The sequence below is a fragment of the Pedobacter miscanthi genome (assembly GCF_003315595.1).
Lineage (GTDB): Bacteria > Bacteroidota > Bacteroidia > Sphingobacteriales > Sphingobacteriaceae > Pedobacter > Pedobacter miscanthi.
The window spans coordinates 346,029-403,699 of record NZ_QNQU01000001.1 but is presented as its reverse complement, the minus strand read 5'-3'; the positions used below and the strand labels follow the sequence as shown (position 1 = coordinate 403,699).

53 protein-coding genes (2 of these 53 cut by a window edge) are annotated in these 57,671 nt (G+C 38.4%); 27 read left to right on the top strand and 26 right to left on the bottom strand.

The window, feature by feature from the left end:
* Window positions 1-124 carry the start of a hypothetical protein gene (locus tag DRW42_RS01810; RefSeq protein ID WP_147243645.1) on the bottom strand. The gene continues 902 nt to the left of window position 1, outside the view, so the window shows 124 of its 1,026 coding nt (coding positions 1-124); its start codon is at window positions 122-124; the stop codon falls past the left edge of the window.
* 873 nt (window positions 125-997) lie between these two features.
* On the opposite strand from DRW42_RS01810, the gene mgtE reads away from it, so the two are divergent.
* On the top strand, window positions 998-2,374 hold the full coding sequence (gene mgtE / locus DRW42_RS01805) for a magnesium transporter (protein ID WP_113947096.1): 1,377 nt from the start codon (window positions 998-1,000) through the stop codon (window positions 2,372-2,374).
* 9 nt (window positions 2,375-2,383) lie between these two features.
* Window positions 2,384-2,998, top strand: coding sequence for an HAD hydrolase-like protein (locus DRW42_RS01800; RefSeq protein WP_113947095.1), 615 nt, complete (start codon window positions 2,384-2,386; stop codon window positions 2,996-2,998).
* Between the two features lie 732 nt (window positions 2,999-3,730).
* On the opposite strand, the gene ychF is transcribed toward DRW42_RS01800, so the two are convergent.
* A complete protein-coding gene (gene ychF / locus DRW42_RS01795) occupies window positions 3,731-4,831 on the bottom strand; it encodes a redox-regulated ATPase YchF (protein ID WP_113947094.1) in 1,101 nt (366 codons plus the stop codon).
* 277 nt (window positions 4,832-5,108) lie between these two features.
* On the opposite strand from ychF, the gene DRW42_RS01790 reads away from it, so the two are divergent.
* A complete protein-coding gene (locus tag DRW42_RS01790; RefSeq protein ID WP_113947093.1) occupies window positions 5,109-5,567 on the top strand; it encodes a hypothetical protein in 459 nt (152 codons plus the stop codon).
* A gap of 73 nt (window positions 5,568-5,640) precedes the next feature.
* On the opposite strand, the gene DRW42_RS01785 is transcribed toward DRW42_RS01790, so the two are convergent.
* Window positions 5,641-5,964 (bottom strand): DUF3276 family protein, encoded by a 324-nt coding sequence (locus DRW42_RS01785; protein WP_113947092.1) that lies wholly within the window; start codon window positions 5,962-5,964, stop codon window positions 5,641-5,643.
* A 79-nt stretch (window positions 5,965-6,043) separates the two neighbouring features.
* Complete coding sequence (locus tag DRW42_RS01780; RefSeq protein ID WP_113947091.1) at window positions 6,044-7,834, bottom strand: ABC transporter ATP-binding protein; 1,791 nt, start codon at window positions 7,832-7,834, stop codon at window positions 6,044-6,046.
* Between the two features lie 684 nt (window positions 7,835-8,518).
* Here DRW42_RS01780 and DRW42_RS01770 point away from each other — a divergent pair.
* The 8 genes from DRW42_RS01770 to DRW42_RS28645 all read left to right on the top strand — a co-directional run bounded on the left by DRW42_RS01770 (window position 8,519) and on the right by DRW42_RS28645 (window position 14,564).
* A complete protein-coding gene (locus DRW42_RS01770) occupies window positions 8,519-9,607 on the top strand; it encodes a Glu/Leu/Phe/Val family dehydrogenase (protein ID WP_113947089.1) in 1,089 nt (362 codons plus the stop codon).
* Between the two features lie 50 nt (window positions 9,608-9,657).
* Complete coding sequence (gene nusB, locus DRW42_RS01765; protein WP_113947088.1) at window positions 9,658-10,608, top strand: transcription antitermination factor NusB; 951 nt, start codon at window positions 9,658-9,660, stop codon at window positions 10,606-10,608.
* A gap of 2 nt (window positions 10,609-10,610) precedes the next feature.
* Complete coding sequence (locus DRW42_RS01760) at window positions 10,611-11,069, top strand: DUF1573 domain-containing protein (protein ID WP_113947087.1); 459 nt, start codon at window positions 10,611-10,613, stop codon at window positions 11,067-11,069.
* 61 nt (window positions 11,070-11,130) lie between these two features.
* Window positions 11,131-11,454: a preprotein translocase subunit YajC gene (gene yajC, locus DRW42_RS01755; RefSeq protein WP_113947086.1), complete on the top strand. Its 324-nt coding sequence runs from the start codon at window positions 11,131-11,133 to the stop codon at window positions 11,452-11,454.
* A 120-nt stretch (window positions 11,455-11,574) separates the two neighbouring features.
* Entirely contained in the window at window positions 11,575-12,522 is a 948-nt protein-coding gene (locus DRW42_RS01750) for a CdaR family protein (RefSeq protein ID WP_244215164.1), read from the top strand.
* A complete protein-coding gene (coaE, locus tag DRW42_RS01745; protein ID WP_113947085.1) occupies window positions 12,522-13,139 on the top strand; it encodes a dephospho-CoA kinase in 618 nt (205 codons plus the stop codon). The genes DRW42_RS01750 and coaE overlap by 1 nt, the downstream gene beginning before the upstream one ends.
* Window positions 13,140-13,182: 43 nt before the next feature.
* Window positions 13,183-14,124 (top strand): exonuclease, encoded by a 942-nt coding sequence (locus tag DRW42_RS01740; RefSeq protein WP_113947084.1) that lies wholly within the window; start codon window positions 13,183-13,185, stop codon window positions 14,122-14,124.
* A 296-nt stretch (window positions 14,125-14,420) separates the two neighbouring features.
* The gene (locus DRW42_RS28645; protein WP_158544251.1) at window positions 14,421-14,564 is read left to right on the top strand and encodes a C1orf53 family protein; all 144 of its coding nucleotides are present in this window, start codon (window positions 14,421-14,423) and stop codon (window positions 14,562-14,564) included.
* 87 nt (window positions 14,565-14,651) lie between these two features.
* Here DRW42_RS28645 and DRW42_RS01735 read toward each other — a convergent pair whose 3' ends face one another.
* From DRW42_RS01735 to DRW42_RS01715, 5 genes are all read right to left on the bottom strand, one after another.
* Complete coding sequence (locus DRW42_RS01735; protein WP_113947083.1) at window positions 14,652-15,254, bottom strand: Uma2 family endonuclease; 603 nt, start codon at window positions 15,252-15,254, stop codon at window positions 14,652-14,654.
* 147 nt (window positions 15,255-15,401) lie between these two features.
* A complete protein-coding gene (locus DRW42_RS01730; RefSeq protein WP_113947082.1) occupies window positions 15,402-15,995 on the bottom strand; it encodes a Uma2 family endonuclease in 594 nt (197 codons plus the stop codon).
* 176 nt (window positions 15,996-16,171) lie between these two features.
* Window positions 16,172-16,888, bottom strand: coding sequence for a ZIP family metal transporter (locus DRW42_RS01725; RefSeq protein ID WP_113947081.1), 717 nt, complete (start codon window positions 16,886-16,888; stop codon window positions 16,172-16,174).
* A 3-nt stretch (window positions 16,889-16,891) separates the two neighbouring features.
* Window positions 16,892-17,455, bottom strand: a complete 564-nt coding sequence (locus DRW42_RS01720) for a phosphatase PAP2 family protein (RefSeq protein WP_113947080.1) — start codon at window positions 17,453-17,455, stop codon at window positions 16,892-16,894.
* Complete coding sequence (locus DRW42_RS01715) at window positions 17,452-18,183, bottom strand: class I SAM-dependent methyltransferase (RefSeq protein ID WP_113947079.1); 732 nt, start codon at window positions 18,181-18,183, stop codon at window positions 17,452-17,454. The genes DRW42_RS01720 and DRW42_RS01715 overlap by 4 nt, the downstream gene beginning before the upstream one ends.
* Before the next feature lie 315 nt (window positions 18,184-18,498).
* Between DRW42_RS01715 and glmM the strand changes: the two genes are divergently transcribed.
* The 6 genes from glmM to DRW42_RS01680 all read left to right on the top strand — a co-directional run bounded on the left by glmM (window position 18,499) and on the right by DRW42_RS01680 (window position 25,953).
* Window positions 18,499-19,884, top strand: coding sequence for a phosphoglucosamine mutase (glmM, locus tag DRW42_RS01710; RefSeq protein WP_113947078.1), 1,386 nt, complete (start codon window positions 18,499-18,501; stop codon window positions 19,882-19,884).
* Between the two features lie 128 nt (window positions 19,885-20,012).
* The gene (locus DRW42_RS01705) at window positions 20,013-21,161 is read left to right on the top strand and encodes a cysteine desulfurase family protein (protein ID WP_113947077.1); all 1,149 of its coding nucleotides are present in this window, start codon (window positions 20,013-20,015) and stop codon (window positions 21,159-21,161) included.
* Between the two features lie 939 nt (window positions 21,162-22,100).
* Window positions 22,101-22,304 carry a hypothetical protein gene (locus tag DRW42_RS01695; protein ID WP_025143865.1) on the top strand — a complete coding sequence of 68 codons (204 nt, stop codon included), beginning with the start codon at window positions 22,101-22,103 and terminating at the stop codon, window positions 22,302-22,304.
* A gap of 74 nt (window positions 22,305-22,378) precedes the next feature.
* Complete coding sequence (locus DRW42_RS01690) at window positions 22,379-23,278, top strand: MBL fold metallo-hydrolase (RefSeq protein ID WP_113947075.1); 900 nt, start codon at window positions 22,379-22,381, stop codon at window positions 23,276-23,278.
* Window positions 23,279-23,515: 237 nt separating this feature from the next.
* Complete coding sequence (locus DRW42_RS01685) at window positions 23,516-24,835, top strand: cytochrome ubiquinol oxidase subunit I (RefSeq protein ID WP_113947074.1); 1,320 nt, start codon at window positions 23,516-23,518, stop codon at window positions 24,833-24,835.
* A gap of 113 nt (window positions 24,836-24,948) precedes the next feature.
* A complete protein-coding gene (locus DRW42_RS01680) occupies window positions 24,949-25,953 on the top strand; it encodes a cytochrome d ubiquinol oxidase subunit II (RefSeq protein WP_113947073.1) in 1,005 nt (334 codons plus the stop codon).
* A 153-nt stretch (window positions 25,954-26,106) separates the two neighbouring features.
* Here the strand turns inward: DRW42_RS01680 and DRW42_RS01675 are convergent, their stop codons facing one another.
* The 3 genes from DRW42_RS01675 to accD form a co-directional block, all read right to left on the bottom strand.
* Window positions 26,107-27,654, bottom strand: coding sequence for a M20/M25/M40 family metallo-hydrolase (locus DRW42_RS01675; protein ID WP_113947072.1), 1,548 nt, complete (start codon window positions 27,652-27,654; stop codon window positions 26,107-26,109).
* A gap of 276 nt (window positions 27,655-27,930) precedes the next feature.
* Window positions 27,931-28,341, bottom strand: a complete 411-nt coding sequence (locus DRW42_RS01670; RefSeq protein WP_208643470.1) for a YciI family protein — start codon at window positions 28,339-28,341, stop codon at window positions 27,931-27,933.
* A gap of 667 nt (window positions 28,342-29,008) precedes the next feature.
* Window positions 29,009-29,854 (bottom strand): acetyl-CoA carboxylase, carboxyltransferase subunit beta, encoded by an 846-nt coding sequence (gene accD, locus DRW42_RS01665; RefSeq protein ID WP_113947071.1) that lies wholly within the window; start codon window positions 29,852-29,854, stop codon window positions 29,009-29,011.
* Between the two features lie 471 nt (window positions 29,855-30,325).
* Between accD and fbaA the strand changes: the two genes are divergently transcribed.
* The 3 genes from fbaA (at window position 30,326) to DRW42_RS01650 (ending at window position 32,451) form a co-directional block, all read left to right on the top strand.
* Window positions 30,326-31,405, top strand: a complete 1,080-nt coding sequence (gene fbaA, locus DRW42_RS01660) for a class II fructose-bisphosphate aldolase (protein WP_113947070.1) — start codon at window positions 30,326-30,328, stop codon at window positions 31,403-31,405.
* A gap of 142 nt (window positions 31,406-31,547) precedes the next feature.
* The gene (locus tag DRW42_RS01655; protein ID WP_113947197.1) at window positions 31,548-32,054 is read left to right on the top strand and encodes a low affinity iron permease family protein; all 507 of its coding nucleotides are present in this window, start codon (window positions 31,548-31,550) and stop codon (window positions 32,052-32,054) included.
* Window positions 32,029-32,451, top strand: a complete 423-nt coding sequence (locus DRW42_RS01650; RefSeq protein WP_113947069.1) for a GNAT family N-acetyltransferase — start codon at window positions 32,029-32,031, stop codon at window positions 32,449-32,451. Before DRW42_RS01655 ends, DRW42_RS01650 begins: the two co-directional genes overlap by 26 nt.
* Window positions 32,452-32,702: 251 nt before the next feature.
* Here DRW42_RS01650 and DRW42_RS01645 read toward each other — a convergent pair whose 3' ends face one another.
* From DRW42_RS01645 to DRW42_RS01615, 7 genes are all read right to left on the bottom strand, one after another.
* Window positions 32,703-33,563 carry a hydroxymethylglutaryl-CoA lyase gene (locus DRW42_RS01645; RefSeq protein ID WP_113947068.1) on the bottom strand — a complete coding sequence of 287 codons (861 nt, stop codon included), beginning with the start codon at window positions 33,561-33,563 and terminating at the stop codon, window positions 32,703-32,705.
* Between the two features lie 334 nt (window positions 33,564-33,897).
* Complete coding sequence (locus DRW42_RS01640) at window positions 33,898-35,217, bottom strand: NAD(P)/FAD-dependent oxidoreductase (RefSeq protein WP_113947067.1); 1,320 nt, start codon at window positions 35,215-35,217, stop codon at window positions 33,898-33,900.
* 462 nt (window positions 35,218-35,679) lie between these two features.
* Window positions 35,680-38,661, bottom strand: a complete 2,982-nt coding sequence (secDF, locus tag DRW42_RS01635; RefSeq protein WP_113947196.1) for a protein translocase subunit SecDF — start codon at window positions 38,659-38,661, stop codon at window positions 35,680-35,682.
* A 364-nt stretch (window positions 38,662-39,025) separates the two neighbouring features.
* On the bottom strand, window positions 39,026-39,517 hold the full coding sequence (locus DRW42_RS01630) for a dihydrofolate reductase (protein ID WP_113947066.1): 492 nt from the start codon (window positions 39,515-39,517) through the stop codon (window positions 39,026-39,028).
* A 26-nt stretch (window positions 39,518-39,543) separates the two neighbouring features.
* Window positions 39,544-39,816: a type II toxin-antitoxin system YafQ family toxin gene (locus tag DRW42_RS01625; protein WP_113947065.1), complete on the bottom strand. Its 273-nt coding sequence runs from the start codon at window positions 39,814-39,816 to the stop codon at window positions 39,544-39,546.
* A gap of 1 nt (window position 39,817) precedes the next feature.
* Entirely contained in the window at window positions 39,818-40,021 is a 204-nt protein-coding gene (locus DRW42_RS01620; protein ID WP_113947064.1) for a hypothetical protein, read from the bottom strand.
* 20 nt (window positions 40,022-40,041) lie between these two features.
* On the bottom strand, window positions 40,042-40,836 hold the full coding sequence (locus DRW42_RS01615; RefSeq protein ID WP_113947195.1) for a thymidylate synthase: 795 nt from the start codon (window positions 40,834-40,836) through the stop codon (window positions 40,042-40,044).
* 262 nt (window positions 40,837-41,098) lie between these two features.
* On the opposite strand from DRW42_RS01615, the gene ispE reads away from it, so the two are divergent.
* From ispE to DRW42_RS01600, 3 genes are all read left to right on the top strand, one after another.
* Window positions 41,099-41,902 (top strand): 4-(cytidine 5'-diphospho)-2-C-methyl-D-erythritol kinase, encoded by an 804-nt coding sequence (ispE, locus tag DRW42_RS01610; protein ID WP_113947063.1) that lies wholly within the window; start codon window positions 41,099-41,101, stop codon window positions 41,900-41,902.
* A gap of 113 nt (window positions 41,903-42,015) precedes the next feature.
* Entirely contained in the window at window positions 42,016-42,432 is a 417-nt protein-coding gene (locus DRW42_RS01605) for an OsmC family protein (RefSeq protein WP_113947062.1), read from the top strand.
* 178 nt (window positions 42,433-42,610) lie between these two features.
* The gene (locus DRW42_RS01600) at window positions 42,611-43,777 is read left to right on the top strand and encodes a trans-sulfuration enzyme family protein (RefSeq protein WP_113947061.1); all 1,167 of its coding nucleotides are present in this window, start codon (window positions 42,611-42,613) and stop codon (window positions 43,775-43,777) included.
* A 69-nt stretch (window positions 43,778-43,846) separates the two neighbouring features.
* Here DRW42_RS01600 and DRW42_RS01595 read toward each other — a convergent pair whose 3' ends face one another.
* Entirely contained in the window at window positions 43,847-45,103 is a 1,257-nt protein-coding gene (locus tag DRW42_RS01595) for a hypothetical protein (RefSeq protein ID WP_113947060.1), read from the bottom strand.
* Between the two features lie 513 nt (window positions 45,104-45,616).
* Between DRW42_RS01595 and DRW42_RS01590 the strand changes: the two genes are divergently transcribed.
* From DRW42_RS01590 to DRW42_RS01580, 3 genes are all read left to right on the top strand, one after another.
* Complete coding sequence (locus tag DRW42_RS01590; protein ID WP_113947059.1) at window positions 45,617-46,291, top strand: DNA alkylation repair protein; 675 nt, start codon at window positions 45,617-45,619, stop codon at window positions 46,289-46,291.
* Window positions 46,292-46,526: 235 nt separating this feature from the next.
* Window positions 46,527-47,249, top strand: coding sequence for a pirin family protein (locus tag DRW42_RS01585; RefSeq protein WP_113947058.1), 723 nt, complete (start codon window positions 46,527-46,529; stop codon window positions 47,247-47,249).
* 131 nt (window positions 47,250-47,380) lie between these two features.
* Window positions 47,381-47,686: a response regulator gene (locus DRW42_RS01580; protein ID WP_113947057.1), complete on the top strand. Its 306-nt coding sequence runs from the start codon at window positions 47,381-47,383 to the stop codon at window positions 47,684-47,686.
* Window positions 47,687-47,842: 156 nt separating this feature from the next.
* On the opposite strand, the gene DRW42_RS01575 is transcribed toward DRW42_RS01580, so the two are convergent.
* The 6 genes from DRW42_RS01575 to tgt form a co-directional block, all read right to left on the bottom strand.
* A complete protein-coding gene (locus tag DRW42_RS01575) occupies window positions 47,843-48,235 on the bottom strand; it encodes a GxxExxY protein (protein WP_113947056.1) in 393 nt (130 codons plus the stop codon).
* 157 nt (window positions 48,236-48,392) lie between these two features.
* A complete protein-coding gene (locus DRW42_RS01570) occupies window positions 48,393-48,674 on the bottom strand; it encodes a LapA family protein (protein ID WP_113947055.1) in 282 nt (93 codons plus the stop codon).
* A 3-nt stretch (window positions 48,675-48,677) separates the two neighbouring features.
* On the bottom strand, window positions 48,678-51,482 hold the full coding sequence (locus DRW42_RS01565; protein WP_113947054.1) for a TolB family protein: 2,805 nt from the start codon (window positions 51,480-51,482) through the stop codon (window positions 48,678-48,680).
* Between the two features lie 2,315 nt (window positions 51,483-53,797).
* On the bottom strand, window positions 53,798-54,676 hold the full coding sequence (locus DRW42_RS01560) for a DMT family transporter (protein WP_113947053.1): 879 nt from the start codon (window positions 54,674-54,676) through the stop codon (window positions 53,798-53,800).
* A 1-nt stretch (window position 54,677) separates the two neighbouring features.
* Window positions 54,678-55,781, bottom strand: a complete 1,104-nt coding sequence (locus DRW42_RS01555; protein WP_113947052.1) for an LptF/LptG family permease — start codon at window positions 55,779-55,781, stop codon at window positions 54,678-54,680.
* Between the two features lies 1 nt (window position 55,782).
* Window positions 55,783-56,913 (bottom strand): tRNA guanosine(34) transglycosylase Tgt, encoded by a 1,131-nt coding sequence (gene tgt, locus DRW42_RS01550; protein ID WP_113947051.1) that lies wholly within the window; start codon window positions 56,911-56,913, stop codon window positions 55,783-55,785.
* 42 nt (window positions 56,914-56,955) lie between these two features.
* Between tgt and DRW42_RS01545 the strand changes: the two genes are divergently transcribed.
* A protein-coding gene (locus DRW42_RS01545) for a glycosyltransferase (RefSeq protein ID WP_167437779.1) crosses the window boundary here: on the top strand, window positions 56,956-57,671 show its 5' portion. It continues 502 nt past the right edge of the window; the window shows 716 of its 1,218 coding nt (coding positions 1-716); the start codon lies at window positions 56,956-56,958; the stop codon falls past the right edge of the window.

Genomic DNA, 57,671 nt, shown 5'->3' with positions numbered 1-57,671 from the left:
TATGGCTAATTAACCGGAAATGCCTTGCCTGTAGGTTTGTGACCTTGCCAAGATCCTGGGTAAATGCTAAAATAGGCCATAAACAATAGGCGATAATTATTACTATTTTTAATCTAATATTCATATTCCGATCATTTTTCATAAATCCCATCCATAAAAATAGGTCCATTTATTTATTCCATGAAATGTTAGCGGGCATTTTTATCAGTCATTAATTTTACTCATCATTTTGATTACACTTCTAAAAAAAACTTATTAGCCTATCTACTGAAAATATAAAGAATGAAAAGTAATCCTCGAAATCAGCTGCCCCGCCAACGAATTAAGAAAGCATTGTTTTTTAAAGATAAGCATTAAATTTTTTTTGCTAATTAAGTGTGTTGTCTTTCACATACCAATTCAGAAGGCTGCTTGAGGGTGTTCGGCGTGGAACTCTGATGCTCCGTTTTTATTGTACAAATATTGATTAGACGAATGTAGGGGAATTTTAAAACGCATCTTTCTTTCACATAATATCTCAGATTTGCTGATCAAATATCCTTGATGATAGTATTGCAGCAATTATGAAATTAATGCTTACTGAAATTGTTTTACAATAAATTTACGGCGAAAAATTTTTACAAATTATCTGTCTGATAGTCAATGTGTTGTGTTAATGTCTCGATGGTACCGGAAACCATAATTCTATCCATTGAACTACGGGAGCAAGGCTGCAAATATAGAAAAATCAAATACATTTCACCCAAATTTAAAGGCAAATTTTACCCTGTAACCGAATCATAAACCTGCTTCTGCCTAACCTGATGTATTTTATGTTAAAAAATAATTAAATCATTATCTTAACCTCCACTGGCGATGGCTTTATCAGGCTGTATTTTTATATTAGCTTATTTAAAATGCGGATTTCAGGCATGTAGGTTGGCTTTTTAGGAAATAAAAATGCACCTTTGCGAACCGTTAATAGAGGTTTAGGCATGTAATAAATTAAATTTTGTGTATGGAAGAAATGGTTGTGGAAGAAATTCAGGAACTACTTGAAAAAGAGAATGATAAAGCATTAAAGCAATATCTCGATCAACTGAATATTTCGGATGTTGAAGAACTGATAGATGAACTTCCACAATATGCAGCAAAATTTATCGAAACCTTATCCCTCAACAGGGCTGTAAACGTATTCAGGATCCTGGATTTTCCTACCCAGGAGCGTATCATTAAAAAACTTTCGGGTAATAAACTCAACCAGATCATCAAAGATCTGCCACCTGATGACCGTACCGCACTTTTCAGCGAATTAAAAGGCGATGTGGTTAAAAAAATGATCACCCTTTTACCGCCCGAAGAACGCAAAGAATCGCTCGCACTTTTAGGTTATAAAGAAGACAGTATCGGCCGTTTAATGACGCCCGATTACATTGCCGTAAAACCCGAATGGTCTATTACCCGTGTTCTGGCACACATCAGGCGTTATGGCAAAAACTCCGAAACCATCGATGTGGTATATGTCATCGATAAGGATGGTGTATTGCTCGATGATATCCGTATCCGCGAGGTTTTACTGGCCGATCCTGAAGCCATTATAGGCGAACTGACCGATAAACGTTTTATCGCGCTAAAAGCCAACGATCCGCAGGAAGATGCGATCAATATCTTCAGGATGAATAACCGTGTGGCTTTACCCGTAGTAGATGAAAGTAATATCCTGTTGGGAATTGTTACCGTGGATGATATTTTGTGGATCGCCAACGAAGAATATACGGAAGATATGCACAAAATAGGGGGTACCGAAGCATTAGATGAACCTTATCTCGATATCCCGATCTTAAAACTCGTAAAAAAACGTGCCGGTTGGTTAATTGTACTCTTTTTAGGTGAGATGTTAACCGCTACGGCCATGCAGCACTTCGAAATTGAACTCGAAAAAGCAGTAGTTTTATCGTTGTTTATTCCCTTGATTATGAGTAGCGGCGGTAACAGCGGTTCGCAGGCTTCTACATTAATTATCCAGGCAATGGCCCTTGGCGAAGTTACCATTGCCGAATGGTGGCGTGTAATGCGTCGCGAACTTGTTTCAGGCGCTTTGCTTGGCATTATTTTGGGCACTATCGGTTTTATCCGTATTGTAACCTGGCAGGAGCTGCACCTTTATAACTATGGTCCGCATTGGTTTTTAATTGCCACCACCATATTTTTTACACTGGTAGGCATTGTACTTTGGGGCAGTTTAATCGGTTCGATGATGCCTATAATCCTGAAAAAACTGAAACTCGATCCGGCTACTTCATCGGCACCATTTGTAGCCACCATGGTAGATGTAACCGGGATTGTAATTTATTTTAGTGTTGCCGTATTAATTTTGAAAGGCGTTTTACTTTAAACTTATATCATGCAGAAGAAAATAACCACACTTTTTACCGATATCGGCGGCGTTTTGTTAACCAACGGCTGGGACAGGCAGGCAAGGGGAGAAGCAGCTGTGCTTTTTAACCTCGATTCAGTTGATCTCGAAGAACGTCATCACCTTACTTTCGACACTTATGAAGTGGGTAAACTCACGCTTGATGAATATTTAGAACGTATAGTTTTCTTTGAAGAACGGAGCTTTAGTTATGACGACTTTAAGGAATTCATGTTCAAAAAATCACTTCCTTATCCCGAAATGATCCAGTTGATCTGCGAACTTAAAAAGAAATATAACCTTAAAGTAGCAGTAATTAGCAACGAAGGTAGGGAACTGAACCAGTACCGGATCAACACATTTAAACTCAATGAATTTGTTGATTTTTTCGTGTCATCAAGTTTCGTGCATTTCCGCAAGCCCGATGCCGATATTTTTAAAGTAGCCATCGATATTTCGCAAAGTGATGTAGAAACCAGTTTGTACATTGATGACAGGATGTTATTTGTTCAGGTTGCCGAAGGTTTGGGTTTAAGAGGCATTCACCATAGCAGTTACGAAGATACCAAAACGCAATTGGCAGCTTACGGGTTGGAGGTTTAAAAAAGAGTCGTCATCTCGATCCTATAGCTATTTAAACTTTGACAATCTTTATAATGCATAATGCCAAAAGATTGTCAAAGTAAGTGTCGATTCGCTACATACTGCTGCTATTGACAAACTCCAATAGAATATGTCCCTATAGCTATGTAAACTTTGACAATCTTTATAAAGGATAATGCCAAAAGATTGTCAAAGTAAGTCTCGATTCGCTACACGCCGCTGCTATTGACAAACTCCAATAAAATATGTCGTCATCTCGACCGAAGCACGGCGTAGTGGAGAGATCTATCTCGAGATAGATTTAGCTTCGCGGAGCACTTCGTGGTTCTCGGCTTCGTTACACTCCGCTCGAAATGACGTTTTGCAAGAGTAATTTTCCGTGTATTTCCGTGCATCCGTGGCAAAAAAACCTTGGTATTTGAAAAGCAAAAACAGAAGCTTTTTTTAAAGGATGCTCCCGCTTTTCATTACAAATCCTCTCCCGATTGAAAAAATCGGGATGCGGGTTTTTCATTTCAATCGGGTTTAGAAAGCAAATCAGCTACTAATAATAAAAAAACACCACGCCTTATTATCTGTGTTCATCTGTGTATATCTGTGGTTAATTACTCTTTACAACAATTAGAATCGTGCAAATCCGTGCATCCGTGGCAAAAACCTTGTAAAAAGCACTATTACAAAAAAAAAGCCACTCGCAAGAGTGGCTCTGTAATTTTATCTTAAGGATTTAGCTTAAACATTAAACCTGAAGTGCATAATGTCTCCATCTTCCACTACATAGGTTTTTCCTTCTACACCAAGTTTACCTGCATCTTTACACGCATTTTCTGAACCCAGGGTTACGAAATCGTTATATTTAATTACTTCTGCACGGATAAATCCTTTTTCAAAATCAGTGTGGATTACACCGGCAGCCTGTGGAGCAGTAAAACCTTTGGTAATTGTCCAGGCCCTAACTTCCTGTACACCTGCTGTAAAATAAGTGTAAAGGTTTAATAATTTATACGCCGCACGGATCAGTTTATTAACACCAGATTCAGTTAAACCTAAATCGGCCAAAAACTCCTGGCGCTCTTCGTAGCTTTCCAGTTCAGCAATTTCTGATTCAATTTTTGCAGAAATTACCAATACCTCGGCATTTTCATCAGCAACATTTTCCCTTACCAGGTCAACATATTTATTACCTGTAACAACCGATGCTTCATCAACATTACAAACATACATTACCGGTTTTTGCGTAAGCAGGCCTAAATCTTCAATAAAATCAAAATCTTCCTGTGCCAATGGCGCCGTACGGATAGATTTACCGCTTTCCAGATGTGATTTAACAACCGTTAAAATTTCGTAGGTACGTTTTGCATCCTTATCGCCACCGGTTTTAGCCATTTTTTCTACCTTTTGAATACGTTTATCAACCGTATCCAAATCTTTAAGCTGTAATTCCGTGTCGATAATTTCACGATCGCGAATGGGATCAACTGAACCATCAACGTGGATTACGTTTCCATCATCAAAACAACGCAAAACGTGGATAATGGCATTTGTTGCGCGGATGTTTCCTAAAAACTGGTTGCCCAATCCTTCACCTTTCGATGCACCTTTTACCAGGCCTGCAATATCCACAATTTCAATAGTATTGGGTACTACCTTTTGCGGATTTACCAGTTCGGCAAGTTTTGTTAAACGATCGTCAGGTACTGTAATTACGCCAACATTGGGCTCAATAGTACAAAAGGGAAAGTTTGCTGCCTGCGCCTTTGCATTTGATAAACAGTTAAAAAGAGTCGATTTCCCCACATTTGGTAAACCAACTATACCACATTGTAATGCCATTATTTATTAGTCTTTATATCTTTAGTTTTTTGGCTATTGGGTTCATAGTCTTATGGTCAATAGCCTTGTGTTTTTCGTTTTTGAGCTTTATAGTTATGCATTTGGGCCATGATCCATCAAACCATCACATCTCACATCTCACATCTCACATCTCACATCTCACATCTCACATCTCAATTTCCGCGCAAAGATAAGCTTTTAAAACCTTTATTTAAACCCTTGCTATTGTATCAAATCTATATTTTATCTATGTTTAGCCGAAAATACAGATACATAAATGGAAGATATTGAAAAGGAAGTACCTCAGGAAATTAAATTGATCGTAACCGAAGAAATGCGGAGTTACTTTTACGATATGAGTAAATGGGCAAGGTTTTTATCGGTTGTGGGTTTTGTGATTTCGGCATTTTTAACTTTAAGCTCTTTCGGTATTGGGGCTGCCATAAGTGCTAATCCGGCTATGCTCAATCAATTAGGGCCTTTAGCTGGTATTGGTGCAACCGGCATTACGATATTTTACCTGTTACTGGCTTTGCTCTTTTTTTACCCGAGTTTATTGCTGTTGCGTTTTTCGGCCAAGGGCAGGCAGGGGATTTTATTTGGCGATCAGGAGAACTTTAATGATGCCATTTATCATGTAAAATCGCTGTTTAAATTCTGGGGCGTACTTACAATCGTACTAATAGCAAGTTATTTTCTGTTAATTATTGCGGTAGTTAGCACTTCTGTAAAATAGAAAGAAATATATCACGCATAAAAAAAACCTCTCAATTTTCTGAATCGGGAGGTTTTTTATTGAAGTTATATTACTAAAAAGTAAAATCGTCGCTTGTTCTGGTGCTATGTTCTCCGTTTTCTGAATATTCATAACGTTTTTCAACCACATCCTGGTGGGTTTTGATATAATCAACCGTTTCGTTCAGTCCTTCTGCAAACTTTTCGAAATCCTCTTTGTATAAAAAGATTTTATGCTTTACAAACACACCGTCTTCTAATCTTTTCTTGCTCTCGGTAACTGTTAAATAATAATCACCCGATCTAGTAGCCTTCACGTCGAAGAAATAAGTTCTCTTACCTGCTCTTACTTTCTTTGAAAAAACTTCTTCTCTTTCCTTGTTGTCGAATTCTCCCATGGTTGGTATTGATGTTGGTTTTTGGTTTCGGTAAATATAAAGCAAATATTTAAAGTTCAAAATACAATTTTAATACAATTTAAATCGTGCGCGTTTCCTCCTCCAAAAGTTGGTTGTTATAAAGCTCCGTATAACTGCCATTTAGCTTAAGTAATTCATTGTGTGTGCCTTGTTCGATGATTTTTCCATCATCAAGCACCAAAATCTTATCTGCATTTTTAATTGTAGAAATCCGGTGGGCAATTAAAATACTTGTTTTTCCGGCCATTATTTTACCCAGGTTTTGCAGTATTTCCTCTTCGGTTTTGGTATCTACAGCCGAAAGACAGTCGTCAAATATCAAAATCTTTGGCGATTTAATCAACGCACGGGCAATAGAAACCCTTTGTTTTTGTCCGCCCGATAGCGTAATTCCCCGTTCGCCCAGCATGGTTTCGAACTTTTCTTCAAAATCAATAATGTTGTTATAAACCGAAGCATTTTTAGCTGCGGTATAAACCTCTTCATCGGTAACTGTGTCTAAGCCAAAGGCAATGTTGTTTTTTATCGTGTCCGAAAATAGAAAAACCTCCTGCGGTACAAAACCGATCTGGCATCGGTAATCTTTTAAATTTAAACCTTTAATGTTCTTCCCGTCGATATCGATAGCACCGTTTTCTACATCGTACATCCGCATAATCAGGTTAGCCAATGTTGATTTCCCAGAACCTGTTTTCCCGATAATTGCCACAAATTCGCCGTTGTTGATCTCGAAACTGACCTCTTTTAGGGCTTCAATGCCTGTATCCGGATAGGTAAAACTTACCTTATCGAATTTGATATTGCCTGATAAAGTTCTCTCCGAAGTTTCTTTTGACTGAATATCCGATGGGATATCCAGAAATTCGTTAATCCTTTTCTGCGAGGCTGCAGCCCTTTGGATCAGTGAGGTTACCCAGCCCAGCATGGTTACCGGAAAAGTTAACTGGTTGATGTAAATGATAAATTCGGCAATGTTCCCGGCGGTGATACTACCGTTCATCACCTGGATACCGCCGATATAAATGGTTAAAATAGTGCTTAAACCAATTAATAAGAGCATGGTAGGATAAAACAGGGCCGAAACTTTAACCAAACTCATCGAATCTTTTTTATATTCGTTGCTCTGGATTTCGAACATATTGCGGGTATAATCTTCACGCACGTAAGATTTAATGATCCTGATGCCCGAAAAACGCTCCTGTACAAAACTCGAAAGGTCTGATAAACGCTCCTGTATTTTTCCGCTTTTTTTAAAAATCAGCGTATTTACATAATATATAATGATCACCAGAAAGGGGAGTGGCAACAGGCAATAAATGGCCAGCTTTGAGTTTACATCAAACATCGACCAGATAATAAGCACCGATAATACAAAAGTATTAATGGTATACATAATTGCCGGCCCCACATACATCCTCACGCGGTTTACATCTTCCGTAGCACGGTTCATTAAATCGCCTGTATTATTTCTACGGTAAAAACCTAAACTCAATTCCTGATAATGCTGGTAGATGTCGTTTTTCATGTCAAATTCAATATGCCGCGACATTAAAATAATGGTTTGCCGCATAAAGAATAAGAACAAGCCCCTTAACAGATAAAGCACAATAACCAGCAGGCCAAAATATAAAAGGTTGCTGCTAAAAATATCGTAAATGATCGCCTGTCTGTCAAAACCATGAAAAAGATTAAAAATCTGGATGTTTTCTGTAATCAGATCTACCGCATAGCCGATTACCTGTGCCGGTACCACTCCAAAAATATTGGAAATCACCACGAAAATGCTTCCGGGGATAATCCACCATTTATATTTAAGAAAATACTTATTTAATCGGCTCAGATGTTTCATGTTGTACAAACTTAGATAATTTTGTTATTCTGTACATCATATTTATCTATTAGTGATTAAGCTTTAAAGAATAATGACAATAAGGGATGTAAAATGTATAATTTGAGATGGAAGATGTGGCGTAGAAAACTAAATTAATTAAAGCCCTTAACCTGATTATTAAAATGTTTTTGAACTCTATTGCCAAACCTCGCAGGTTTTTAAAACCTGCGAGGTTTAAATCAAAGGCATCTAACGCAAAGCTATAGCACTCGAAGTTGCCGATGCTTTACCCTTTTGCAACTTAGGAAGCCTTTGCCACCTAAACCCGATAGCAGCGTAAAACCCGTAGGTGAGGTACGAGCCAAGGCTTTGAAGCGTATAGCGGGGCTTTCGTAACCCAAATGAACCGAACCCGGCTTTTCCAAATAATACCGACCACTTAAAATAATGCCTTGCTTTGTGCAGGTACGAACCAAACATCTTCATCTTTTCCCAAGCCTTGGTTCGTGTCTCCACGGACCAATATTATTGCCTTGGTTTGTGTCTCCAAAAAACAAAAGTAATTTAGCCAAATAATACTTTTTTGAACAAATAACTTTATTTATTTAATCCCGTTCGAATTAATTTTGTTATAGTTTTGTTAAATACGTGTAATAATGGTTTTTTATTTTAATTTTGCAGCAGGTTAGCCGAACGTTCAATATGCCAGCAAATTCTTCGTCAGATTCATCAATTTTAGATCAATTAAGTGCCTACGGGCATAAAAAGTTGGTTTTTTGCAATGATCCGGATACAGGTTTAAAAGCAATTATTGCTATACACGATACTACTTTAGGCCCCGCTTTGGGTGGAACACGCATGTGGAGCTATGCCACCGAAGGTGAAGCCCTGGAAGATGCCCTGCGTTTATCACGCGGAATGACTTATAAAGCGGCCATTACAGGTTTAAACCTAGGCGGCGGAAAAGGCGTAATCATCGGCGATTCGAGAAAAGATAAAACAGAAACTTTAATGCGCAGCTATGGCAGGTTTATTAAAAACCTGAACGGCGAATTCATTACAGCAGAAGAAATGGGTACCAATACTCGCGATATGGAATATATCCGTATGGAAACCAATTATGTTACTGGTGTTCCCGAGTCAATTGGTGGTGCAGGCAACCCGGCTCCATTTACTGCCCAGGGTGTTTATTTAGGTATTAAAGCCAGTGTTAAAGAAGTTTTTGGTACCGATATGCTTGCCGGCAGAACCATTGTGGTACAGGGTATTGGCAATGTTGGCGAACACCTGGTGGCTTTGTTGAGAAAAGAAAATGCCGAAGTATTGATCAGCGATATCAATCAGGAACAGTTAACCTATGTAGCCAGGAAATATAAGGCAAAACCGATAGAAGCCGATAAAATTTTTACGACCGATGCCGATGTGTATGCCCCATGTGCCATGGGAGCCACGGTAAACAACAAAACCATCGAAAAAATGAAGTTTGCAATTATTGCAGGCTCGGCCAATAACCAGTTAAAAGATGAACTTTTAGATAGCGAATTACTGCTGAAAAAAGGTATTTTATTTGCGCCTGATTACCTGATTAATGCAGGTGGGTTGATTTCATGCTACTCTGAACTGACCGGTTTTGGTAAAAAACGCACGGTACAGCTTACAGAAAATATTTATGATGCTACCCGTAGCGTAATTAAATTAAGCAAAGCTGAAAACATATCCACAAACATTGCCGCAAACCGGATTGCCGAAAAACGGATTGCAGATATTAAAAAAATTAAATCGTCATATTAAATCATAACTATTAAAACAGGTTTTAAAAAACCACACTCGTTCTTACATTCATGTTAAACAGAAGGCACTTAAGAATCAAAGCTTTGCAAAACATTTTTGCATGGCACATGGCAGACAAAAAAGACATTAAAGGTGATTTGAAAACCTTGATGCAAAGTATCGATAGTGTGTACGAAATGTACATCTGGATGCTCTCTTTATTGGTAGAAGTTACCGAATTTACTGCTAACGACGCGGCAGAACGCGCAAACAAATTCATTAAAACAGCAGAGGATATCAATCCGAACATGAAATTGCTACACAATAAGTTTAGCGTTTTATTGCAGCAGAATCCTGAATATGTTTCTGCAATTAAAAAGTATAAGGTAGATTGGGGCTTTGATCCCGAAATCCGCAAAACCGTGTACAATGCTTTAAAAGCATCAAAAGAATATGCCGATTACCTTGCTGATGATAACGAGAGTTTAGAATCATCAAAAGATATCATCAAATATATTTTCCGTAAAATCATTTTAAAAAGCCAGGCCATTATCCAGGTTTTTGAAGAAAAATTTATCAACTGGCAGGTGGATCATGAAGTGATGAAAGGAATGGTTGCCAAAACCCTTAAAAACTTTACTTCTGACGATCCGTTCAAAAATAAACTGACCGAAATCAGTGCCGATTGGGTAGAGGATAGCAAATTTGTACAGGATCTTTTTGTGCACACCTTACAAAACGATGCCAAATACCAGGATATGATTGCCGACAGGACCAAAAATTGGGAATCGGAGCGTATTGCACTTATGGATACGATCCTGATGAAAATGGCGATCTGCGAACTGCTAAACTTCCCGTCTATTCCGGTTAAAGTAACCATTAACGAATATTTAGAGTTATCAAAAGATTACAGTACACCGAAGAGTAATTCATTTATAAACGGTATTTTAGACAAAATTTTAGGCGATCTTAAAAAGAATAATACCATTAAAAAGATTGGCCGCGGATTAATCGAAGATTAAAAATGAAAAAAACATTTATCCTGGCTATCGCTGCACTTTCATTTGCAGCATGCCGTAACGCAAATAACCAAACCTCAGAAACAACATCGGCGGTTTCGGTTGGTAACGATACTTCAAAAACAGCTAAAGTTGCCCCTGCAGATGCACCGGTTATCGTTTTCGAACGCGAAATTTTCGATTTTGGTAAAATAGAACAGGGCGAAAAGGTAAAACACGATTTTAAACTTAAAAATACGGGCAAAACACCGCTTGTAGTATCTAATGCAACCGCAACATGTGGCTGTACTGTTCCACAGGTGCCAGGTTCGCCTATTTTACCAGGTAAAGAAGGAATTATCAGCGTAGTTTTCAATAGCGAAGGCAAAATGGGCATGCAGGATAAAGTGGTAACCATTACTTCAAATGCAAACCCTACAGTTTCTACCGTTCATTTGGTAGGAGAGGTGCTTGCCAAAAAATAATTTAGTTGATTATTGATCATATTAAGGATCATCAGCTATTCATACACAAAAAAAATAAAAAATGACATCAACAGTAATTTTACAGGCAGCAGGCGGATTTGATCCAAGACAATTAATTATGTTTGGAGCAATTGCGCTAGTGTTCTACTTTTTTATGATCCGTCCTCAGCTTAAAAAAGCCAAAGACCATAAAAAATTGATCAGTGAATTGAAAAAAGGCGACAAAATTGTAACTACAGCAGGTATTCACGGTCGTATTGCCGATATGAACGATACAACTTTTTTAATCGAGGTTGAAGGTGGTGTGAAAATCCGTTTCGATAAATCGGCAGTTTCTTTAGATGCAACAAAAGCCACAGTAACCCCGGCGGCAACTAAAGCTTAATCAGAAATAATTAAAATTTGAGCAGTCCTGAAAACTTTCGGGACTGTTTTTGTTTTACTACATTTGGTTAAATGCATTTTTAGATGTTTTTGCTGCTTATATTTAAGATTTTAACGGATTATGCCCTTTATTAGATTAACTAAAATTGAAAAAAGACGTGTATTCAGCTTGTTGGCCTGCCTGCTGCTGGCCATAGCTGCATGGCTTTTTATGGCATTAAATAATAAATATGAATATGTGGCAAAAACGGTACTGGTGTTTAAAAACACACCAACTAAAAGGGCTTTTTATCCGCTACAGTCTGATACAATTGATTTAAGGGTAGAAGGAACTGGCTGGCAATTGTTATTTGCCCGGTTAAGAATTAGTCCCCCATCTGTTACCGTAAATTTAAGTCAGCTAAATACCAAAGATTTTATCGTTTTTTCCGATCAGCTTTATAACATCAATAAACAATTGGAAAGTTCGCAAAAGGTGATTTCGGTTAAACCCGACACGCTTTATTTCGACTTTACCAAACGCATGGTAAAAAGGGTACCTGTAAAACTAATTGATAAATTAAGTTTCGAAAAGCAGTATGGCATTGCCAGCGAAATTATCCTCAATCCAAAATATGTTAAGGTTGCCGGACCAACGGAAGAGCTCGACAAAATAAAGTTCTGGCCAACCGACACCTTAAAACTGGATAAAGTACAAAGCAGCAGTACAACGCGTGTAGCTTTGCAGCACAGCATCCATAAAAATGTGAGCATTTATCCGTCTTCAGTAGAGGTTAAACTACCAGTTGATGAGTTTACCGAGAAAACCATTGAAGTACCTTTAAAAATTATCAATAACAGGAATTATAACAGCATAAAACTCTATCCCAAAAAAGTTAAAGTTACTTTTTTAGTGGCATTGAGTAATTATGATCAGGTTGATGAAAGTTTTATTACAGCCACCATTGATGCAGATGAATGGCTCAATTTAAAGCACCGTCAGTTTACCGTTAAAATAACCGAATTTCCTGATTATTGTAAACTCGTAAGTGTAATGCCTTCAAAAATAGATTTCATAGTAGAAAAATAATGTACAAAGTAGGAATAACGGGTGGTATTGGGAGCGGGAAAAGTACCGTGTGTAAGGTTTTTGAGGTATTGGGAATTCCTGTATTTTATGCCGATACCGCTGCGAAAGAAATAATGACCCAGGATACGTTATTGATTGATGGCGTTAAAACGGCTTTTGGCAATGAAAGTTATTTCGAAGATGGTAAGTTAAACAATAAGCATATCGCAGGCATTGTATTTAATAATGAACAAGCGCTCGCACAACTAAATGCCCTGGTTCATCCCGCCGTTTTTAGGGCTTTTGATGCCTGGGAAGCCACCATTCCTTCAACTGTACCTTATACCCTAAAAGAAGCGGCAATCTTATTCGAAAGCGGCTCCTATAAATTGTGCGATACCACCATTTTGGTTACAGCTCCTTATGAAATTAAATTAAAGCGTTTAATACAACGTGATGGTGTTACTGAAGAACAGATAAAGGCACGTATGGATAAACAGCTTAGCGATGAAGAAAAAGCTAAACTGGCCAATCATTTTATCGCTAATGATGAACATCAATCTATCATTGAGCAGGTTTTGACTTTACATCATCAATTTCTTAAGTCAGCTGCAGCCTATAAAAGCAACCAAGTTTAATTTTCTGAGATCATACAATCCTTAAATCCTACTTATCTTAATCATGATTTTAGAAGATTTTATTACCATTACTCCAACGGGTTTATATTGCGTTTACGGCGATTTTTACCTCGATCCGCAACAACCCGTTAAAGAAGCAGTGGTGTCTCATGCACACGGCGATCACGCCATTGGTGGAAGTGAAAACGTGTATTGTACGGCAGCCACAGCAGCTTTTATGAAACACCGTTACCGCAAATTTGCCGCGGTCGATTTTTTCACCAAAAACTACCACGAAACTTTTAAAATAAAAGAAGTAAGCATTTCTTTTTATCCTGCCGGACATATTTTGGGTTCTGCGCAAGTTTTAATGGAATATAAAAGCGTTAAATATCTTTATACAGGCGACTATAAGATAGAACCTGATGCCACCTGTGAGCCTTTTGAATTTGTAGAGGCCGATGTATTGATCACCGAAAGCACATTTGCCGATCCTGAAACAAAACATCCTTCTCCGGTTGATGAGATCAAAAAACTGAACGAGACCAAGGCCAATATCATGCTTGGCGCTTATGCTTTAGGTAAAAGCCAGCGGATTATCCAGTTGCTGAACGAGCATTGCCCAACGAGGAATATAATGGTGCACTTTAGTATTATGCCATTTGTAAAAATATACGAAGATTATGGTATGAAACTGGGTAATTACAAAATGTACGATCGTAAAGTGATGAAAAACCATCACGAAAACCAGGTTTACATTGTTCCGCCAATGGTTTTCCACAGTTACCATAAAGCAATTAATGTGGTTCGTGCATTTGCCTCTGGCTGGAAAAACCTGCAGCAGCAAAACGGGATTTCACTTTACATTTCCGATCATGCCGATTGGGATGCCATTTTAGAAACTATCGAAAAAGTAAAACCAAAACAGGTATGGACTTTGCATGGTGACGGAAAACAGCTTAAAGATTATTTTAAAGATAAACTGGAGGTTAAAATACTTAATTAGGAAATGATTAATGAATGACTTAAGGATGGAATAACTGAATGAATGATTTAATGAATGAGAGAATGACTAAAGGATGGAATAACCGAATGAATGATTTAATGAATGAGAGAATGACTGAAGGATGGAATAACCGAATAAATGATTTAAGGAATGATTGAGTGGTTAAAGGTAAAATATTCAATCATTCAAAATTCATTCATTCAAAACTTTCTGTATAAGAAATTCTATCATTCAAAATTCAATCAATCAAAATTCACCAATTCACTCATTCAAAATTCATTCATTCAATATTAGCTATGAAAGAAGGCGAAGATTTTTATTTTAACGAAGATGGACTGATGGTTTTTACTGAAGCCTATCATCTAAAGCGGGGATATTGTTGCAAAAATAAGTGTAAACACTGTCCGTGGGGGTATGGAAAAAAGAAGGCAAAGAAATAGTTCATTTGGTAGTAGAGCTTAAAGAAGTCAAGTTTTTTTAAGATTATGTTGTATACAAATGGTGTACAAACTTGACTTCTTTGTAAGTTAGTTTACGCCAAAATGCACACGCTCATAAACATCAGCTAAAGGCATATCAAATCCCATCGAAACCAAAGAAAAAGTATCAGAAATCTCGATGTGTTGATTAAGTGTCCAATTCTTTTCTTCATTAATATAATTAGCCTCTACCAAAACAGCTTCCGAATCAATCATGATGTATTCCTTTAACGACGGAATATCTTTATACAGGGTGAATTTTTTACCCCTATCATAGTTTTTGGTTGAAGGCGAAAGAATTTCGATGATTACTGTTGGATGCAAAATAGTGTTTTCATCCTCGTTTAGGTGCTTAATTTCGTTGCAGTAAATAGAAATGTCAGGATAAGTAAACAGGGTGTTTTCGGGTATATTCATTCTCATATCGTTTCCAAATGGAATGCATTTCGAACCTTTTAATTTGTTGAAAATCACCCCGAAAACATTTGAGAAGATAAGATTGTGGTTAAAACCAGCACCCGACATCGCAAATATCTCTCCTTGATAATATTCGTGCTTTTCTGTTGATTCTTTCTCCATTTCCAGGTATTCCTCAACAGTATAACGTCTTTTTTGATACGCTACAACTGGTTCGTTTACAATGTTTTCCATATTCGAATTTACTGAATTTGTATCTCAGGAAGGAAAAGAATAAACGATTAAACGTTTAAAACGGATAGGGTGCTAACTATTTGTTAAATAGTTTTTTACGGTTTTATTTTTAACAATTGAATGGAAATAAAGCTGCGATCTCCAATTTTAAATAGTAACGTAATAATAAATATCGCTTAAGGCTATATTAAATCCCATTGAAACAAAGGTTAAGGTATCAGAGAGCGTTTTGTGTTGATTAAGCATCCAATTCTTTTCTCCATTAACATAATAAGCCTCAACCAAAACAACTTCCGAATCAATCATGATGTATTCTTTTAGTGATGGAATATCTTTATAGAGGTTAAATTTCTTCCCTTTGTCGTAATTTTTCGTTGAAGGCGAGAGTATTTCTATGATAACAGTTGGTAAAATTGTGGTGTCTTCATCAACATCGCTATGCGTTAAGCCGTTACAATAGATTGAAATATCAGGATAGGTGAATAAAGTATTCTCGGGAATATTCATCCGTTTATCGCTTCCATATGGTCTGCAAGGTTTGCCTTTTAGTTTGTTAACGATTTCTCCAAAAACATTACTGAAAATTTCATTATGATTATCACCAGCACCCGACATCGCAAATATCTCACCCTGATAATATTCGTGCTTTTCTGTTGATTCTTTTTCCATTTCCAGGTATTCTTCAACAGTATAACGTCTTTTTTGGTAGGCTACAACCGGTTCGTTTACAATGTTTTCCATATTCGAATTTAACTCATTTTGGGAAGATGACACGAATTTAAACGATTATAAACGTTTAAAAACGGCTAGAGGAATGATTAATTGTAAATGATTAATCAATTAACTGTTTACCCTTCGACTACGCTCAGGAGGTTAATTGCCAGTTGTAAACTACCAACTGAAAACTACCAACTGAACTAATGCCCGGCGAAGAAACCAATCAATGCCACACCAATTCCCAACAACACCGCGATCATTTTGCGTGTATTGATCTTATGATCAGCACTCGATTCGAATAAAATAGTAGTAGAAATATGTAGGAAAATACCGATTACTATGCCCATAATCTTATTGAAATAAGCATCCAGGCCGCCTATGGTGCCGTTGCTTAGCCCAACGCTTACATAAAAGCCAAGCGGGGCCATTACGGCAAATAAAATAAGGTAAAGTACGATACTGCTTTTCTTGAAATGGTTCTGCATCAGTATACTTGCCAAAGCAAAAGCCGCAGGGATATGGTGTAGCGAAATGCCGAAAATCAATTCGTTGTGCTGCTCTTTTGCCAAAGGCATCCCTTCTAAAAAAGCATGCAGGCATAAACTGATCATAATGCCGAATGGAAAAACATGTCCATCGTGATGTTTATGGATGTGCCCGTGTTCTACACCCTCCGAAAATTGCTCTAAAAAAATCTGCAATAAGAAACCGATCAGGATAAAAACCCCAATCTGCCACTTATCCGGTCCGCTGTAAGCATCAGGGATTAAATGTAGAACCGTAATGGCAAAAAGATAGGCACCACTGAAAGATAAAATCAGTTTTAGCAGCTTAGATTTATCGCTCTTTACCAGAAAAATAGCTGTTCCGCCCAAAAAGGCACAGAAAAAGAGTACGCAGAGTTTCCAGATTTCCATAGGTTAAAAATCAGGTTGTAATTTTTTAAATATTCTCGAACAGATCATCCCGATCGTAATGCCCAATAATGCTCCGGTAGTTACATCAACAGGGTAGTGCACGCCCACATATACCTGTGCAAAACTGATAATAGATGCCCAAAATAGGCCGATTGGTAAAATAGGTTTCCACCTGCTGTAAAAAATGCAAATCAGAAATACAGCTATCGCAAAATGATTGGTGGCATGTGCAGATGGAAAGCTGAGTCCGCTGCCACAGGGCACACGGTGGATAATATCGTTGGCCAAACTCATATCGTTGCAGGGCCTTACCCTCGATACCCATGGTTTTATCACCCTCGAGGCAATTAAATCGCCCATGGCAAAAGTGAAAAGTACCATGCCAATAATATAGTAGCCCTGCTTTTTATACTGCTTAATGCAAAATACTATGATAAAAAGATAAAGCGGCGACCAAAAGAAACGGTTGCGCATTAAAGGCATTAACCAATCAAAAAAGCTGTTTGAAAGTCCTCGGTGGATTTTCAGGAACAATTCTATATCAAATTGCTGTATGCTTTCTATCATGCTTTTTTACAGATTAAAATTAAGCGATCAGAAGTAGAGTGGTCAAAATCATCTAAGCTATAGTTTCCAAAGGTTTTTTCAATACGCATCCCTGCTTTGGTTAGCATCCGTTCAAAATCTTCTGAACTAAACGCCTGTACCCGTTCTTCAAAATTATATACCTTATGGTTGTCTTCAAAATTTATCTTTTTGATGATTTTTCCATCCACAACGTTTTTGGTAATGTTGAAGGTGATACCATCAAGCGATTTGGTTTCGCATGAATTTAAATTGCGGATTATTTTTTCAGTGTTAAAATAATCCAGCACCAATATCCCGTTGGCTGTTAAACACTTCCTGAAAGTTTTAAGTGCATTTACATGTTCTTTCTCTGTATCAAAATAACCGAAACTGGTAAAAAGGTTTAAGGCCACATCAAAATAGTTGATGTAAAACAACCTGCGCATATCGTGCACCAGAAAATGCAGTTTGTTGTTTTCAAACTGTTTGGCGTATTTAATGCTCTGCTCAGAAAGGTCAATTCCGGTAACATCAAAGCCTTTTTTGTTCAGATAGATCGAATGACGACCTTTTCCACAGGCAATATCCAACATTTTGGCATCGGCTTCCGGATGGAGGAATTGGGTGAGTTTATCAATAAAAAACTCGGCTTCAGCATCATTTCGTTGTTGATATAGAATATGATAATATGGCGAATTAAACCAATATTGAAACCACTTGCGCTGCATATAAAAGCCGTTTGTATCTTAAAAAGATGCAAATATAAGGTTTTAGAATCGCTAGTGAAGTTAGAATATGTTTTTATGCAATAATGTTGCAAGAATATTATGTTTCGGGTTTTTATCATGTTGAAAATGAACATCAAAAATTAAAATAATTTTGTCGCTAAAACACACGTTTGATTTTAATCACCCGGCTAATTTCTACCAGAACCATCGTGTTTATAGATATAAAAACAATGTAAATTTGCTTGGCAAAACCTTGTTAAATAGCATCTGTCTTGTTTTTTTTGTTATTTTTGGGCCTCAAATAAATTATACAAGGTGACTTTAATAAAATCGATTTCAGGAATACGCGGAACCATAGGCGGAAGGGCTGGCGACGGCTTAACGCCATTTGATATTGTGAAATTTACAGCGGCCTTTGGTAGCTGGGTAGTACAAAAAACCGGCAATAAACGCATTGTTTTAGGTCGAGATGCCCGTATTTCGGGCGAAATGGTGAATAACCTGGTGATCGGAACTTTACAAGGTTTGGGTATTGAAGTAATCGATTTAGGTTTATCAACCACGCCAACTGTAGAAGTTGCCGTACCGGATGAAAATGCAGGTGGTGGTATTATTTTAACAGCCAGCCATAATCCAAAACAATGGAATGCCCTGAAATTACTAAATGCAAGCGGCGAATTTATCAGCGATACAGATGGTAAAGAAGTATTAGATCTTGCCGAAAGTGCTGATTTTGATTTCGCTGATGTAGATAAATTAGGAAAAGTAATCAAAAACGATACTTACCTTCAAAAACACATTGATAAAGTTTTGGCATTGCCCTTGGTAGATGTTGAAGCCATTAAAAAGGCCGATTTTAAGGTCGTAATCGATTGTGTAAATTCAACAGGAGGCATTTTTATCCCTGCTTTATTAAAAGCCTTAGGCGTTAGCAAAGTAGTTGAACTATATTGCACACCAGATGGACATTTTCCACATAACCCGGAACCACTACCGGAAAATTTAACCGAAATTTCTAAAGAAGTTCAGAAACAAAATGCCGATTTGGGTATTGTAGTTGATCCGGATGTAGATCGTTTATGTTTTGTAAACGAAGATGGAAGCATGTTCGGCGAAGAATATACTTTGGTTGCCGTTGCCGATTATGTATTGAAAAATACCCCGGGAAATACTGTTTCTAACCTTTCATCAACCCGTGCTTTACGCGATGTAACCGAGAAAGCTGGATCTGAATACAATGCTTCGGCTGTTGGTGAGGTAAACGTGGTAAACAAAATGAAAGCTACCAACGCGATTATTGGTGGTGAAGGAAACGGTGGTATTATTTACCCTGAATCGCACTATGGAAGGGATGCTTTAGTAGGTATTGCTTTATTCTTAACACATTTAGCTAAATTTGGCAAATCAATCTCTGTTTTAAGGGCAAGTTATCCTCAATACCACATTTCTAAAAACAAAATTACCTTAACGCCAGAAATGGATATTGATAATTTGTTGAAACAGGTAGAAGAGAAATACAAAAACCAGCCATACAGTACTATTGATGGTTTGAAAATAGAATTTGATAAAACCTGGGTACATTTGCGTCGTTCGAACACCGAACCGATCATCAGGATTTACAGTGAAGCCGAAAATGAAACCATTGCCGAAAGTTTGGCAAATAAGATCATTTCCGACATTAAAGAAATATTACACCTTTAATTCCTTTAGAATTAAGGAATAAAATACCGGTTAGGATTTTAATAAACCAGAATCCTGACCATTTTAAAACAAAAGATGTTGAAGAAGCAAAACATCTTTGCAACACTAACTTTTAAATATTCGTAGAAATGAAAAGGGTCTATTTAGATAATGCGGCCACAACGCCTTTAGATGCGGCAGTAATTGCGGAAATGACAAATGTGATGGAAAACTATTTCGGTAATCCATCTGCCATTCATGCGCTTGGCCGCGAGGTGCGTACGCTTGTAGAAAAAGCCCGTAAAACCGTTTCTGGTTTGTTAAACGCATCGCCTTCCGAAATATTTTTTACTTCGGGTGGTACCGAGGCTGATAATACGGCCATACGTTGTGGCATTGCTGCCTATGGGATAAAACATGCCATTACCTCTAAAATTGAGCACCATGCTGTAGAGCATACGCTAAATACCATGCTTAAAAATGGCGAAATTGATAAACTGAGTTTTGTTAATATTGATGAAAAAGGTAATGTTGACTACAATCACTTAGAAGAACTCCTTCAAAACAACGAACGCACTTTTGTATCGTTAATGCATGCAAATAATGAGTTGGGTACCTTAACTGATATGGTTAAAGTTGGCGATATCTGCGAAAAATATAATGCCATTTACCATGCCGATACGGTGCAAACCATGGGGCATTACCCGCATAATGTAAGAGAACTTAAAGCACATTTTATTGTTTGTGCGGCACATAAACTCCACGGACCAAAAGGTGTTGGATTTTTATATGTAAACAGCAATATCAAAATCCCACCAATGATTTATGGTGGCGCACAAGAGCGTAACATGCGTGGTGGTACTGAAAACGTGTATGGCATTGTTGGTTTGGCCAAAGCTTTAGAAATAGCTTATGCAGAAATGGCAGAACACCAGGCGCATATTCAGGGCTTAAAAGATTATTTAAGAGAACAGCTAATTGCAGAAATCCCGGGTATAGGCTTTAACGGCGAAACAGATGCCGATAAAAGTTTGTACACGGTACTCAATGTTTCTTTTCCTGAAATGGATATGGCCGATATGTTATTGTTTAACCTGGATATCAATGGTATCTGTGCTTCGGGTGGTAGTGCCTGTTCATCCGGCTCAAATATCGGTTCGCATGTGTTAAACGGCATCAATGCCGATCCCAACCGCCCGTCGGTACGTTTTTCGTTTAGTAAATATACCACTAAAGAAGATTTGGATTATGTAATAGAAAAAGTTAAAATGGTAGTGAAGCAGAATGCTTTAGCATAAAATATCATTAACCAAATAGGAGAGTCCCGGTGCAGATCGGGACTTTTTTTATGGGCAAAATAATTCAATAATGTTTTTTTGGAAAGCAGGTTTAGCTTGCCATTTTAATGTTAGCCCTGCTTTTCGCTCATACGCCCGCAGGCCTTAAGCGCCTGGCCGGTATCCGCTTTAATCAGGTTTAATTACAGCTTTATTGCTGCTATTTGCGGTTTAATGACATGATGCAAAGTGGGATTTTTAGGCATTTTGCAGCCCCAAATAGGATTACCGGCCGTGCCATCTAAACCCGATCGGAACGAACACGAGTGCAACGAAGTTAAGTGCAAAGCGAGATTGCATTTACCTAAATGCATCTGCAACTGATTTCCAAAAAAAACACACTTTTCAAGTTTTAACACATAATAACCAAACAGCTAAAAATTAACTTGCAAAACCCAATAATTAACCTTATATTTAATTAAACGTAAGGCAGTCCATGCCATTTTACCTGTTGTTCCAGAACGAAACCTTATCAAAATCCCCATGGTATAAGGTTAAGCAAATTTTAAAATAGCTTTTTATTATTATTAAAATTGTTAACCCTGAAAGCCTGTCAGGTTTTCAATAATTTATATCATCATGGAAACGAACCACAACACTCAAAATCTGGAAAACGCTAAACTGGAAGAAAAATTGAATGAAGAAAGGAAACACATCTACAAGTTTATCTTCAATCCTTTTTCTTTCGAATCATCGAACCATTTTAATAAAATCCACAAAAGGAGGTTTCATTCTTTTGGATGTATACATGAGTTAGGAAAATTGCCCGGGGCGATGTTGTAATAGATATTTATGCCTGTCGCAACTTCCGATGTTTGGATCAAATCCCATTCTCAAAACAACTATTAAAAACAATCTTATTTTTCGCTTGTTCCTATAGTACATCAATTTACAATTACTATGGAAACGAATAAAGAAAAAGGTAAAGTTGTTGAGAACGATTTACTGGATAAAACCGCCGAAGATATTAAAGAGGATAGAACACTTGATGAAAACAAATCATCTAAAGTAACTACTAATCTGTTTAACAAAGATAAAGACCGTAAGAACAATAGCTTTGGTCCGGGGCACGAGCCAGGCACCACACCGGGTTCCGGTATATAATTTTGTTTATTTACGATCAAAATCATTAAATTTAAACCACAGCATTTGCTGTGGTTTTTTTAGCTTAATCCAAAATGGAAAGAAGAAATTTTATCAAAAATTCGGCATTGGCCATGGCCCTGCTTTCGATTTATAAAACAGATGTTTTTGCACAACATGAATTGTTCCGTGCCTATAATTTTAAACCGCTTCGTAATGATGTGGGTATATTTATTGAGCAGGGAGGAACCATTGGCTGGTTAAATTCGAGCAATGGTTTTGTGGTGGTAGATGCACAATTCCCGACAACGGCACCACACGTGATTGAAGAATTAAAAAAATTGGGCGAAAAACCTTTCAAATACCTGATCAATACACACCACCACGGCGATCATACCGCAGGAAATATATCGTTTAAAGGATTGGCAGAAAAAGTTGTTGCGCATCAAAATTCGTTGGTTAATCAGAAAAAAGGTGCAGAAAAGGCAAATAACTTAGATAAACAGTTACTACCCGATACTACTTTCGGCACAAAATGGAGCGCAAAAGTTGGCAACGAAAATATCAAAGCTTATTATTATGGTTCTGGCCATACCAATGGCGATGCCGTTTATCATTTCGAACATGCAAATATTGTACATGTTGGTGATCTGGTTTTCAACCGTAAATTTCCATACATTGATAGAGAGAATGGTGCACACATTGGCAACTGGATTACTGCTTTAGATAAAATCCAGAACCAGTTTGATAATGATACGTTGTTTATATGGGGGCATAGCCTCGATCCGGAAAAAGTAACCGGAAACAAAGCCGATGTTAAAGCTTACCAAAATTATCTTCAAAACCTGCTAACTTTTGTGGGTGGCGAAATTAAAGCTGGCAAAAGCAAAGAAGATATCCTGAAAGCAACCACTATCCCCAATGCACCCGAATGGCAGGGTGAAGGCATCCAGAGGAGTTTAACCGCTGCTTATGATGAGTTGAAGGGGGCTTAATTCTCATATTCAAAAATAAAAGTCGTCATCTCGACCGAAATAAAATGGAGAGATCTAACTCGAGATAGATCTCTCGGCTACGTTGCACTTCGCTCGAGATGACGGTGGTTGTAGGGTCCAAATCTTTTTTCAATTTATAAACGTTCTATATTTAAAATAATCCTTTCAACTTCATTGAATTACCATAGGCTTTAGTGTTTAACCACTATATTTGTTACAATTCAAAATCTACAGCCCATGGATGATTTTATAGCAGCCCGTTCGCAAATGGCCTTATCATTAGGCTTTCACATTATTTTTTCCTGTATTGGTATGGTAATGCCTTTCTTTATGGCCGTATCGCATTATAAATGGCTTAAAACGAACGATGAGGTTTATAAAAACCTGACCAAGGCCTGGAGTAAAGGGGTGGCGATATTCTTTGCCACAGGTGCGGTATCGGGCACCATGCTGTCGTTCGAGCTGGGACTACTCTGGCCAAAATTTATGGACCATGCCGGACCGATCTTCGGAATGCCCTTTTCGCTTGAAGGAACTGCCTTTTTTATCGAAGCAATAGCCCTGGGCTTTTTCCTTTACGGCTGGAATAAACTGAATAAATGGTTCCATTGGTTTACCGGTATGGTAGTAGGGGTAAGCGGACTGGCTTCGGGCATACTGGTGGTTGCTGCCAATGCCTGGATGAACAGTCCGGCGGGTTTTGATTTTGTAAACGGTAAATACCTTAATATCGACCCCATACAGGCCATGTTTAATAGAGCATGGTTCAGTCAGGCTTTGCACATGTGCCTGGCTGCATTTACCGCAACAGGCTTTGCTGTGGCAGGCGTACATGCTTTAATGATTTTGAGAAACAGAAATGCTGCATTCCATTTAAAAGCTTTTAAAATAGCGGCTGTATTTGCCTGCATTGCTGCTTTGTTACAGCCATTAAGTGGCGATATATCTGCAAAAGACGTTGCCAAACGCCAGCCTGCAAAACTGGCGGCAATGGAAGCATTATATCAAACCGAAAAACCTGCACCGTTATTGATTGGTGGTATTGTAAACGAGAAAGATAAAACGGTAAAAGGAGCAATTAAAATCCCTGGCGCATTAAGTTTTCTGGCGCATGGCGATTTTAAAGCCGAAGTTAAGGGACTTGATCAGATTCCTGAAAACGAACATCCTCCGGTTGCGGTAACCCATTATGCTTTTCAGATCATGGTGGGGATAGGTACACTATTACTTTTAGTATCATTAACCTATTTTTTCATCTTATTTAAAAAGAAACCTTTAACCGAAAAGCGCTGGTTATTGAAACTGTTTGTTTTTGCTATTCCCCTTGGTTATATCGCTTTAGAAGCCGGATGGGTAGTTACGGAGGTTGGCCGGCAGCCCTGGATTATTTATGGCATTATGCGCACAAAAGATGCGGTTACCCCGATGCCTGGTATAGCTTATTCATTTTATATTTTCTCGGCGATTTATGTGTCGCTGAGCATTATCGTAACATTTTTACTTTACCGGCAGATTAAAATGGTACCTGTACTTTATAACAAACCTGAAACGAAGTAATTAATTAACCACAGATAAAAAGGATGAACACGGATAAAAATTTTGATGCATGTAGGTTAACTGCTTTAAAATCTGTGTTTATCTGTTTAAATCTGTGGCAAAAAAAATAAATTATGAAAGATGTTGTAATTACATTTTTATGTATGGCCATCCTGCTCTACTTTTTATTGGGCGGAGCCGATTTTGGTGCCGGTATTATCGAACTGTTTACTTCAACAAAAAACAGGAGTAAAACCCGTAAAACCATGTACCAGGCCATTGGTCCGGTTTGGGAAGCCAACCACATGTGGCTCATTATTGCGATTGTGATCCTTTTTGTAGGCTTTCCTTTTATTTATACCACGATGTCGGTTTACCTGCATATTCCATTGGCCATTATGCTTATCGGGATTATAGCCCGTGGTACAGCCTTTGTATTCCGCCATTATGATGCCGTAAAGGATGATATGCAGTGGCTTTATAACCGCATTTTCAGGTATTCGAGCTTCGTTACCGCTTTATTTCTGGGTATTATAGCCGGAAGCCTGATTTCAGGGCATATCGATCCACTGGCGACAGATTTTTATACGGCATATATTTCGGGCTGGTTAAACTGGTTTTCTGTTGCTGTAGGCTTCTTTACGGTTGCACTTTGTGGTTTCCTTGCGGCCATCTATCTTATCGGCGAAACAAATGAATACCATGATAAACGCCGTTTTATTAAAAAGGCGGAATTTATGAATGTAGCTGCGGTAGTTTTTGGTGCGATGGTATTTATTGCCGCACAACGCGATAAAATTCCGTTGATTGATTGGGTGTTTAAAAGCACAGTTGGTTTATCAGCCATTATACTGGCCAGTTTATCTCTTGTTTTGTTATGGTACCTGTTGATTAAAGGCAAAACCAAGGTATTACGCATTTTAGCAGGCTTTCAGGTAACGATGATCCTGTTGGCGATTAGTTATGCCCACTTTCCTAATTTTATCCGTTTAAAAAGCGGAAATGCAGTATCGTTATTGGAAACCGCCGGACCAGAGAAAACCATTTATAGTTTGGGCCTAGCGCTTTTGTTGGGGAGTGTGCTGATATTGCCTTTTTTAGGGTACTTGTTTTATAAGTTTCAGAAGAAAGAGGAGTAACGCCGCTTATTGTCATGCTGAGGTACGAAGCATCTGTTTCATCGGTTGCAGATGCTTCGTGCCTCAGCATGACAGCATATTCAAGGTTGCTGCAACAAAAAAAGAGCACCTGTTTCCAAATGCTCTTTTTTTTAAACAATTCAAAATTCTTACCTACAAACCACCTTTTCTGTTCGATTTCGTCTGAACCGGCCATGTAGCTGGCTTGCCAGTACGCTCATTAACCGGTAAATCGGTTGCTTTTTCGGTCGAAGTTTTTTCAGGATCTTCGGATGCCATATAAACCATAATGGCCGCTAAAATCACATTGCTTCTAATTTCGTCGAAAACCAGTTTATCGTAACTGTCGCGGTTGGTGTGCCAGGTATAAGTGCCGTAATCCCAGCTGGTAGAACTTAACGAATAACCCAATGCTCCTGCGGCTACAAAAGAGGCAAAATCTGATCCACCTGCGCCTGGTGTTCCCGGGAAACTGGTTTTGATCTGGTTTTTAATCGTATCAGGTACTGCGGCCAGCCAACGGGTGATGTAGTCTTTTGATTTAGCAAAACCCTGTCCGCCAATGTTAACCACGCGACCTGTTCCGTTATCCTGGTTAAATAAAGCCTGTAGATTGTTCACAATTTCCGGGTGGTCTTCTACAAATGCCCTCGAACCGTTTAAACCCTGTTCTTCGCTTCCCCAGTGACCAACCAAAATGGTGCGTTTCGGGTTAGGATAGATTTTCTTTAAAATGCGCATGGCTTCCATCATTAAAATGGTTCCCGATCCGTTATCGGTAGCGCCACTTGCGCCATCCCACGAATCGAAATGCGCCGAAAGCATTACGTATTCATTTGGTTTTTGTGTTCCTTTAATCTCTGCAAGAGTATTAAAAGTAGGTACAGCTCCTAATTTCTTCGAATCTGCCTCGATTTTTAACTTAGGTTTATCACCATTTAATGCCAAACGGTAAACCAGGCCATAATCTTCAACGGATAGGTCTAAAGTTGGTACTTTTGTGGTATTTGCACCAAAAATCTTATCTACACCAAAGCCTTGCGACCAGTTATTGATTACTACAGCCACCGCACCTGCATTTTCTAAAGCGACAGGGAGTGTTTTGGCGGTTAAACCGGTTTTGGCCAGGCTGGCTGCCCAAGCTTTTGCAGCTTCGGCTTTTTCTTTTTTAAACTTTTCGAAAAGATCTTTCGTAGCAAATTCTTCCCAGTTTTTTTCTGGTCGGCCAGAAAGCTGGTTCATCGAAATGAGTACAATTTTACCTTTTACATTGGGTAACCATTTCTGAAAGGAAACCGAATCAGTAATTGCCGGAAGGATGATCGCTTCTGCATTAATGGCTTTACCATTGGTTGATGGGCTCCAGGCCAGTTGAGTACCTTCTAAGGTGCGTACCCGGGGACTTACCAAATCGATATGGGTAATGCCACGTTCCCAGCCAGCCCACTCGCCCCATTTTTCGTTTTTGGCAGAAATGCCCCAGTCGCTGTATTTTTTTACTGCCCAATCGTTAGCCTGTTTCATTTGTGGCGAGCCAACCAAACGCGGACCAACAACATCAAGCAATTCGTGTGCAAGTTTCTCTAATTGAGAGTTTTCGTTCACTTCTTTAACAATATTGTCGATTACTTTTCGGTCTTGCGCAAAAACGCTGGTCGAAGCACACAGAAATAGTGCAGAAAATAGTAGTTTTTTATTCATAATTAGTTAGGGTTGTTTATTTGATGCGCTAATTTATGAAATGGGGAGTAGGATTGAGCGATGTTAATGGAAATGTTGCATTACATGAAATCAATGAATTAGAGGTGGATTAACGCGTATGCGCCAAAAAAATGCCGTCATTTCGAGCGGAGTGAAGCGGAGCCGAGAAATCTGTCTCGAGATAGATCTCTCCATTCCACTGCGTTCCAGTCGAGATGACGACCACTTTTTTGACTCTATCAATGGTAGCGGATCCGATAACTTTGTGGAAGATTTCTAGAAACTACTCTTCTGTATCTTATCATGAAATGGCAGATACTCCGAAAGTGCAGCAGATCCATACCAGTTGTACAACTCTGGTTCTAACAATTTGGCTTTAATCGCCGGGTCGCTCTCCAATAACTGTTTGGCTTCTTCGATCGATTTCGTATTTAAAATGAAAATACCACGATAATTTTTATCGTTTTTACCCAGCGGGCCGGCAACTACGAGTTTTTGCATTTCTACCATTTTACCCATGTTTGCCATGTGGCCGGCAAATAAACTATCTGTTTTTGCTTTGGTTTCTGTAGTATTCGATCCTGATTTGAGGATTACGAGCACGTACATTTTCATTCCATAATTATCAGCTCCCAGTTTTTTAGCCAAAGCCTTCATAAGGTACTTTAGGTTTTTTCTCCTGGGCATTAACACAAATTATTGCGATAATGAGAGAGGTGAATAATAATAGCTTTTTCATCTGATTTGTAGTTTGGTTAAACTAAAAATAAGAAAAATTGTGGTGCTTTTCCTCGCCGCCAGAACGGCTCTTTCTTTTTTCTTGATAAAAAAGAAACAAAACCGAGCATTTCTGCGAGCTCATGAATGCCTTTAAAACTATAAACAGCAGATGAATAAATCAAGGCTTGCGAAGCTTTGTTGCAAATCCTAAATAAATCTTTAGGCGTAATCCTAAGCCGTGCGAGCGTTAGTGGTTTTTGTTGGTTTCTGCTACACTCGTAGGATTTCTAACTTCAGTGCTGATTCAAATGTAACTGCAACAAAGATTTATTTGTAATTGCTGCCAAATCTTCTGATGCCAGATGAGTTCTTCGGAAAGGTTGTGAAGATTTTAAAGTTTGCTTAATTCCCCCTCTTAATAAATGCCCGCAGGGCGGGGTGGTTGTAGCACTCGCTAGGAACTGCCATACCAAAGAATTACAGGCCTGCGGAATATAAACCTGATTGCAGTGAAAAGCCCGGAGTGTAACGAGGACTTGAAACGAAAAGCAGGGCTGAATTAACCTAAGTTATTCAAGCCCTGCTTTTCTTATTATCAATTAACCAGTTAAACAATTAACCGGTTAAACAAATTCTAGTTATTCATCATCTTAATAAAAGCGCCTAATTTAGCTTTCATGGCTCTTCTATCCACAATAAAATCAAGGAAACCATGTTCCAGCACGAATTCTGCAGTCTGGAAACCTTTTGGTAAATCTTTTTTAATGGTTTCTTTAATTACCCTCGGACCAGCAAAACCAATTAATGCGCCTGGTTCGGCAATGTTGATATCGCCAAGCATGGCATAAGATGCGGTTACACCACCGGTAGTTGGATCGGTTAATAAAGAAATGTATGGAACCTTAGCCTGTGCTAATAGCGCCAGTTTAGCTGATGTTTTGGCCATTTGCATCAATGAAAATGCGGCTTCCATCATACGGGCACCACCTGATTTGGAGATCATCAGGAAAGGAACTTTGTGTTTAATGCTGTAATCAATTGAACGGGCAATTTTTTCACCCACAACCGAACCCATTGATCCACCGATGAAAGCGAAATCCATACAGGCAATAACCAGGTCCTGACCTTCAATTTTACCTACACCTGCACGGATAGCGTCTTTAAGGCCTGTTTTAGCCTGACTTTCTTTAATCCTGTCGGTATAAGGTTTGTTATCGTTAAAGTTTAAAGGGTCGCCAGATGTTAAGTTAGGGAACAGCTCTTTAAACTCGTTATTATCAAACAAAACCTCGAAATATTCTTTTGAGCCTACTCTCAGGTGGTAATTGCAGTAATGACAAACATATTTGTTTTCCTGAAGTTCTGCCTGATGTAGCGGTTTCTTACAATTTGGACATTTATTCCACAAACCATCCGGTGCTTCCTTTTTCTCTTCAGTTGTGGTAATGATACCTTTATTCTCTCTTTTAAACCAAGCCATATAATTTTTTAAAGAATTGGACTGCAAAGAAACGAAAAATATAATTAAGATAAAGAATTACCAATAACCAATTATTAATAACCAATGATCAAACCACAATGACCAAGCATTAATAAGCAATGATCAAATTCTAATAATCAGACTAGCAAAGCGAACTAACAATTATCAGAACATAATATATAAATTGAGTGTAAACAATCTTTTTTTCTAAACGCATTGCAATGTTTGATCATTGGTTACAGGAATTTGATTATTGCTCAAATTGATCATTGATTATTGAAATTTGATTATTCTTTAATTTGATCATTGTGATTTGATTATTTCTCCTAGTGTGTCTTTTTTACACTAAGGATAATGTGTTTTTTACACTAAATAGGCCTTATTTTGCTGTTAGGCAAATAATTCTGTTGTTACAAAAGCTTGTAATGTTATTTTTTTTTATAACTTCGGACTTAATAAAATTAACAAGAAATGAGTTTAAAAGGCTACAAAGGCGTAATTTACGGAGATGCCGTTCAAGAATTGTTTGAGCAGGCTAAAAAACATCAGTTTGCTTTACCAGCAGTAAACGTAACCGGTACCAATACGGTTAACGCGGTATTGGAAACTGCAAAGGCAGTAAATTCGCCTGTTATGATTCAGTTATCAAATGGAGGTGCACAGTTTTATGCTGGTAAATCATTAGATAACGAGAAATTGCAAGCATGTATTTTAGGTGCTGTATCGGCAGCTAAACATGTACATTTATTGGCAGAACATTATGGTGTTGCCGTGGTTTTACATACCGACCACGCCGCTAAAAAATTATTGCCTTGGATTGACGGACTTTTAGACCACGGTGAAAAATTCTTCGCTGAAACCGGAAAACCATTGTTTTCATCACACATGCTTGATTTATCGGAAGAGCCGATTGAAGAAAACATGGAAATTTCTGCAAAATATTTGGAGCGCATGGCTAAAATGAACATGACAATCGAAATTGAGCTTGGCGTAACCGGTGGTGAAGAAGATGGCGTGGATAACAGTGATGTAGACAGCTCAAAATTATATACACAACCTAGTGAAGTAGCTTATGCTTACGAAGAATTAAGCAAAGTTTCTCCACGTTTTACTGTAGCTGCTGCTTTTGGTAACGTACATGGTGTTTATAAACCAGGTAACGTAAAATTGCAACCGGTAATTTTGAAAAACTCTCAGGATTTCATCAAAGAAAAATTCAATTTAACTGCAGAGAAACCGATCAATTTCGTTTTCCACGGTGGTTCTGGTTCTTCGCAGGAAGAAATCAGGGAAGCTATTTCTTACGGTGCTATTAAAATGAATATCGATACCGACATGCAATGGGCATTTTGGGAAGGTATTTTAGAATATTACAAAAAGAATGAGGCTTATCTTCAAGGCCAAATCGGTAACCCTGATGGCGATGATAAACCAAACAAAAAATACTACGATCCACGCGTTTGGTTACGTAAGGGGGAAGAAACTTTTGTGAAACGTTTAACCACTGCTTTCGAAGATCTGAACTGTATCAACGTAAATGATAAACTATAAGTTTTGATTGGTTTGGAAGGCTGAATTTATATTCAATCATTCAAAAAATCAATCATTCAATAATTAACAAAAGCGCCATAGGTTTAAAAAACTTATGGCGTTTTTGTTTGTTTTATGGTTATATTTAAGCAAACAAATTGTAATGGCAAAATCTAAAAACGGTACCAAAAAAAATAGTTTTTTTGAGAAATTCGCTAACGCGGCAACGAAGTTTACGGGGAGTTCTGCTGCATTTATCAGCGCAACCGCAATCGTAGTAATCTGGGCTGTGAGCGGGCCAATATTCAATTATTCTGAAACCTGGCAATTGGTGATCAATACAGGTACTACGATTATTACTTTTTTAATGGTTTTCCTGATCCAGAAAGCACAAAACAAGGATGGTAAGGCTATTCAGCTAAAATTGAACGAATTAATTGCCGCACAACAGGGCGCAAGTAACCGGATGGTTGATATTGAAGACCTGAGCGAGAAAGAATTGGATCAGTTACATAAATTTTACGTTACGATTGCTACACTTGCCAAAAAAGAGGCCGATATTCATTGCTCGCATTCGATAGATGTAGCCAAAGAGTTAAATGAATTGAAATTAAAATCGAATAAACACTTTAAACACCACGATAATGAGTCTGCACGTCCAAAAAGTTAACCACCCTGAAGATTTAGATAAGGTATTTGCTATCCGTAAAATTGTATTTGTAGAAGAACAAAATTGTCCGCCGGAACTGGAGTGGGAGCATGAAGATGAATCGACACATTTTTTAGCCACCAGTAACGGACAGCCTTGTGGTGCCTGCCGTTGGCGTAAAACTGATTTAGGTTATAAACTGGAACGTTTTGCTGTTTTAAAAGATTTTAGAGGACAGGGCGTTGGCCGTGCATTAATTGCCGAAGCTTTATCCGACCTGCCAGAAGATGCGCATTATATTTATTTAAACTCTCAACTGGATGCCATGAGCTTGTATGCAAAATTTGGTTTCGTGGCCGAAGGCGATCAGTTTGAGGAGGCTGGGATACAGCATTTTAAAATGGTAAAGAAAGTTTAAAAGGAAATTTATTGCAGATAAGCAGAAAGCATTCAACGAAAATCGTCAATGCGAGGCACGAAGCAATCGCTGGATTTGAGTTAATGTGCCAACCCATGGTAGTAAGATTGCTTCGTACCTCGCAATGACGACTTTGTGGAGGATGAAATGATAACAAGTTAAAGTTGTGTTAGGCCTTGAAATAATTTACCCCATCCATAGTAGTAGGGTTACTTCGTGACTCGAAATGACGAACCTTGGGAAAAACAGAACTACCCAAACACCTTCCCCGATAAAACCATGGCATCATTCCATTTACCCATATCAAGATTCAACTTTTCTCCTTTTGCATTTAAAAAGCCAATAACATCTTCGGTAGCAATATTGCCCGTAAGGTCATCAGCAGCCATTGGGCAGCCCCCAAAACCCTTTAGAGCAGAATCTATACGTTTAACTCCTGAACGGTATGCAGCTTCTATTTTTTCGAAGCGTTCGGCAGGAGTAGAGTGCAAATGGATACCCACCTCTGTGTTGTTAAACCTGGAAATCAGTTTAGGCAATATACTTTCAATTTTTTCGGGTGTAGAAACGCCAACAGTATCTGCCAAGGATAAAATTTCGACACCCTTGCTTACCAGCACATCAGCCCATTTTTCAACAATCTCGTAATTCCATTCATCGCCATAAGGATTTCCAAAACCCATCGATAAATAAACGACTGCTTTTTTATTATTCTTATCACATAAGTTAAGCATCTCTTCAACGGTAGCTAAAGATTGTGTAATGCTCGAGTTGGTATTACGTTGCTGGAAGGTTTCAGAGATAGAAAATGGAAAACCAAGGTAATCCACCTCCTGGTGCTTTACTGCATCTTCTACACCTCTTAAATTGGCTACAATGGCCAGAAGTTTGGTAGAAGTGCGGCTTAAATCTAGATTCGCCAGAACTTCTGCTGTATCCTTCATTTGTGGAATGGCTTTTGGCGAAACAAAACTTCCAAAATCAAGCGTATCAAAACCTACCTGAAGCAAAAGATTTAAATACTCTACTTTAAGTTCAGTAGGAACAAAATCGTGCAGCCCTTGCATGGCATCGCGCGGACATTCTACTAATTTAAATTTATTTTGGCTCATATTTTTGGTTTAACGCAAAATGCGCAAAGTTTTCCGCAAAGGAAAAAAAATTTGTCACTTGAATTAATTGTTTTATTGTTTGATGGTTTTATTGTTGATAGTTCATGGTGCGATGGTTAATGGCTATGATGTGTAACCAATTTGGCGCAATTCAATACTCCGTTGGTTTTTGCAATTAACAATAAACCAATAATAAAAAGCACAGTTCTCCATTGGCATTTGCAGTTAATAATTAAGCAATTAACAATAGATCAATATAAACAATTAACTCATTAAACATTCTGCATCAGTTAACCAATTTCAACAATTAACCAGTTAACCATTAGAAAACGAACTAATGAACTTCATCCGCAACTTCCTCTCTGTAATCAACGCTTCTGTCTTTCGCAAAGGTTCTGATGATTAAACGCGTGCCGCGGTCGTAGCTGAAATAACTCCAGATCCAGTTTACGAAAACGATAATTTTATTACGGAAGCCTACTAATGTCATTAAGTGTACAAACATCCAGGTAAACCATGCAAAAACACCCTGAAAACGGATTTTACCAATATCTACCACTGCTTTATTACGGCCTACGGTGGCCATCGATCCTTTGTCTAAATATTTAAATTTCTCTAAAGGTTTGTTTTCTTTAATATTAAGCAGGTTTTTGGCCAGATGATGTCCTTGTTGAATGGCAGCAGGGGCAACTCCGGGGTGACCGTTTGGTGTTTCTTCATCAATAATGGCGGCTACATCGCCAATGGCATAAATATTCTGATAACCTGCCACCAAATTTTGAGTGTCGGTTTTTAATCTTCCCCCACGAACGATTTCAGCTTTGTCTAAACCAGCCAGAACTTCACCTTTAACACCAGCACTCCATATTACGGTAGAACTTAAAATGGGCGCTTTATCCTGTAAGGTAAGCGTGTGTCCATCATAGCCCAGCACCCGGGTTTCGTTCATCACCTGAACGCCCATATTGGTAAGGAAATCTTTTGCTTTTTTCTGTGCCTGGGGCGACATTACACCCAGCAGTTCGGGAGAATTCTCTACAAGATAGATATTCACCCTGCTGAGATCCATTTCGGGATAATCGTTCGGGATAACATGCTTTTTAAGCTCTGCAATGGCTCCGGAGGTTTCTACACCTGTTGGACCGCCGCCTACCACAACAAAGTTTAACAGCGCGCTTTTTTTATCGGGATCTTTTTCGATCAGTGATTTTTCGAAATTCTGTAAAATCAAACTTCTTAAATCCAATGCTTCAGGGATTGATTTCATTGGCATTGAGTTGGCCTCGATTTCTTTATTGCCAAAGAAATTACTGGTCGAACCCGTAGCGATAACCAAATAATCGTAATTAACCCTGCCTATATCGGTTTGCAGACAATTTTCTGCTGCATTTACTTCGGTAACTTTGGTAACACGGAAAATAAGGTTTTTTTGTCCTTTAAAAATCTTGCGTAGGGGAAAAGCAATAGAATCGGCTTCTAAACCTCCAGTAGCCACCTGATAAAGTAGTGGTTGAAAAGTATGATAGTTATGTTTATCGAGCATAACCACCTGAAAAGGTTTGTTTTTTAAACGTTTAGCTAACTCAATCCCGCCAAATCCGCCACCAACAATAACTACTCTAGGGTATTCGCTTTTAGGAAGTTGTAAATCCATTTCGTATCGGTTTATCTATTGCTAACGTAACAAAAAGGTAGCCAAAAGGTTTAAAAAATGCGGTTTTAGGAACGATTTCGGATGAATGATCAATATATAACGCTGTGATGACGAAGGTGGGATTTTGCAGGTTTTTAGTATTGTCTTAAATGAATTAAACCTGATAGGAATGGAAATCCTTTTTAATTTGCAGCAACCCTGAACATGCTGTTATGCTGAGGCACGAAGCACCAGCAACCGATGAAACAGATGCTTCATACCTCAGCATGACAGTTAATTAAAAAGATTGGAATGTAGAGCAGGACCACCGGAACCGAAGAACTCAGGATTTGCTTTTCAAAATAAATAAAGAGCTTTGTTTCTGTCTTTTAAACCTCGCAGGTTTTCAAAACCTGCGAGGTTTGGCACAAAAAAAAGCGCCCCGATAAATCGGAGCGCTTATATATTTTAAGATTTTGGATCTTATTTTTTCTCTGCAGAGCTACCCAAATCGATTACGATAGGAGTAGAGATACATAATGATGAATAAGTACCGATGATACGACCAATTAACAAGGCGAAGATAAATCCGCGGATGCTATCTCCACCGAAGATAAAGATTACCAATAACACGAAGAATACGGTTAATGATGTTAAAATGGTACGGCTTAAAGTACTGTTCAATGCGAAGTTGATTAAGTTGTTACGCTCTTCGCCATGTAAATCTTCTTTACCAGCTTCTTTTAGTTTCTCACGGATACGGTCGAATACAACAACTGTTTCTGTCATGGTATAACCCATCACTGTTAAAATTGCTGCGATAAAATCCTGACCGATTTCTAATGAGAATGGCATGATACCATCTAAAATAGTGTAGAAAGATAATACCATTAAAACGTCGTGGAATAATGCGATTACCGCACCTAATCCATATTGCCATTTTTTGAATCGTACTACGATGTAGATAAACATGAACAAACATGAAATCAATACTGCGTAGAAAGCACCGTTAACGATATCACTTGCGATAATAGGGGTTACTTTCTGCGAACTTACGATTTCGAATTTAGAACCTGCCAAACCTTTGTTTAAAGCATCTTCTACAACTTTATCAGTTTTAATGTCCTGATCTTCGATGTGGAAAGTAGTGGTAATTTTAACCTGGCTGTCTTCACCAGCAGTTTTAACCTCCGGGGTTTCGTTACCGAAAGCAGGGGTTAATTTAGATTTTAAATCTTCAGTGTTTACCGCTTTATCAAAATGAACTAAATAAGTTCTACCACCTTTAAAATCAACACCTAGGTTTAAACCACCATTTTTGAAGTACATACCAATACCGGCAACGATGATGATGGTAGAGATGATGTAATAAATTTTACGACGGCCAACAAAGTTGAATGCTAAGTTTTTAAAGGCATTACGGGTTAAGCTGTTATCGAAGTTGATTTCGATTTTGCGATCCAAGAACGATTGGAAAATTACCCTTGAGATAGCTACGGCAGCAAATAATGAAGAAAGGATACCGATACACAATGTAGTTGCAAAACCCTGAACCGGACCGCTACCGAAAACATAAAGGATAGCACCTAAAATGAATAAGGTAACGTTTGAGTCGATAATTGAAGGCATTGCATGTTTGAAACCTTCTTTAATGGCAGCAGCAACGCTTTTGCCATGTGCAAGTTCTTCACGTACACGTTCGAAAATAAGGATGTTCGCATCAACTGATAAACCGATGGTTAACACGATACCGGCGATACCAGGTAAAGTTAATACAGCGCCTAACGATACCAAAATACCGATCACGAAGAATAAGTTGATCAACAATGCAAAGTTGGCCACCCAGCCCGCACGGTGATAATACAACGCCATGAAGATCAGGATTACGATAAACGCGATTACGAAAGAGATTAAACCATCGTGGATAGCTTGTGCGCCCAAAGTAGGACCAACAATATAACTACCGGCAATACGTGCAGGAGCAGGTAATTTACCCGCTTTTAAGATGTTTGATAAATCTTTAGTATCAGCCTGTGTAAAGTTACCGGTGATAGAAGATACACCACCAGCAATTTCGTTTTGTACAGTTGGCGCAGAATAAACCTGGTTATCTAATACAATAGCGATTGATTTTTTGTTATTTGGATCAGCAGCAGCTTCAGCAGTAATTTTTTTCCATTTAGCAGAACCTTCGCTGGTCATGTACATGGTTACTTCTGGTTTACCTTTCTGATCAAAATCGGCACGAGAATCGCTGATTGCTTCACCACCTAAATCCGGTTTACCATCAGCACTTACTACTTTAATGGCATATAATTCGAAAACTTTAGAACCTTCTCTTGGTTTAACGCTCCACATAAATTTCATCGTAGATGGAATTGCAGCAGCAACCTCAGGCATTCTTAAATATGCATTAACTTTTGCAGTATCTTTTTGTAACGACATACCAACAACTGCACCTGGCATTAATTGTTGCTGTCCGTTTTGTCCCTGATAGATCGGAAGGTTAAGCACTGCGTAAAGTGGGTTAGATTTTAATAACTCAGCTCTAACCGCTGTAGAATCTTTTTTACCTAAACCGGCAAGTTTACCACCTTTAACTGTACTGTCTTTAGCAGCGGCTTTTTCTAAACCGGCTAATTTACCACCAGCAGCCGGAGCAGCAGTTGTATCTTTAGTTGCAGGAGCATCAGCTTTTAATGTTGCTGCTAAAGTTTTGTTAATGTTTTCTAATAAAGGTGCAACTTCCTGTACCTGGTATACCTGCCAGAACTGTAATTCCGCAGAACCCTGTAAAAGTTTAGCAATACGCTCTTTATCCTGCACACCTGGCATTTCGATAAGGATACGGTTACTACCTTCTTGTTTTTGCATGTTCGGACTTACTACCCCGAAACCATCAATACGCGAACGTAATACAGTAAACGAACGATCGATAGCGCTGGTTGCTTCTTTTTCTAAGAAAGATTCAACGTCGCCATTGCTTGCGTTTGGTTTTAATTGCGATGCGTTATCCTGATTCGAAAAGAAATCAGCAAGTTTTACACCCGGACTTAATTTTTCGAATTCGTTAACGAAAATTTTGATGTAGTCTTTACCGCCAGCATTCAACTGGATTTGTGCGTTTTGAACTGCTTTGTTGAAGTTGGCATCAGTAGGGTTGCCCGCTAACGATTTAACCAGTTCAGCTAACGATATCTCCATCGTTACGTTCATTCCGCCTTTTAAGTCTAAACCCAAGTTGATTTCTTTGGCTTTTACTTCTTGATAAGTAAACCCAACAACTGGATAAACTTTTTCGGTACTCATCGAATCTAAGTAAGCCTTTTCTTTGGCTAAGTCACCTTTCGCATAGTTTTTTGCGTCTTTTTCTACCTTGGATGCTACCAAAGTAAAAGAAAGTGCATACGCACAAACGATAGCCAATACTATCGCTATAAACTTAATAAAACCTTTTCCTTGCATTGTTTGTTTAAAATAATTTTGTCTTTCGCTGTTTTTTAACAAGTCGGCAAATCTAATTAAATTTTTAAATTATAGAACCCCTTAATTGATAATTTATTAAGATTAATTTTTATCGGGTGATAATACTGCAGGATTCATCAGGCCAGATTTATTTCAAAGGGCTAATTTTAGGTTAAAACTGATTTGGAAAGAAATTTCAGTAGGCTTTGGGTTTGGTTCCGTCCCGCTAATGTTTCTGCCCCGATAGAAAAAATCGGGGGCATCCACGTATATCGGGTTTAGTTGGCAGGGGTAGAGGTGCTTCTTGAGATTACGTCATTGGGAGCAGACTGAAAAAGCCTCCTCGCAATGACGAGCTAACAAATTAAATCCGCTCCAAAACCTCAAAAGTATAATCGTATTTATTCTTCTCGTCGGCTTTATGGGTTTCGCTGCTGATTACTTTCCATTCATTACGATCAATTTCAGGAAAAAATGTATCAGCATCGAAGGTATGATGGATAGTGGTTAAGTACAGCGTATCTGTTTTTGGCAAGGCCTGGCGATAAATCTCCGCTCCACCCACAATAAATACTGGTTTTTCTTCTGTTTGGGTTATTTCTAAAGCTTTGTCCAAACTGTTTACTACTTCAACACCTTCAATTTTTAATTCAGTATCTCTTGTAATTACAACGTTCCTGCGGTTTGGCAATGGTTTACCTACAGAATCGAAGGTTTTACGTCCCATAATAACAGTGTGGCCAGAGGTAGTTTGTTTAAAAAACTTTAAATCAGCAGGCATGTGCCATAAAAGCTGGTTGTTTTTGCCAATTGCGTAATTTTCGCCTACCGCAACAGCTATAGATATTTTGCTCATTAGTAATAAAGTAAATTGTGGGGAGATTAAAATAAATCGGAATGTGTGCCTAACCTATCGAGGTAAATTTCTTTTTTGATATCGTCCTGAAGCCAGGTCATCAACCAGTCTCCTTTAATATGACACTCCCAAAAGCCATTATAATCTCCACTTAAAATATGCGGTTTGTATTTTGGAGGTAGCTTTCCATCTTCTCTCAGGATTTTGAGTACTACTTCTAAGAGAGGAATATCGTAGTTACGTTTTATGCAGCGTTTATAATCTTTTTTAAACTGATTTGAAAAAGATATATCGTACATATTATGAATTTAGCTTTTCCATTAAATCCGGATGACTCGAGGATTTAGTCAATCCTTCACCTTTGCTGGTCTTTTTCATCGAAGCCACGGTGGTTTTGTTTGGCTTTTTCTCTGTTTCAGTATTAATGGTAACACCTAGCTCTAGTAAAAGCTGTTTAACTAAACTGCTTTTTTTTTCGGGTACGCTGATTGAAAAAGTTTCCATATACAAATATACTAATTCTGTTAAACAGCAACAACACCCTTAATATGCGGATGTGCTTCGTAGTTCTCCAATGTAAAATCTTCAAATTTAAAATCGAAGATGCTTTTTACATCAGGATTGATTTTCATAGTCGGAAGCGGTTTAGGCTCGCGGCTTAACTGTAAGTTGGCCTGTTCGATGTGGTTATTGTATAAATGTGCATCGCCAAGAGTGTGGATAAAATCTCCGGCCTGTAAACCGCAAACCTGTGCCACCATCATGGTAAGTAATGCATAAGAGGCAATATTAAAAGGAACGCCCAGGAAAATATCTGCACTGCGTTGGTATAACTGGCAGCTTAATTTGCCATCGGCTACATAAAACTGAAAAAAGGCATGACATGGAGGTAAAGCCATATTCTCGATCTGGGCAACATTCCAGGCGGAAACAATAATCCTGCGCGAATCGGGATTGTTTTTTATCGTATTGATAATGTTTGTAATCTGATCAATATGCTGTCCGTCGGGTGTTGGCCAGCTTCTCCATTGCGAACCATAAACCGGTCCGAGGTTGCCATTTTCATCAGCCCATTCGTCCCAGATGCGTACACCATTATCTTTAAGGTATTTAATATTAGTATCGCCGGTTAAAAACCAGATCAGTTCGTGGATGATAGATTTTAAATGCAGTTTCTTCGTGGTCACCATCGGAAAGCCCTCCTGAAGGTTAAAACGCATCTGATAACCAAAAACGCTTATGGTTCCGGTGCCGGTACGGTCGTGCTTTTGAGCGCCATGATCAAGCACATGCTGCATTAAATCTAAATATTGTTTCATACAACCCAAACCCCTTTCGGGGCTTTTAAATTTTAAATAATAAATAAAATACAAATATCTAAAATTTATCAGGTGTTGTAAATCATTTTAATGTTTAATTGTTAACATCGGTTGTGCGTAATGGTGGCATGTGGTCCCAGCGTGAAGCCGGGACGTACGGAGTATTCAAAATTCGAGAGTTGTTTGTATGTTTGCAAAATGAGACGGTTGCTGGTTTCGGCATTATGGACTCAGGACTTAAGACTCACGACTCAGGACTAACATGTTATCTTTTCCCAACGCAAAAATAAACCTAGGTTTAAATATCACCGAAAAACGTGCCGATGGTTACCACAACCTGGAAACTGTTTTTTATCCGATCAATATTAAGGATTCAGTCGAAATTACCGATGCGGAAGAAACTTTTTGCAAAATACATGGGATCGATATTCCCGGCGATGCAAACGATAACTTATGTTTTAAAGCTTATCAGTTAATCAAAAAAGATTTTGATATTCCTGCACAGCGTATCGATTTGTTAAAAAACATTCCGGTAGGTGCGGGTTTAGGTGGTGGATCGGCTGACTGCGCTTTTCTGATCAAATTATTGAATGAAAAATTCAGTTTGGGATTGTCGGTTGGTAAAATGGAAGATTATGCCCGTCAGCTGGGTGCCGATTGCGCGTTTTTTATCGAAAACAAACCGGTTTATGCTTTCAATAAAGGTGATGAATTTGAAAAGTGCGAAGTAGATTTGTCAGCCTGGTTTAAAGTTTTGGTAAAACCGCCCGTACATGTAAGCACAGCCGATGCTTATGCGCATGTAAAACCTCAAAAACCTTTGCAATCGTTAAAAGAAATCATACATTTGCATCCAACAACATGGAAATATAAGGTTATTAACGATTTCGAAATATCCGTCTTCGCAAAATATCCCCAAATTCGTCAAATAAAAACCAGTTTATACGATGCAGGCGCAACATTCGCTTTAATGAGTGGTAGCGGTTCGTCGGTTTTTGCACTGTTTAGCCATCCGGTTAAATTGCCAGAACTGGAAAAAAACAACTTAGTATTTTATGGTATTTAGGCAGCGTTTTACGCTTAGCGTTTTGAATTTTTAAAATATTAGGGATTTATTAGGGTTGAAAGTTTAAGGCTTAGGTCTTGATACTTGATACTGAATACTTGATACGATACAACATGAACATTAATCTAGTCCGCAAGAGCGGTAAATTTAATTTTGAAGCAGAAAACGAGAGTGGTTTTACTGTAGAGCTGGATGCAAAAGCTGCGATAGGTGGCGAGGGTAAAGGTTTCAGGCCAATGGAAATGCTGCTTATCGGTTTAGGTGGCTGCAGTGGTATTGATATGGTAAACGTATTAACAAAGCAAAAGGAACCCCTTGATGATGTTAAAATTGCAATAAGTGCCACACGGAAAGAAGAGGAAATGCCTCCGATTTTTGATGTAATTGATATTCATTTTGACCTTTTTGGCGATTTAAGTGTACAAAAGGTAGAACGTGCCTTACAAATGACTTTCGATAAATACTGCTCGGTTTCAAATATTTTAGGCCGCTCAGCAACAATTAACTTTACTTACAAAATAAACAGATAGGAAGTGAATGGTATTAAGTATCAAGTATTAAGTATCAAGTATCAAGTATCAAGAAGGAAAGACACTCTTGATACTTGATACTCCAGTCTTGATACATGCTACTCCAATCTTGATACTTGCTACTCCAACCTTGATACTTGATACTCTGAACTTGATACTAAAATCTTGATACTAAAAAATGAAATCCGAAAATTTTGAAACCATAGCTATACGCACTCAAACAGAACGCAGTTTGCATAAAGAGCATTCATCTCCAATTTACCTTACCTCGAGTTATAAGTTTGAGGATGCTGAAGAAATGCGTGCTTTGTTTGCAAACGAAAAAGAAGGGAATGTTTATAGCCGTTACTCCAATCCAAATACATCAGAATTTATCGATAAAATGTGCCTTTTAGAAGGTGCTGAAGATGGTTTTGCAACAGCTACCGGCATGGCGGCCATTTTTACCACTTTTGGTGCTTTCTTAAAAAATGGCGACCACCTGGTTTCTAGCCGTTCGGTTTTTGGTTCTACCCATCAATTGTTAACCAATGTTTTCTCTAACTGGGGTGTAACTTTCGATTATGCTGATTTAGACAAACCACAGGATTGGGAAGCACTGATCAAACCCAATACCAAAATGATTTTTGTTGAAACGCCCTCAAACCCGGGTATCGATATCATCGACCTTGAATTTTTAGGGAATCTGGCTAAAAAACACAATCTATTATTGGTGGTTGATAACTGTTTCGCAACACCATATTTACAGCAACCAATTAAATTTGGTGCACACATTTCAATCCATTCGGCTACTAAATATATCGACGGACAGGGACGCGTGTTAGGTGGGATTATTTTAGGCACAAAAGAGTTAATTGCCGATGTGATCGGTTTTGCCCGTCACAGCGGACCATCACTTTCACCTTTTAATGCATGGGTTTTATCTAAAAGCCTAGAAACTTTGGCTATCCGTATGGACCGCCATTGCGAAAATGCCTTAAAAGTGGCCGAATATTTAGAAAAACACCCGAAAATCAAGCTGGTGAAATATCCTTTCCTGCCTTCACACCCGCAGTACGAAATTGCCAAAAAGCAAATGAAACAGGGTGGTGGCATTGTAACCATTGTGGTTGAAGGTGGCATAGATGCAGCCCGTAAATTTATGGACCGTTTACAGATGTTCTCGATCTCTGCAAACCTAGCCGATACACGTTCTATCGCTACGCACCCGGCAACGAGTACGCACAGCAAACTTACCGAAGAACAACGTAATGAAGTAGGTATCGAACAGGGATCTATCCGTTTATCAATCGGTTTGGAGCATATTAACGATATTTTAGCTGATATTGAGCAGGCTTTAGCTTAATCTGCAATCAAAATATATAAAAAAGGGAGGTGTTTTTAAACATCTCCCTTTTTGTTTTTGGTGATATTACTATTCGTATTTCGAGAAATCAACAGCAAATATGCAGCGGTTAACCTGGCTGCCGTTTTTAGCACCGGCATTAGGTTCAAACTCAGTCAAGCTCCACAAATAATTGTATTGCGTTTCAAGATATAAAGATTCTGCGCCGTAAGGCCATCTGTACCTCGTGGTATTGGTATCTCCATCAGTATATCTCGCTAAACGTGCTGTAGATCCGTATGATTCGCTTGGCGATCCGGTGCACGAAAGCCAGGTTCTGTTTCCTTTTCTGAAAACGCCCTGAATGCCATGGGCATGATCGGAAGTAAACAGGCTGTTTTTAGGGATTACCGTTTGTATACCCGAGTTTTGAACTTCGCCGGCAGCGTTGATCGGAAACCCGAATATTTTAGGCACAATAGAAGCATCAGCACTTCCGGCATAATATTGCCCTGTCCATAACTGATTATTTTCATAATTTACCTGCACGGTTGAAAAGGGATCGGCATCATTGATTTTATAATAGCCTATTTGTGGCAGGATGTAACGGTAATTAAATGCATAAAGATTGCCGTTGGCATCTTTACCGCACTTATTTTCGGTACCGGTTCCTGAAGTTACTTCGATAATCTTGTCTAGATCGAATACCCTTAAGCCAAGGCTGGTACTGCTCAGATAGATTTTACCGTTGAAATATGCAATGCCGCCCGCATGAACATTTAATGGCGCGTAAGATCCATATTGTGTATAATCCAAACTACCGGTTGGCAGACTGTTCTGTACCAGTAAAATGTGCCTGTAGGTTAAATAAGTGGCCGAACTTGGGCTAATGTCGATCAGGGTGATCCTCGATCCCTTGCTCTCTGCGGCATCTTTTGCGTACCAGCTTATCAGTAAATAGCGTACACCATTCCTGGCGAAACCGGCAATTCCCTGCGGGCGCCAGATAGAAGTGGTTTCATCGTCTTCATTCCATCTGATGCCCCTTACCCGGTTTTCTTCCGGCACATTAAAACCATATACTTCGGTGTAAGCGCTTCCACCAACTGCCTGACGGTTTTTATCAATCTGTGTTGGGTTTAAAAATGCAAACCCTGTGTTGATGTAGGCAGATGTATTGGTGTAGGCATTTACGCTTGCTGCAGCGCTAATGGCTGCTGTGCCCGCCATCAACATGTTTTTGTTTTGATTTGCCGTACTGGCCTGCTCCTCAGTTAAATTGTTCTTTTTGCAGGCAAATGTAAAAAGGCAGGACGCGAGTAGCATCCAGATCATGATTTTTTGCATGGTTTTTTATAAGGTTGATTGTTATGGTAAAATTGGAACAAGTTTAACAGATCGGTATAAACTTAAAACTGAAACAGTGTTAAGAATTGGTTATGTTTAGTTTCAATCTGATTCAAATTATATTCATCGGGATAAAAATGGCTTTCGAAGCTATTTAAAAGTGCTTCCGGAAGTGCAATAAAGATGTTTTGAAGCACTAAAAAGGATCTTAAGGATAGGAAAAAAAGCATCTTGAGGATATTAAAAGATACTTTCGTATAATTATCAGAATTAAGTGATATAAACTCAGGTGAGCTAGGGAGGATGAGGTGGTTATAAAAAATAATAACTTAGCTATTAGATTTAGTGCCTTGTTTTTGGCACGTTATAGTTTAATGCGAAAACATTAACTTATATGGCCCTTATATGTCTTATATGGTGAAAAAATAAATTAGGACCAGACTTCCTAAGCATCCCTTACACGTTGGCCCACCGAGACTTCGGAAGTTTCCCTGAAAAAACTAAATTCGTGTTATGAACGATGTCGATTTTATCCTTTCCGAGCTGCAATCCATCAACGAACCCGATTACCTGAAAAAAATGGCCCATTTTGGAATCGATATTTCTAAAGCTTTTGGCATCCGCGTACCCAATATCCGCAAGTTGGGCAAACAGATTGGTAAAAATCAGGAGCTGTCTTTATTGCTCTGGAAAACCGGATTTCACGAAGCACGTTTATTAGCTACCTTTATCGGAGATTATAAGCAGGTAACAGAAGTACAAATAAACGCGTGGACAAAAGATTTCAGTTCCTGGGATGTATGTGATCAGGCTTGTGGAAATCTTTTCGTTAAAACGCCTTATTTTAAGTCGAAAGCTTTTGAATTTGCTGCAGCAGAAACTGAATTTGTAAAACGTACCGGTTTTGTGCTAATGGCCGAAGCAGCCGTTCATCTTAAAAAGGAGCCCGACGAAACTTTTCTTGCTTTTCTTTCGGTAATAGAAAGAGAGGCTTACGATAACCGCAATTTTGTTAAAAAAGCTGCAAACTGGGCTTTAAGGCAGATTGGTAAACGCAATGCTTTCCTGCATCAGCACAGTATCGAAACGGCCAATAATATCCTCGCCCAAAACAATAAAAAAGCAAACTGGGTGGCTTTAGATGCTTTGAGAGAGCTTAACAGCAATGCCGTACTGGCGAAATTTTAAAGAAAGACTAAAGACCAAAGACTAAAGACCAAAGGAAAAAGACTAAAAGGTTTAAGAATCTGGACATAAAATATCTTCTACCAACGCAAGTCGCCCATCACCAAGCGCCCTCTGCACCTGGCTCTTTGCCCAACGCTCTTCGCACTCCGCCCAGCGCTCTTCACTTCTTACCCTACATCAATGCACAGCACGTCCAACACTGTTAACTTTGTATCATAAATAAGAAAGGAAATTTATGTCACAGTTCATTTTGCACAAAGAAAACACCCGCGGTCATGCTAATCATGGCTGGTTAAATGCACACCACTCATTCAGTTTTGCAAACTATTATAATCCTGAAAGGATGCATTTCGGGGTTTTGAGGGTTTTAAATGATGACTTGATTGATGGGGGGATGGGCTTCGGTAGTCACCCGCACGATAACATGGAAATTATTACCATTCCGTTGGCCGGTGCAATTGCGCACAAAGATAGTATGGGCAATTCGGCGGTGATTAAAAGTGGAGAAATCCAGGTGATGAGCGCCGGAACAGGGGTTAGCCATAGCGAGTTTAACGCAAATGCCGGTGAGCAGTTAAATTTATTGCAGATCTGGTTGTTCCCGAACAAGAAAAACGTTACACCACGTTACGATCAGCAAAGCCTGGACGTTGCCGCAAGCCATAATAACTTTCAGCAGATCTTATCGCCAAATGCAGATGATGCAGGTGTTTGGATCCATCAGGATGCCTGGTTTTCATTAGGTAATTTTGATGAAGGTTTCGAAACCGAATATAAAATCAAAAAAGCTGGCAATGGTGTTTATGCTTTTGTAATCAGCGGAGAAGTAACCATTAACGGACAGGTGCTGGGTAAAAGAGATGCCATAGGTATTTGGGATACCGATAGCATCAGCTTTAAAGCCAATACCGCAGGAGCAGAAGTTTTATTGATGGATGTTCCGATGGAATTGAATTAATTTAGAACAATCGTCATTTCGACTAAAAAGGAGAAAGCTTGGAGTAGAGACCAGGTATTTCTCTGCCGGTTAAAACCGGTACCACAGTCGGAATGACGATTTGTTTTTTGTATTCTTTTAAACTTTAAATTATGCAAACCATTATACTTTATATCGGCAGAGATACAGAAATTACCGGGGTAATGAACAGATTGCTTAATGCCCGGCCTGAGTGGAAAGGGATCTGTGTATGCACCGATGAAGAAGCCATCGAAATCTGCCAGACACAGCCAATAGACCTGGTTTTGCTTGGAAATGGAATTGATGCCGCATGTGAAAAAGCATTAAGAGCAAAACTAACCGAAGTTAAACCCGGGTTAAAAATTATTCAGCATTATGGCGGGGGTAGTGGCTTATTGTATGGGGAGATAATGACAGCGATCAGCCAGGATTTTTAAGATGATAGGATTTCAGGATCAGGGCTTGTAAATTTCACACCACTTCACACTTTTTAGATCTTACAATCCTTAAATCGTATTAATCCTGGCTTGTTCTCGGGATAGTTGTTTTGATTTCGTTTATCTGCTTTTCGATCATAAAATCCTAAAATCACATTAATCCTGGCTCTTGTTATCAGGGTGCTTCGTATTGTAGACTCTCTTAAACGTCAAGCTCCGGCTTCCAAAATTGATCAATAATCCTACAGGTAGTTTATAGGCTTCAAGGTAATTAATTGCTTGTGCGAGGTGTAGATCATTTAATTCAGATACAGCTTTTAGTTCTACCATGATTTGGTTTTCAACAAAAAAATCTACTCTTCTGAAACCGATTTTTATATCCCGATAAAAAATGGTCATTGTCATTTCTTCTTTATAGGATAATTTATCGATTTCCATTTCGATGCCTAAAGCCCTTTGATAAATCTTTTCCTGAAAACCTGATCCTAAAAAAGAATGAACCCTCATTGCACAGCCAATAATCCGGCCGGTTAAATCGCCATATTTCATATTAATAAATTAAAATTTACTGTAAGAAATAGGGATTTTCTTTACAACTAAAATAAGTTTTAAAATCGAATAATCCTAAAAACCATAACTTAAATGCTAAGATGAGAAATCCTGAACGCTAAAATCCTAAAATCAAATAATCCTATAAATCCTGGCTCTAGCTAATGTAATCCCTGTCTTCGTCGCTCAATTCTTTTTTGTTTGAAACCGGTTGGTGTTTTTCGATCTCATCATCGTAACTGCTTACCGTTTTTCGCGGACGACCTACCACGAAGCCAATAATAAAACCTACGATAATGCAGACACCAATAACTATCAGCTTAGATACCTGAACGTCGTTCGCAACTATAAAGTTAAATGGCACCTCATCACTATTTAGGAATAAAAAGGCTGTTAGTAATGCGGTCAAAATAATAATCGAAATTGTTTTTGCGCTCATGGCTTAAAAGCTATAATTAAATGAAAACTCTAATATCGGATTTTGATTGTAAATCTGGTTAACAAAAACCAATCTCGCTCCTAAATCTACAACAGGCTGATAGCGCAAAAGGTTTACACTGGTGTTCAATTCTACCCCATAAGTTTTCGGGTCGTTAAAAGTTGTGCCCTTACCGATGTTCTCGTAATGGCAAAATAAACCCGCCCTGAAATTCCTTACATAAGCCAGTGGACCCAACTCCCAATCAGGGAAGGCAAATGGAAAACGGTAGTTAAGAAGTAAGCTGTTCTGCAGTTTGCTTTTCGCCAAAATATTGTTGTATCCATACACGGTTGCAATCTCGGTGGCGTACTGGTTTACACCACTTGCCTTTTGGTAATTGAAGCTCGCCAGGACTGAATGGTTTTTGGCAAGTCCCGGGAAATAAAGAAAACTTTCGAGTGCTAAAATTTCGCCACCCAAATTTTTGTCGAAAGGTTGATGATCGTAAGTAACCCTGAATACCTGTGCCCACTTTGGCGCAATGTCTCTTTCGGTGGTACGCACACTGTGGTTGAATGTAAAATTATATTCCATCGGGAATTTTAGTTCGCGGATAAAATTGGTCGGCATGTTTTCGGGCATATATCTTTGCGTAAAACTGGTTGCCGCATTTAAGATAAAAGCATAATTCTCATTACGGGCATTGAACGATAACGGAAGCGATGCATTAAGCTTGATATAGTGCTCCCTCCAGTCGCCTTGCTGTACCACATTTTTAGCCCTGTAAAACGTTCTTTTCGGACGGTTGCGGTACAATATACTCAATACCGGATATAGTGCTTTATAGCTGATGTCTGCAGTGTACTCGAAACGTTTTAAATCGCGGTGGTATTTTGCACCCGAATAAAAGTCCATGGTGTTAAGCAGGTTGTTAGATTGCAGCTCCAAACCGAAAACATATTCATTGTCGATTACCGGGATAATGCTATGGATGCTGAAAAGATTTAGCGCCTGGTGGTAGCGTTTGGATTGGTAAGTGCTATCAGGAATTTTATCGAAAACATTCCCAACATTTTCCTGCTTTTCTGCCGCTGCGGAAAAATCAACAAAGTTATTTTCGCCTACTGGTTTTTCAGTAATGCTGGTTTCGGCAATTTCGTAACCATTGATTTTATAGTCATTAAAAATGATTTTTCCGTCGCTGGTTTCAGTAGGGTTAAAGGCCCCATATTTTGAGGCGCTAAGTGCCGATATTTTTTTCGAAGGGGGATCTATTTCGTAGATATTATCGATGCCGTTAAAGTGCGCATTGAAAACAATTTTGTCATTAATAAAAACCGGGCGACTGAGCTGTTGCCTGCTGTTTGAAATGAGTGCCGATTTTTGATCTCCATCCATCAGCCATAAAATTTTTCCTTTTTCCGTTACACCGATATAGGCAATCTTATTTCCGGTTTTATCGAACGACGGCGTTTGCAGGATTTCATTTTCCGGGTTTGGATAAGTCTTTAAGATTTTTCCTGAAGAGGCATCAATTTCTACCAGATTGAACTGGTTGTTGAGTTCAACTTTTGAGGCAATAATTTTCTTTCCATCTTCCGATAGGCTGGGAGAGAAGAGTCTGCTTTTGCTGCTTAGTTTATTGAATTTTTTAGTCTTTAAATTGTATGAACAGATTACGCTATAGCTACGCTGTTTGTATCTCGGATCATAGCGGATTTCATCCCAAACCAAAAGGTCGTTTTTTAAGCTAAACCATGGCTGTTCCTGGTAGCCGATTCCAAATAATTTTTGCTCCGATTTATCTTCGTTAATGATGACAAAATATCGGGCATCTGTCTTGCTTTCTTTCAGTGCTAAAATCTGATTTTTATTTAATCGTACAGGAAGGAAATAATTGGTTGCTAATGCTGTTTTTTGATTCAGACTTTGATAGCTTTCTGTGGCAGATTTTTCTTGCTGTTTTTTCCACGATTCAGCCAGCTTGTTTTGGGTGGCAAGAAAATATTGCCGCGTATTTTCTCCAGTATACTTTTTTAAGCTTTTCGAAAATGGATATGGCCTTACCGGTCTTTTCCTGATATCGCCAAGTAAACTATCGGAAATGAACTGACCATATTTTTCTTTCATGTCTGATACCATCAGATATCCGGTTTGATAGTAGCCCGGCGTTACATCTTTGTTCGATCCGAAATAGGCTTTGCTGTACGTGAATTTTTTGCCTTCCAAAATTGAAGCCCGGTAAGGCATGATCCAGTTGGGCTGCCGGCCACGCCCCGAATAGGTGAGCGCGGTTTCGTTCACCACGGCATCGCCTTCGAAAAACCAGGTGGGTATACCTGCCCCAAAGTAGGCAAAGAAAACCAACTCCGGGAAGGGGTGTGCCTGCGTTCCTGTCAATTTGTCAAACTGTGCAACGTGCCTGAGTTCGTGCACGGCGAGGTTGTTCAGCCAATCCTGGCTATCGAAAAACTGTGGCGGTGTGGCATAGAATTCCGACTTCTTCGGGCCTAGCTGAACAAAGCCATTTGCCACCGTTCCGCGGTTCTGTAACAGAAGCGGAATGGAGGTTTTTTTCTGGTTCAAACCCAGTCCGATTTTAGTGTAGATAAAGGGTAGGGTGTTGGCCATTCTTTGTGCTTCTTTCTCCAGTTCCTGAGGATAGATGATTTTAAAGCCACCTGATGAAATGTAGTTCCATTTTACACTAAGTGGGTTTTGTGCAGTGCTGAAAATCTGCCCAAAAACCGATGGTGAAATAAAGCTTAAAGTAATTGCACTTAAATACTTGATAATTAGTTTTTTGTTTGCTTTTTTTAAATTCATCTAAATTCTTTGCTAAAATATTTAGTTTTTTAAAATTTACAGCTCTTTAAAATTGTAAATTTTTAATTTATATTAAATAACTTAAAATATTGATTTTCAAATTTTAATGAAATTTATATAAACTAATATAAAATTGTTTTATAAAGAAAATTTCACTCAAATTTATCGCTGATTTATTGTTAAAGGCGTGTTTTTATTCTGATCAGCATTATTCAATTAATTTACACTTATTAATCGATTTTCCTGAAAAATTTTTCTAGCTTTTTGAAATTCTGTATGATTTGCAGAAAGATGTTTTGGTCTGGTTGATAACGGCTGTGCAGCACAGAACTGGTGGATTTTTTGAAGATTTTAATTTATGAATTTCAGCTTCAAATGAAATAGCGATAAACCAAAATCATTGCTTCGAAACTGGTGGTTTTAAAGCGGAAATTTCTCTCTGCATAATTGATGATCTTGAAAATTTATGCTGTTAAGTTCCGAATTCTGATTGCAATTTAAAAAGGAGATTTCTTAAGGGAATGATATTTTTATGACAAAATGTCTTTGTTTTTTAATCAGGATTTTAACCTAAATTGATCACTATTAAGTTGTGAATTTAGCTTTGGTAAGGCTCAATTCATAAAATTGAAAGGCACCGGTTCTTCTGTTTTACTTATCAAAAACTATGTTTCTTCTATGCCAAATCGTGATTTTAGCCTATAAATTCTTGCCTGAAATTTATGTAAGAGACTCATTTTTGTATACTTTTTTGATGTTTTTATCTCCGAAATCGACAATTTTTTGGCCAGTTAATGCCAATTCCCGACGATATTCTTGGATAACTGGCTTTTTGATTGCTTTTTTTAAAAAAATCTGTTTTCTATATGAAAACACGCTCTATTGTAGTTTAAAGCAGGTTTTTTGATCTTTTGGCCGCAAATGCTTTGAACTGGTTAAATGATTGAAATTTGTTGGTTTTTAATCCTGATGGGATAAATTTGGATACACAATTAGGATTATTTTTCTGCTTTTTTCTTAAAAATGAACCTTTAAATATGATTGCTTTTATGATTGGTTGATCCAGTTTTTATGAAGATGAAAATGCAGATATAAAAACATGGATTGTGATAACAGTCAATTTGGTTTATATTTTTGACGAGTTATCAGGGTATAATTCGTGGTAGATTTTTCTCGTAATATGAATAGCTTTTTGTAGATTTTAGATGGAACTTGGCTGCGTATTTTGGAGTATTATTGGAGCTTTTTATGCGGCTATCTATTCTCAATTATATTGATTAATTACTGGTGTTTTAGCAATTCTTATAATCGATTTTTATTTCATTTTTTCTCTTGTTTTATTTCATGTAATTGTATCTTTTTTATAGTTGTTTTATCGAGTTGATTTCGTTTTATTTTATAGGTATTTATTACCCCATTTTTGATTTAAAACACTCACTATTTTTTAATGTTTTTTTAATACATTTCAGTATTGTTTTTACAGGTCTAAGTTTAAGTATTTTGTGTTTTTTTATTCCGGTTTTTATTGGTCGATGTTATTGTTTTGTGGAATAAATTTAAGCCTGTTTTAACCGCTTGAACGAAGTAATTATGATTTAGATTACTATTATTTCGATTTATGTTTTATCATGCAAAAATCAACAAGCCAGAAAGGGAGTTGTTGTATATAGATTCACTTAGATTTTTCTTCATTTCGACTGCAAAGTAATGTAGCCGAGAGCTATGCGATTGTTTCAGCGAAGCTAATCTATCTCGAGATAGATCTCTCCGTTTCAGTCGAGATGACGTTGCTTTTATGGGGAGTTATAAACGGTAATGGAGTACAAATTACTTGAGCATTTAGTGGCCTGGTAAAGGGAAGTTATTTGATAAGATAACCTCCTCTACCGTTTTCGTCATTTCGAGTGCAGGGCAACGAAGCCGAGAAATCTACCTCGGGAAAAATCTTTTTATTACGTCTTTTTTAAGTCAAGATGACGAATCGTTTTTAGGTGTTTCTTCTAACAGTAGCCAAGTGTAAATTAATTAAAAATTTGGGGCCTGATCAACAAAAATCTCTCGGGGTAGATCTCTCCGTTTCACTACCGATGAAAAATCGGTACAGGTCGCGTTTCAGTTGAGATGACGTTGCTTTTATGGGGAGTTGTAAACGGTAATGGAGTAACGATTGCTTGAGTATTTGATGGCCTGATAAAGGGAAGTTATTTGATGGGATGCCCCCCCTTTAACGTTTTCGTCATTTCGAGCGCAGGGCAACGGAGCCGAGAAATCTATCTCGGGAGCTTATGCAAGTACAGCAGGTTTTGTGGTACTTGCTACAGCTTATTCTTCCTCTTTTTATAGATTGGATAAAGGAATATTGAGCCCAAAATAATCGTTGCCCCAATATAAAACCCACCTGTCATTTGTTCCTTATTCTGGAAGAAAATAAATGCCAGTAAGATTCCATAAACGGGTTCGAGGTTTGTAATCAAGGCTACCCTGAATGCCGATAAAGTACGCATAACCGCAACGCCTGCAACGTAGGCAACAGAAGTACAAAGCGTACCGAGAAGCGCTAAATAAAGCCAGTTTTTTGCACTTAAATTAAAGTGTGTGTTTAGCAAACTTCCGTCGTACAAACGGTATAATGTGATCCAGAAAAGCGCACCAACAAGTTCATAAAAACCTATTATCGAAGGTTCGCTCTTTTGAACCAGTGTAGAATTTATTGTCGAAAAAAGACTTGATGCCACTGCTGCAAGCAAACCAAAAATGATCCCCAAAGTATACTGACTTTCGAATTTAAAGATCATATAGATGCCTAAAATAATCAATAAACCAATCAGGATGTCGCCCATTTGGATGGGTTGTTTTTTGATCAGCGGTTCTAAAATGGCTGTAAATAAAGTGAACGAAGAGAGGCAAACTAAAGTTACCGAAACGGTAGAAACCTTAATGGCGTGGAAGAAAAATATCCAGTGGATAGCAACAATTCCTCCGGTTAAAAAGAATTGTAAAAATTGTTTTTTCGTAACCTTAATATTCTTTTTTGTGATCAGAAACCAGGCGAAAAGCGTGCTGGCTGCAATCAATACACGGTACCAAACCATAGGCACTGCATCAATGGAAATTACTTTACCGAGTACACCCGTAAAGCCCCAAACAAATACAGTAAGATGAAGAATGAGCAGGTTCTTTTTGGTGGCTTCCATGCTATTTAGGAGCTCTCCTTAATAGGTAAAAGCCCAGCAGGCCAAAGAAGATTGTAGGCATTATAACGGCTGCAAATGGAGGTAATCCACCTTTGGTAGAAAACATCTGCGTAAACTGATTAAATACGATATAAGCGAAGCTAATGAAGATACCGATACCCAATGATACACCAACGCCACCGCGAACTTTACGCGATGACAGCGCAACCCCAATAAGCGTTAATACGAACGCCGAAAGCGGGTGCAAATAGCGTTTATATTTCTCAAACTGAAGATCGTTCATTACCCCTGTTCCACGGATTTTTTCTTTTCTGATCTTCTCCGAAAGCTCTTTGGTTGTTAAATTCTGTACCACATTATCGTAAGCCGAAAAATCATCCGGACGCATATCCAGGATGGTGTCTTTTAATTTTCCGTTACCATAAATCATCGTTTCTTTTAGCCCGTCAACCTTACGGATCGAGTAATTGGTAAGTTGCCATTTCCTTTTTAACGAATCCCATTTAATGGTTTCTGCAACAATTTTTTTGGTTAAAATATCTCCATTGAAATTGTCTAGAGAAAAGCGGTATCCCGAGTTCGTTTTGTTATCGAAATTATCAATATAGATATAGGTTTTGTCATCCAGTTTCATGTGGATGTTCGATTTTGTTGAGGGATCGTTACGTTTAACGTATGTGTTTTCGAAACGGTTTTTTAGCGTATTGGTATAAGGTAAAATGTATAAATTTGATACCAGATTGGCTGAAAAAATAATCGTAGCCGACACCAGATAAGGAAATAAAAAGCGGTTAAAACTTACACCGCCGCTTAAAATGGGAACAATTTCTGTTTGATCGGCCATTTTCGCCGTAAAGAAAATTACGGCAATAAAGTTAATCAAAGGCGAAAGCATATTCACGTAAAAAGGAATGGAACCAGCATAATATTTGGAGAGGATTCCCCAGAAACTTAGTCCGCTTTTCATAAAATCATCCATCTTTTCAGATAAGTCGAACACTACGATAATGATTACGAAAATAGCCAGGGTATATATAAATGTACCCAGGTATTTACCGATAATGTACTGATCGATGATTTTAATTTTCCCTTTTAACAGACTCATTTTATAGCTTATTGCCTAATATTTTAACCATTTTGTTCTTCCAGTCGTAAAATTCCCCTGCAATAATCTTTTCCCTGGCCTCTTTTACCAGCCAAAGATAAAAGTGCAGGTTATGTAAGGTAGCAATTTGTGCGCCAAGCATTTCATTACTGTGTACCAGGTGCCTTAAATAAGCTTTAGTCGTTACCTGATCGGCATGTAGATCACTTTCTGCATCCAATGGTGAAAAATCATTCTCCCATTTCTTATTCCTGATGTTGATAATCCCGTTTCGGGTAAAAAGCATGCCGTTTCTGGCATTTCTGGTAGGCATTACACAGTCGAACATATCAACACCCAAAGCAATATTCTCTAATATATTGATTGGCGTGCCCACACCCATTAAATAACGTGGTTTTTCAGCAGGTAATATATCACACACGATTTCAGTCATCGCATACATTTCTTCAGCAGGTTCGCCGACTGATAAACCGCCTATGGCATTACCCTCGCGCCCCATAGAAGCGATAAATTCGGCAGATTTAATGCGCAGATCTTTGTATACCGATCCCTGCACAATAGGAAAAAGTGTTTGGTCGAAACCATATTTAGGTTCTGTTGTATCAAAACGTTCGCAGCAACGCTTTAACCAGCGGTGCGTCATTTTGATTGATTGCGCAGCATAAGTGTAATCGCATGGATATGGAGTACATTCGTCAAATGCCATAATAATATCCGCACCAATTGTACGCTGGATGTCCATTGCATATTCAGGAGTGAAAAGGTGTTTTGAACCATCAATATGCGAATGGAAGGTAACGCCTTCTTCCTTAATTTTACGCACTTTGCTCAAAGAATATACCTGATAACCACCGCTGTCGGTTAAAATCGGACGGTCCCAGCCAATAAATTTATGTAGTCCACCTGCTTTTTCAAGGATATCTAAACCAGGCCTTAAATAAAGGTGATAGGTATTTCCAAGGATGATTTTTGCATCGATATCTTCTTTAAGTTCGCGCTGATGTACGGCTTTTACCGTTCCGGCAGTGCCCACAGGCATAAAAATAGGGGTTTGTATTTCGCCATGAGCCGTTGTAACCGTCCCTGCTCTGGCTTTGGATAGTGGATCGTTAGCCTGTAAACTAAATTTCATATATATTCTTTCTCGTCAAAAATCTGCCAAAAATAACAAAAAATGAGGGCATATTTTTGTTTAAATTTTTATCCACATAAAAGTGTTTTACAGATTAAAAATGAGAAATTTGCGCCTATTTATTTTACCATCGTGATATTAACTCCGCTTGAAATTATTCTGCTCTCGATATTGGCTTTTTGCCTTTTGGTTCAGGTTTATTATGCACTTTTTGTACACTTAAAACTCGCCAATGTAAGTATCGAAGAGGTACCGTTATCGGCCAGAAAACCAATTAGTGTAATCGTTTGCGCCCGGAATGAAATTGTAAACCTGGAGAAATACCTGCCTGCCTTATTAAACCAAAATTATCCGCAATATGAAGTTGTGGTGGTAAACGATCGCTCGTGGGATGGTACAGAGGAGTTTTTGGAGCAGTTTGAAAAGAAATACAACAATATTAAGGTTGTTAAAATTTTAGATAACGATAAGTTTATTGCCGGCAAAAAATTCGCAGTGACCATGGGCATAAAGGCTGCAAAATACGACTGGCTGGTGTTTACGGATGCCGATTGCACACCTAATTCTGAAAACTGGCTGATGGATATGCAGCAGCCGGCAGATGAGAAAACAGAAATTGTATTGGGTTACTCGCCTTATATAAAGAGGAAGAGTCTATTAAACGCGCTGATCCGTTTCGAAACTTTTTTTACTGCAGTAAACTACCTCTCTTTCGCCCTCAAAGGTATGCCATACATGGGGGTTGGCCGGAATATGGC

Coding starts and splice junctions, on each gene's coding strand:
- mgtE (WP_113947096.1), top strand. CDS start 998: ATGGAAGAAATGGTTGTGGAAGAAATTCAGGAACTACTTGAAAAAGAG.
- DRW42_RS01800 (WP_113947095.1), top strand. CDS start 2,384: ATGCAGAAGAAAATAACCACACTTTTTACCGATATCGGCGGCGTTTTG.
- ychF (WP_113947094.1), bottom strand. CDS start 4,831: ATGGCATTACAATGTGGTATAGTTGGTTTACCAAATGTGGGGAAATCG.
- DRW42_RS01790 (WP_113947093.1), top strand. CDS start 5,109: ATGGAAGATATTGAAAAGGAAGTACCTCAGGAAATTAAATTGATCGTA.
- DRW42_RS01785 (WP_113947092.1), bottom strand. CDS start 5,964: ATGGGAGAATTCGACAACAAGGAAAGAGAAGAAGTTTTTTCAAAGAAA.
- DRW42_RS01780 (WP_113947091.1), bottom strand. CDS start 7,834: ATGAAACATCTGAGCCGATTAAATAAGTATTTTCTTAAATATAAATGG.
- DRW42_RS01770 (WP_113947089.1), top strand. CDS start 8,519: ATGCCAGCAAATTCTTCGTCAGATTCATCAATTTTAGATCAATTAAGT.
- nusB (WP_113947088.1), top strand. CDS start 9,658: ATGTTAAACAGAAGGCACTTAAGAATCAAAGCTTTGCAAAACATTTTT.
- DRW42_RS01760 (WP_113947087.1), top strand. CDS start 10,611: ATGAAAAAAACATTTATCCTGGCTATCGCTGCACTTTCATTTGCAGCA.
- yajC (WP_113947086.1), top strand. CDS start 11,131: ATGACATCAACAGTAATTTTACAGGCAGCAGGCGGATTTGATCCAAGA.
- DRW42_RS01750 (WP_244215164.1), top strand. CDS start 11,575: ATGCCCTTTATTAGATTAACTAAAATTGAAAAAAGACGTGTATTCAGC.
- coaE (WP_113947085.1), top strand. CDS start 12,522: ATGTACAAAGTAGGAATAACGGGTGGTATTGGGAGCGGGAAAAGTACC.
- DRW42_RS01740 (WP_113947084.1), top strand. CDS start 13,183: ATGATTTTAGAAGATTTTATTACCATTACTCCAACGGGTTTATATTGC.
- DRW42_RS28645 (WP_158544251.1), top strand. CDS start 14,421: ATGAAAGAAGGCGAAGATTTTTATTTTAACGAAGATGGACTGATGGTT.
- DRW42_RS01735 (WP_113947083.1), bottom strand. CDS start 15,254: ATGGAAAACATTGTAAACGAACCAGTTGTAGCGTATCAAAAAAGACGT.
- DRW42_RS01730 (WP_113947082.1), bottom strand. CDS start 15,995: ATGGAAAACATTGTAAACGAACCGGTTGTAGCCTACCAAAAAAGACGT.
- DRW42_RS01725 (WP_113947081.1), bottom strand. CDS start 16,888: ATGGAAATCTGGAAACTCTGCGTACTCTTTTTCTGTGCCTTTTTGGGC.
- DRW42_RS01720 (WP_113947080.1), bottom strand. CDS start 17,455: ATGATAGAAAGCATACAGCAATTTGATATAGAATTGTTCCTGAAAATC.
- DRW42_RS01715 (WP_113947079.1), bottom strand. CDS start 18,183: ATGCAGCGCAAGTGGTTTCAATATTGGTTTAATTCGCCATATTATCAT.
- DRW42_RS01705 (WP_113947077.1), top strand. CDS start 20,013: ATGAAAAGGGTCTATTTAGATAATGCGGCCACAACGCCTTTAGATGCG.
- DRW42_RS01695 (WP_025143865.1), top strand. CDS start 22,101: ATGGAAACGAATAAAGAAAAAGGTAAAGTTGTTGAGAACGATTTACTG.
- DRW42_RS01690 (WP_113947075.1), top strand. CDS start 22,379: ATGGAAAGAAGAAATTTTATCAAAAATTCGGCATTGGCCATGGCCCTG.
- DRW42_RS01685 (WP_113947074.1), top strand. CDS start 23,516: ATGGATGATTTTATAGCAGCCCGTTCGCAAATGGCCTTATCATTAGGC.
- DRW42_RS01680 (WP_113947073.1), top strand. CDS start 24,949: ATGAAAGATGTTGTAATTACATTTTTATGTATGGCCATCCTGCTCTAC.
- DRW42_RS01675 (WP_113947072.1), bottom strand. CDS start 27,654: ATGAATAAAAAACTACTATTTTCTGCACTATTTCTGTGTGCTTCGACC.
- DRW42_RS01670 (WP_208643470.1), bottom strand. CDS start 28,341: ATGCCCAGGAGAAAAAACCTAAAGTACCTTATGAAGGCTTTGGCTAAA.
- accD (WP_113947071.1), bottom strand. CDS start 29,854: ATGGCTTGGTTTAAAAGAGAGAATAAAGGTATCATTACCACAACTGAA.
- fbaA (WP_113947070.1), top strand. CDS start 30,326: ATGAGTTTAAAAGGCTACAAAGGCGTAATTTACGGAGATGCCGTTCAA.
- DRW42_RS01655 (WP_113947197.1), top strand. CDS start 31,548: ATGGCAAAATCTAAAAACGGTACCAAAAAAAATAGTTTTTTTGAGAAA.
- DRW42_RS01650 (WP_113947069.1), top strand. CDS start 32,029: ATGAGTCTGCACGTCCAAAAAGTTAACCACCCTGAAGATTTAGATAAG.
- DRW42_RS01645 (WP_113947068.1), bottom strand. CDS start 33,563: ATGAGCCAAAATAAATTTAAATTAGTAGAATGTCCGCGCGATGCCATG.
- DRW42_RS01640 (WP_113947067.1), bottom strand. CDS start 35,217: ATGGATTTACAACTTCCTAAAAGCGAATACCCTAGAGTAGTTATTGTT.
- secDF (WP_113947196.1), bottom strand. CDS start 38,661: ATGCAAGGAAAAGGTTTTATTAAGTTTATAGCGATAGTATTGGCTATC.
- DRW42_RS01630 (WP_113947066.1), bottom strand. CDS start 39,517: ATGAGCAAAATATCTATAGCTGTTGCGGTAGGCGAAAATTACGCAATT.
- DRW42_RS01625 (WP_113947065.1), bottom strand. CDS start 39,816: ATGTACGATATATCTTTTTCAAATCAGTTTAAAAAAGATTATAAACGC.
- DRW42_RS01620 (WP_113947064.1), bottom strand. CDS start 40,021: ATGGAAACTTTTTCAATCAGCGTACCCGAAAAAAAAAGCAGTTTAGTT.
- DRW42_RS01615 (WP_113947195.1), bottom strand. CDS start 40,836: ATGAAACAATATTTAGATTTAATGCAGCATGTGCTTGATCATGGCGCT.
- ispE (WP_113947063.1), top strand. CDS start 41,099: ATGTTATCTTTTCCCAACGCAAAAATAAACCTAGGTTTAAATATCACC.
- DRW42_RS01605 (WP_113947062.1), top strand. CDS start 42,016: ATGAACATTAATCTAGTCCGCAAGAGCGGTAAATTTAATTTTGAAGCA.
- DRW42_RS01600 (WP_113947061.1), top strand. CDS start 42,611: ATGAAATCCGAAAATTTTGAAACCATAGCTATACGCACTCAAACAGAA.
- DRW42_RS01595 (WP_113947060.1), bottom strand. CDS start 45,103: ATGCAAAAAATCATGATCTGGATGCTACTCGCGTCCTGCCTTTTTACA.
- DRW42_RS01590 (WP_113947059.1), top strand. CDS start 45,617: ATGAACGATGTCGATTTTATCCTTTCCGAGCTGCAATCCATCAACGAA.
- DRW42_RS01585 (WP_113947058.1), top strand. CDS start 46,527: ATGTCACAGTTCATTTTGCACAAAGAAAACACCCGCGGTCATGCTAAT.
- DRW42_RS01580 (WP_113947057.1), top strand. CDS start 47,381: ATGCAAACCATTATACTTTATATCGGCAGAGATACAGAAATTACCGGG.
- DRW42_RS01575 (WP_113947056.1), bottom strand. CDS start 48,235: ATGAAATATGGCGATTTAACCGGCCGGATTATTGGCTGTGCAATGAGG.
- DRW42_RS01570 (WP_113947055.1), bottom strand. CDS start 48,674: ATGAGCGCAAAAACAATTTCGATTATTATTTTGACCGCATTACTAACA.
- DRW42_RS01565 (WP_113947054.1), bottom strand. CDS start 51,482: ATGAATTTAAAAAAAGCAAACAAAAAACTAATTATCAAGTATTTAAGT.
- DRW42_RS01560 (WP_113947053.1), bottom strand. CDS start 54,676: ATGGAAGCCACCAAAAAGAACCTGCTCATTCTTCATCTTACTGTATTT.
- DRW42_RS01555 (WP_113947052.1), bottom strand. CDS start 55,781: ATGAGTCTGTTAAAAGGGAAAATTAAAATCATCGATCAGTACATTATC.
- tgt (WP_113947051.1), bottom strand. CDS start 56,913: ATGAAATTTAGTTTACAGGCTAACGATCCACTATCCAAAGCCAGAGCA.